This window comes from Desulfurobacterium sp. (assembly GCF_027028515.1).
Lineage (GTDB): Bacteria > Aquificota > Aquificia > Desulfurobacteriales > Desulfurobacteriaceae > Desulfurobacterium_A.
Genome location: NZ_JALVIW010000012.1, coordinates 1 through 44,007, shown reverse-complemented (window position 1 = coordinate 44,007; position 44,007 = coordinate 1). Strand labels below are relative to the sequence as shown.

Below are 44,007 nucleotides of genomic sequence, written 5' to 3'. Positions count from 1 at the left end.
AAAAGCACGGTGCTGACGGCTACATAACAAAACCGATAGACGTGAAAAAACTTCAAGAAATTTTTATCCAGACAAAGGAAAAGAAATCAAAGAATTGATGTAGGAGGTACCGTGAAGCAAATTTTAGCATTTATTTTTATTATCTTTCTCTCCTCCTTCAGCACATGTGGAAGAAGAGGAAATCCCTTACCTCCAAGAGACTTCCATCCTCTACCTCCTTCAAAAATCCACTACCAGCAGGTAGTATCAACGCCTTTAATTTACTGGAAAAGCCCGGCAAAATTTGAAGACGGTGAACCTATATCTAAAGAGGAAAAAAAGGATATCAAATACATCATAGACATAAATTTTGGTCACAGTACAGTAGAAACAAACAAAAACTACTTCAAATACAAACCACTAAAACAAAATACAAAGATTTGCTTCCGGGTTGCTGCTGTTTTTAAAAAATTTATAGGCGAATTCTCTGAACCTGTATGCAGAATAATCAAAGCACCTATTCAGGAAGCACCTACTTTAAAATCTGTAAAAGCAGGAGACAGAATAGTTAAAATTGAATTCAAAAAACATAAGTACAAAACTATAGAGATCTTTAAATCCGACACCGGTCATTTCAACATAATTAAACCTTTTAAAACAATATCAGGTAATCTTTTTACCGACAGCAGGGTGGAAAACGGAAAAAAATATTTTTACCGTGCACGATATGCCAACAACGAGATAAAAGGACCCTTCACAAAAGTAATAGAGGTTATCCCTAAGGACAATATACCTCCAGCCCCTCCTGAAAATCCTATATTGATAACAGACCATGCTTGCTACCTTGTATGGGAACCGTCAATATCCAGAGATGTAAAGTACTATAAAATTTTTTATAATGATAAATGCATCGGGAAAACAACAGGATTAATATTCATACTTAAGAGATGTCTTAACGGTATCTACAGAATAGGTGCCGTTGATAAAGCAGGGAACATTACCCTCTCAAAACCTGCTGTAAGGAGGTAGGGATGTGCATATTCTGTAAGATTGTAAACAGGGAAATTCCTGCAAAAATCGTCTATGAAGATGAAAAAGTTATAGCCTTTCACGATATAAATCCTCAAGCACCGGTTCACATTCTAATTATCCCAAAAGAACACATACCAACCGTCAACGACCTTGAAGAAAATCACAAGGAACTGATAGGTCATATCTTTTTAGTAGCCAGGAAAATTGCAAAAGAGATGGGATTTGACGAAAAAGGTTACAGGATACTTGTAAACTGCAACCGCGACGGCGGACAGGAAATTTATCACATTCACTTCCACCTTTTTGCCGGAAAGCCACTTGGTCCAATGATATGCAAATAGGCGGTAAAAATGTTCATAACGTTTGAAGGAATAGAAGGTTCTGGAAAAAGCACTCAGGCGAAACTCTTGCACGAGTGGTTCCTCGATGCTGGATACGAAGTTGTGTTAACAAGAGAGCCAGGTGGGACGCCGGCAGCTGAAGAATTGAGAGAATTTATTCTCTCTGAAAGAGAAGAAAACTTTCCTGAAATGGCAGAGTTAATGCTTTATATGGCTGCCCGTTCATTCCACGTTCAAAACCTGATAAAACCAGCCCTTGCATCCGGCGCAATAGTTATATCTGACAGATTTTCGGACGCAACGCTGGCATATCAGGGATACGGTAGGGAACTCCCTATAGAGGAAATAGAACACCTAAACCAGCTTGCGACTGGAGGCCTTTCTCCTGATATCACTTTCCTGATAGATATCCCTGTAGAAATTGGATTCTCAAGAATCAAAAGAAGAAAACAGGACAGAATAGAAAAAGAAAATTTTGAATTTCATGAAAAAGTACGGAAAGGCTATTTAGAAATAGCTAAACGCTATTCAGAAAGAATAGTTATTATAGACGGAAGGAAAAGAACTGTAGAAATTTTTAGCGAAATTCATCAGATCGTTGAGAGAAGACTCAAAAATGGGATTTAACACGATTGTCGGACATACAAGTCAACTCCACACAATTGAAGAATTAATTGAGAAAGATACATTTCCATCATCGGTTCTCTTCTCAGGACCAAAAGGCATAGGGAAAAAGCTTATTGCAGTTGAAACGGCAAAGATTCTAACCGGAAATCCATTTGAGGTGAAAATCGTAGGTGAAGAGAAACCGCCAACAATAGACGAGATAAGAGACTCTTCCTCATGGCTTTTTAAAAAGCCTCAGTACTCGTCAAAAAAAGTCTTGATTATAGATAACGCCGAAACTATGCGAACAGAAGCTGCAAACGCCCTTCTGAAAACGTTAGAAGAACCTCCTTCTTATGCAACAATAATTTTAATAACCTCAAACGAGAACCATTTACTTCCAACAATCCGATCAAGGTGCAAGATATTCCACTTCGGGAAGCTGACCGAACAGCAGGTAAAAACAGTGCTTGAAAGTTCAGGTGTTCAGTACGATGAAAGAGTAATTAAATTATGCGGAAACAGTGCCGGCAGGGCCATAGCACTTGCAAACAGCAAAGTGCCTGAACTGATAGCTGAACTTATTAAACTTTTAAAAGAGCGAAAACTCAGCGAGAACATAACCAGTTTCTCTTCCAATTTTTCATCCATGTCAAGAGAAGAAACAGAACTGTTTATTTACTCGTTAGAACTGCTTTTATCCGAAAAGAAGATATTCCTGAAATGGTTTGAACCATTAGAAAAAGGAAGAACATTTTTAAAATTCTACGGCAGACCAAGGAACGTCATCGAGTGGATTCTCATAAATGTTGCAGAAAACGGAGGTTAACGTGGAAATCGAGATAAAAAAACTGAAGGAAGAGATTATAAAAATTGGAAAATTGATTTTTGAAATGGGACTAACAGACAGTCACGGTGGCAACATAAGTGCAAGATACAACGAATACATACTGATAAAAAAATCGGGGAAAATGCTTGGATGCCTTACGGAAGATGATATTGTTGTTACAACTACGGAACCAAACGAAGAACTCGATAGAGAAGCATCAATAGAGTTGAAAGTTCACAGAAACATTTATAAGCAGCTGCCTGATGTAAAAGCTATCGTTCACGCCCACTCTCCATACACAGTAGCAGTTTCCCTAACAACAGATGAAATCGTCCCTCTTGATTCAGAAGTAAAATTTTTACTGGGAACTGTTCCTGTCCTATCTGCAAAAACCGTAATAAGTTCTAATGAAGTGGCTGAAAAGTTACCAGAACTTCTAAAAAAGTGTAAAATTGCGATTGTAAAATCACACGGACCTTTTTCAACCGGCAGAACAGTTGAAGAGGCGTTTAAATACCTCTCTGCCGTGGAGAACTCCTGCAAGATAATATCTATAGTTAGGTCAATGGAGAGATAGTATGTGGGACTTTAAACATATATCCATCATAGGACTGGGACTCATCGGCGGTTCTTTCGCCCTTAACCTCAAAAAGCACGGTTTTCCGGGAAAGGTAACGGCTGTTGACCTTAATCCTGAAGCCATTGAAAAAGGAAAAAAACTCAACGTAATAGACGATGGAGACATAAGCGGAAACATTTTGAGTGAAGCAGACCTTATAGCTATTGCAACACCTGTTGGTGTTTACAAAAGTGTCCTCAAAACGATAAAAGAGAAAATCGATCCGAAAAAAGATATTATTGTAACTGACCTTGGAAGTGTAAAAGGAAAGCTGGTCTACATGTGCGAAAAAGAACTAAAAGACGCTGCACGATTTGTAGGTGGACATCCAATAGCGGGAACAGAAAAATCGGGCGTTGAAAACAGCGTCGAAGATCTGTTCAAAGGTGCAAAGTTTATCCTAACACCGACAGAAAACACAGATCCGGAAGCGAAAGAAAAGATTAAAAGATTATGGCACAATTTAGGCTCAATGGTCATTGAGATGGATCCTTTCTACCACGATAAAATATTTGCATCTGTCAGCCATCTTCCCCACGTTGTCGCATACTCTATAGTTGATGCGATAGACACCCTTTCAAAGCAGTTAAACGAAGACCTGTTTGTGTTTACCGGCGGTGGATTCAGAGACTTCACAAGAATCGCGATGAGCGACCCAATAATGTGGCGTGATATATGCATGGAAAACAGAGAAAACGTTTTAGAAGCCATAAAAACATTCAAAAAATCTCTAACCAGGGTTGAAAAACTTATAGAAGAAAACGAGAGAGAAAGCCTGAAAGCCTTTTTTGAAACGGCAAGGAAGAAGAGAAATAGAATATCTTAAAGAACTTGAAGCAACTGTAAAGGAATTAAGAAGAAGTGGAAGATGAGAAAAGTGATAGTTTTTTTAATTATTTTCATGCTATTTTCCTTACCTGCTTCTGCAAAAGAGGTAAGGACCTCTATCAATCTCGGAGCTGGTGCTTTTGTGCCTTCGGACGGGGACAGATACCCGGCAGCAGTTCTTGGCTGGAGACTTGAAGGTTTTGATAAAGATGACGTCTTCGGCATTCTCATTGAGCCTACCGGAGTGTTCAGAGGGGAACACAGAAGCGGCGGCTGTGTGAGACTCGGGACATATTTTCTGCTTTCAGGTAGATATGAAGAGAGATTTTTGGCCTTCGGATATGGCCTCGGGGGAATTGGTTTTGAGTATAAGAACAAGCCTTTTTACTTTACGGATACTTCAGGTGTTGAAACGACAAGAATAGCTGACTGGGGAGAGGTGGACGGAATTTCTCAATACTTTGAGATTAGGGCAGACTGGGACAAAACTTTTTCTATTTCGGCCGTTTACTTCCCTTCATGGAAAGAGATTTCAGGTGGAAAGCAGAAAGTGAAATTTCTTGATCCCTACATTCAGAGCTTCCTTGGAGATACCGATACGACAACATCTATTGAAACGAAGTTTGAAGCGCTAATGCTCAATGCAAGATACAGAAAGTATAACAGGAAAAGAAAAACCTTCTGGGAAATTCAGGCATTCTACATAACCGGGCGGTGGAGCGGCGGAGAGGTTGAACTTGTTGACGTTCAATCTTCCCTTTCGTCGGGAGTTCCTCAATATGTGAAAATTAGAGTTGAACCTGTGAGGATTGAGTGCTTTGGAGCGGGCGTTAATCTGGGAATTTACTTTTAGCCGTTTTTTCGTCGGGAGCATTTTCAAGGAAGTGCGCAATTCTTGAGCACAGCCTGTCGTGTTCAACGTTTATGTGCAGCTTGTGGTTGCAACAGCTACCTGAAAACATAAACACTTATACACAAACACAGCTGTTGCTTTTGGGACTCTCCTTGGATTGCATCCCTTTCGGCAAGCTTATCAGGCTTAAAAACAGAGGAAACACCATTGGAAATATTTAGAACACTATAACATTTCCCGGAATTTCAAACACCTCACGCTTCCAAAGGAAGTTCAATCTCCATAACCGTCCAGCCATCATTAACGAAAGCTTTCAGGTCACCACCGTGAGCTCTAACTATTCTTCGTGAACTGTAAAGACCAAGACCAAATCCGCCACTCTTTGTCGTTTTAAACGGTTTAAAAAGCTCTTCAGGAAGAGAACCACCACTATCCCTGACATAAATCTTCAAAACACCATCAGTTTTTTCAGCGTTAATCTCAACAACTCTTTTTCCATTTTGCTCAGAAACCGCTTCAATGGCATTTTTTATAAGATTTCTGAGAACAATGAGAAACTTCTCACAATCAACAAAAATCGGCACATCTTCAACATCGACTCTAATATCTATCCCCTTCGCCTTTGCAATATCTGAAAACTCGGAAACCACATCAAGAATTAACCTTTCAAGCGAAATCTTTTCCTTCTTCAATGTAATAGGCTTATTAATCTTTGAAGCCTCCTCCATAAAAAGGGCAAGCCTTCTAACCTCTTTCTGCATAAGCTCTGCATACTCTGAAGGCGACTCCTTATTAATCCTGTAAGCAAGCATATTTAAACGGCTAAGAGCATTTTTAACCTCATGGAGTATAGATGATATGGCTATTGATACACTTTTGAGTCTCTCCTTCTCGTGCTTCTCTCTGTCAAAGGAAAGCCTCTGGTAAAAGTAAAGCCTCAGCGAGAAAGCTATGCCGGCCAGAAGTAGAATATTTATAACAAGACCGGCAAGAAACTGAAAGAGTATATGCCTGTTAATCTCCTTTCTGTAAGAAGTGTCAAAGAATAGATGAAGTCTGAAAGGTGGTGCCTCGAGCACTTTTTCTTCAAGAGCACCGTTAAAATTTGAACCGGGAACAACTATCTCTCTTCCCTCAAACTCAACCTTAACACCTTTCAAAAGTTTAGAATGTTCCACGTACGAAGAGAGTCCCTCAATAGGATCGCCGCCACCACCAACCGTACTTTCTACAAGCGATTCAACCCTGTCTGCCTCGTTGGTTATAGCCATTTGAAAGAAAGAGTTCCACTCAACCCTGAGGCGGTAAAAGTTATAACTGAAAAAAACCATCATAACCGCCGTAAGCAGTAAAGGAGCAATGAGATAAAGCTTTTCTCTTTTATATTCCATACTTTTTCCGCTTGTATCTTAAAGATTTCTCATCTATTCCAAGTATCTTTGCAGCTTTCGTCTGAACAAAATTCGCTTCCTCAAGGGCATTTATCAGAATAGCCTTCTCTATGTCTTCAATATACTCAGGAAGTTTCTTTCCAGGTGGAAGAAAACATGAAAATGTAGATTTCTCCGTTTTTATACCCAAATGTTCCGGTCTCACCTCAGCATCTGCAACCAGAACCGCCCTGTGTAACAGATTCTCAAGTTCCCTAACATTACCGGGAAAATCGTAACTTAAAAGAACATCAAGAGCTTCAGGGGAAAGTGAAATTTTCTTGTCATATCTTCTGGAAAATCTATCAATAAAGTAACCTACAAGCTCAAGGATATCTTCCTTTCTCTCACGTAAAGGCGGTACCTCTATGCGAAGAACATTTAACCTGTAAAAGAGATCCTCCCGAAATTTCCCCTCTTTAACAAGCTCTTCAAGCTTCCTATTTGTTGCAGCAACAACTTTTACATCAACCTTTTTCGCTTCTAAACCACCAACCCGCCTAACCTCTCTTTCCTGAAGAAACCTTAAAAGCTTCGCCTGAAGAGCAAGAGGCAAATCGCCTATTTCATCAAGAAAAAGTGTTCCTCCATCAGCTTCCTCTATAAGTCCAGGCTTTGACTTTGTAGCACCGGAAAAGGCCCCCTTCTCATACCCGAAAAGCTCACTTTCAAAAAGATTCTCAGGAATAGAAGTACAGTTAACAGGTACAAATCTGCCTTTCCTGCCGCTCTCCTCATGTATGTACCTTGCCACAACCTCTTTTCCTGTTCCACTTTCACCGGTTATAAGAACAGGTGCATCAGCCTTCGCAAAAAGGGAAGCGGTCGAAAGGACTTTTTCCATAACAGGTGATGCAAAGACAATACCTTCCCTTCTGAGCGGTGCTTTTTTTAGACGGGAAAGTTCACAACATTTTTTAACCAGATTCACCAGAACATCTACATCATAAGGCTTTGTTAAATAGTGAAAAGCACCCAGTTTTATGGCTTTAACCGCATCGTCAACATTTGAAAACGCAGTTATTATGATAACTTCAACATTTTTAATTCTTTTCACAGACTTCAAAAATTCTATACCAGACTTTCCGGGAAGCCTGACATCTGTTACAACAACATCCATGTCTTCGTCTTTAACAATTGCTTCTGCCCTTTCCGCGGAAGTAGCAGAGAAAACGTTAAAACCGTTATCCTCTAAAACATCGACAAGTAACTCTCTTTGAAGCTTATCATCTTCAACGACAAGAACATTACACGCCATAGATAACCCCTTTTTATCTAATTTACCCTAATGAAAAGAAAAGGCAAGAAAGTGCAATGAAAAAGCTGTCGCCCTATATTTAAAATAAAAGGGGAAAAGGAGGTAACTTATGGGCCACAGCTACATTCCGGCAACAAGAAAAGAGTACACATGGGAAAGCGAAAATCCTTACTACGAAGGACAGAAGTATCCCGAACCGACAGTGTGTCCTGAATGTGGTGTTATCTTCAAAGATGGAAGGTGGCAGTGGAAAAAGGATTTAAAAGAGAAACTACCACAAGATGTAAACAAATCATTATGCCCCGCATGCAGAAGGAAAAGAGATCGCTATCCCGGTGGAATAGTAATTCTCAAAGGGAATTTTCTGAAAGAGCATAAGGAAGAAATCTTAAATAGAATCAGAAATATTGTTGAGGATGTTTCCGCACTCAGGCCACTCCAGAGAATACTCTGGATGGATGAAAAAAACGACGGAACAATAGAAATAGCAACCACCAGTGAACATCTTGCAAGACATATAGGAGAAGCAATTAACAGCGCTTTTAAGGGAAATTTTGAAGTTAAGTACAACGAGAACGAGAAGTTTGCAAGGATTGTGTGGGAGAGAGACTGAATCTATGGGAAAGGCGGGCCTTCCTGCCCGCCCCAATATTAAAACACGAATAGAAGAATGAGTGCAATAACAAGTGCATAAATAGCAAGAGCTTCAATAAGGGCAAGGCCGATGAACATATTTGTTGTGAGTCTTCCAGCTGCACCAGGGTTCCTTGCAATAGCCTCCTGAGTCCCTTGAAGACCTAAACCCTGGCCAATACCAGCACCAGCCGCACCTAAACCAATAGCAAGACCAGCACCGATTGCTGCCGCGGCTTTAATCGAAGCAGCTGATGCACCACCTTCTCCAGCTATAGCAGGAACAGCACCTGCAAGCAGAAGGAAAAGTGCGTAGAAAAGGCTCTCTTTCTTAATTTTCATGTCCTACCTCCATGACGTCTTAGTGTTCTATTAGTGCTCTTCCTCTTCGGAGTGCATTGCAAGAGAAAGGTAAACAACAGTCAGCATGCAGAATATATAAGCCTGAAGGAAACTGTTCCCAAAAACAATAGCAAGACCGAAAACAGGCACAAGTAGAGGCACCATTTTTAGAAGAACCCACACGATCATCTCATCACCGAACATATTACCAAAAAGACGCAGAGAGAGAGAAAGAATTCTTGATATATGAGAAATTACTTCAATAGGAAACATTAAAGGTGCAAGAGCCTTTATAGGCCCTGCAAAATGCTTTAAGTAATTAAATAATCCATGTTCTTTAATAGCTACAATGTTATAGGCAAAAAATGAGATAAGAGCAAGAGCAACTGTAGTATTAAGATTTGAAGTGGGCTGATAAGCTCCCGGAATGAGGCCGACCAGGTTTGTAAAAAGAATAAAGAAAGCAAATCCACCAACAAGCGGCAGAAACGCCAATCCTCTCTCTTCATCAATAGCATCGGAAAGGACACCAGCTATGAAGCCAATAAAAGCTTCAAAGAGGTACTGAATCTTTCCGGGATACTTCTTTAAATTCTTAGCAACCAAATAAGAGATAACAATAACAAAAGCCATGGTAATCCATGTCCAGTAAACTACCGGCCATGTGATGAGTTGTGCTCCTCCATGCTCCATCCGCTCCTCTCCTTTAGTAAAAGAGTTATTACTATTGTGAAGGCTAAATTAGCCCACACAGCACCGCTAATTATAGCAAAGATAAACTTAGGTGCAACCCTAATGCCAAAATAAAGAAATGAAAAAACAACAAAATATCTAAAAAACATCCCGCCATAGGCAATGGTTTTTTTAATAGATCTTTTCTTGACCACAGAAGACGAAAACCGGGCAAGGATTAAAAAATCGAACACTATCACAGAAAAGCCGTATATGAAAGAAAATGCATTGGCAAATTTCCAACCCTTCCACATCAGAAAAAAGAATAAGCCAACTAAACCCACAATGGATAGTCTTAAGAACAATCTTTCAACCATCTTTTCTATTATCATACCTGTCATATCCTTCTCTAACGGCAAGATAGATATTATTAAACCCTGCAGCAAGGCCAATAAGAAGCCAGATTACTGTCATCCAGGGAGATGTTTTAAGCCACTTATCAAGATAATAACCAATAGAAAAACCAATAGCCACGGCAAACACGAAACTTAAACTCATTGTTGAAAGAGAGGCGTCTTTTATATCCTGCTGCGTTATTCTGAACTTTTCTTTTTTCATACTACTCCTCTTCTACTTCCACTCTATCCTTACCATTTTCTTTTGCCCTGTAAAGAGCTACATCTGCCCTGTGGAAAAGATCATCCATGTTGTCACCTTCTCTATAACCCGCCACACCGGCACTAAAAGTAATCTTCACTCTTTTACCTATTTCAGGTATATAAACATTCTTAAATTTCTCTTTTATCCTATTAACCACCTGCACCGCTGTTTTCACATCAGTCTCCGGCAGGATGAGTCCAAATTCTTCTCCTCCAATCCTTGCAAATGTATCAAGACTTCGAACGGAAGAAGATACCGCCTTAGCAAAACCTTTAAGGACAATATCACCGGCAACGTGACCGTAAGTATCGTTTATCTTTTTAAAATCGTCAAGATCAAAAATTACAAAAGAGAGAGGCCTTTTCATTCTCTTAGCCCTCTCTATCTCTTCTTCAAATTTCTTGGAAAAATAGAGTCTATTGTATATACCGGTAAGAGGATCTGTGGAAAGATTCACAGAAAGTTGCTCTGCTATTTTTTAGATATTTCTTGTCAAATTGCCAAGTTCATCTTTTCGCAAACAGAATTTATCAAGTTTTTCAAGGGCACCAAAATCACCTTCAGACAGCCTTTTTAAAGCGCCGGTTATATTTCCAAAAGTCTCTTTAATAGCCCTATTAATACTTGTAGAAACAAATAAAAAAGCTCCTGCATAACAGATAACAAGAATAATCATCACAAAAATAAATGTTTTATTCATTTTCTGAAAAATTCTGATGATAAGCATGTCTTCAAAAAACTTAAAATTACCAATAATCGTTCCGTCAATATCTTTCATGGGAAACGTGAAAATCAAATTACCGCTACCTGTTCCATTCAATCTACCAACATCTATCTCTACCTTCGAAGATAAAATCTGACTATAGGTCTTTAAAGAATTTTTGCCTATTCTGTGAGCAAAATAAATAAACCCTTGTGAAGCCACTTTCCCATTGTTCCAGCACAGAGGCAGGATTCCCACATAATATATTTTTCCATCCCATTTATGAAAAAATGTTACAGGATGAGCAATCTTCCCTACTTTAAAATTTTTATCAATAAAAGATATTATTTTAGACACTTCTTCATTAGAAAAAATGCGGTTTTTTAAATATATAGGAACACCTTTCAAATTATAAACTCCATAGGAGTCAAACTGTGACGTAACCATTTCATCGTCATCCATCATTTCTCTTATCCAGTCAACATTCTTTTCTCTAACACTCTGAACCATCTCATCCCACATGCTGAAGCTGTTAAGCATATTGCCTATTTTTCTTCACATAAATGCAAAAGTGAAGGAAAAGCTCTTTTTATTCTACAGGATTCCTTTTTTCTAATTTCTATTTCCATTTTTTTAATCACAAAAAAATCCGATACTCCAGATAAAAGTATCGAAAAAGCTATGAGAACAAGAATCATAAGGAGGGTCTTACCTATAAAAGAATGGTTAATGTTTTTATAACACAACCTACCCTCTAAATAGGTTCAAAAAATTTTACAAAATTATCAAATCAAAAGTAAGCCAACAGTTAGTTTAATGTCGATAAAATTCCAAAATCTTCAACACTAAGAGTATTGGCTTTCACATACATGTCAATCTCTGTTTTAATCGGAAGAGAAGGTAACGGATAATAATTTCTGACAACTTCTTCGTAGGAAGGCAAAAATTTTCCACAGCCGTAAACAGAGCAGACTCTTTCTGCAATCTCAGCCCAGGGCGGTGATGAAAGCCTTCCCCCGTCTGCACCTTTCCACAGCGTCTTATAGCTGTCCCTGCCGAACCATATGCTCATAACAAAAGAGGTCGTAAACCCTGTAAAATAGGCATCCCGCCAGCCATTTGTTGTTCCAGTTTTTCCAGCAACATCAAACTCATTTGCAAGGTAGGATATGCGTCTTGCTGTTCCTTTTCTGACAACATCCTGAAGAATAGTTCTTAAAATGGCAATGTCCTTTCTGTCAGCAACTTTCTTAAATGAAGGACCACCTCTATAGATAAGCTGATTGTGTTTATCAAGAATTTCTTTTATAACAAACGGTCTGTAAAGAACACCGCCGTTTTCAATCGCCGAGAAAGCTCTCAGAATTCTATAAAGGTTTGCAGGGAAGCTTCCCAAAACATAAGAAAGATTGAAATCACCCTTTGTAAATTCAAACTTTCTAAAATTCTGTTTCACTTTAGAAGAAATTTTCATCGCAAGATGAATGGTTGCAAGGTTAACAGAATAGGTAAGACCATTTTTAACCTCCATGTAATCGGTATAGTGGTGGGAGTAGTTTTCCGGACGCCAATACTTATCTTCTTCATGTTCACTATTTTCTTTCCCGGCATACTTCATAGGTAATTCAACAGGTGTATTCTCAACATAGTCGTATGGTGAAATCCCTTTTTCAAAAGCTGAAAGGTAGGTTATCGGCTTTGCCGTTGAACCGATAGGCCTTAAAATCTGGAAAGCTCTGTTTAGTTTCGTTTTCTTATAATTAGTTCCGCCAACAACAAAGAGGACCTCACCAAGTCTTGTCATTGCCATTCCAGCACACTGCAAATCATTAAGATTGTGCTCCTTTGAATACTTTTCTGCATAAGAAGAAAGAACCTTCTGGGCAAAGTTTTGAATATCTTCATCTATAGTAGTCCTTATCGTCAAACCGCCCGTATAAAGCTCCTTGGCAGGAAGAATTTTTTTCGCCATGAACCTGACAAAATCAAGCTCATACCCGGCAGTTCTTGGTCTTTCAGGTTTAGGTAAAACTCCAAGAGGCTGGTTTATAGCATTGAAGTAGATAGTCTTAGTTATGTAACCGTTTTTGTACATCTGTTTTAAAACCCAGTTTCTACGCCTTAAAGCTCTTTCCGGATGTTTGAAAGGATTGTAGTATTCAGGTCCCCTTATAAGCCCCGCTATCAACGCACATTCTGTTAGAGAGAGATCTTTTAAATCTTTTCCAAAAAGAACCCTTGCGGCAGCCTTTACACCGTAGGCTCCACTTCCAAGGTAAACGTAGTTAAGGTATAGCTCTAAGATTTCATTTTTTGAAAGCTTGTCTTCCAGTTCCCTTGCTATTTCTATTTCTTTTAACTTTCTTGAAAATGTTCTTTTAGGCGATAGAAATATAAGCTTCGCAAGTTGCTGTGTAATGGTGCTTCCACCCTGAACAATCCTGCCGGAAGTTATGTCTCTAACCGCCGCTCTAAGCAAACCTACAGGATCTATACCCTTATGTTCATAAAACCTTGCGTCCTCGGCTGATATAACCGCCCAGATAAGATTTTGAGGAATTTCATCAAAAGAGGCATAGAGTCTAAAATGCTTTTTGTAAAAGTAACCTATAACGTTACCGTGTCTGTCAAGCACGGTAGTTGCAAAATCTGGAAGAAGCTTCTCCTTGTAGGCAGGAGAAGCCCAGCTGTTTGAAAATATCAACAAAAGAGAAAAGAGGAAAGCAACAAACCTCAACACGCCTCCTAAATTAAAACTTGATGAGAGAGAATACAGGATAGCCTCTATCCTGTATCCTTTCCCTTCCGCCAAGGAACGTAAGCTCAAGTAAAAAGTCAATACTTACAATATTTCCACCAAGTTTTTCAATCAGGTCTATGGCAGCACCCATAGTACCACCTGTCGCAAGAACATCGTCTATAAGGATTACCTTCATCCCTTTTTGAATGGCGTCTTCGTGAACCTCTATCTTGTCTTCACCGTACTCAAGTGTATAGGTTGCACTTATCGTCTTGTACGGAAGCTTTCCAGGTTTTCTAATTATTGCAAGCCCTGCACCTATTTTGTAAGCAAGCGCAGAAGCTAAGATAAAACCTCTTGACTCTATACCTGCAACAATATCAACACCGGCACCTACATATCTATTGCCTATAAAATCTATTACCTTTTGAAGTGCCCAGGGCTTGTGAAGAAGTGGTGTGATGTCCTTAAATATAATGCCCGGCTTTGGAAAGTCAGGTATGTCTCTTATGAGGGAACGGAGCTCCTCTATTTCTTTTTGAACGTTAAGATCTGTTTGAACCTCTGCCATCTCTGCCTCCATCTGTTTTGTAATGAAGGATAATTATACTAACTCCGCAAGTTAAGCAGGAACTATCAGCTTTCTCAACTCTTTTATCCTGTCCCTTATCTTTGCAGCCTTTTCAAACTCCCAGTTCCTGGCCGCTTCTTTCATCTCCTTTTCAAGCCTCGCTATCTCTTCAAAAAGCTCCTCTTCCGTCTTTGGAAGTTCTTCCTCTTTAACCTTTATCGTAAAGAACGGTGCAATGCCTGCATCCTCAAAAATGCTTGAATCTATCTCTCTTCTGACAGTCGTAGGCTCTATACCGTGCTTTTTGTTGTAAGCCTTCTGTATCTCACGACGCCTGTTTGTCTCATCTATCGCCTTTTTCATTGAGTCGGTTATCCTGTCTGCGTAAAGGATAACCTTGCCGTTAACGTTCCTCGCTGCCCTACCCATCGTCTGGATGAGAGAAGTTGTCGAACGTAAAAATCCCTCTTTATCGGCATCAAGAATTGCAACAAGAGAAACTTCTGGAAGGTCAAGTCCTTCCCTCAACAGGTTAACACCAACCAAAACATCAAACTCACCAAGCCTTAAAGCCCTTATAATTTCAACCCTTTCAACCGAATCTATCTCTGAATGGAGATATTTCGCCCTTACGCCTCTATCAAGCAAGTAATCGGTAAGCTCTTCGGCCGTTCTCTTTGTTAACGTTGTAACAAGCACCCTCTCGTTTCTCTTAACCCTCTCTCTAATTTCAGAAAGGAGATCTTCCATCTGCCCTTCTGTCTTTCTCACCTCAACTTCTGGATCAAGGAGTCCCGTCGGTCTTACAATCTGTTCAACAATCTGCTCTGAAACCTCCATTTCAAAAGGCCCGGGTGTTGCAGAAACAAAAATCACCTGATTGAGCCTTTCCAAAAACTCCTCAAAATTCAAAGGCCTGTTGTCGTAGGCGGAAGGAAGACGGAAACCGTGCTCAACAAGGTTAAACTTCCTCGCCCTATCACCTCGCCACATCGCCTTTATCTGGGGGATTGTAACGTGGGACTCATCTATCACCACTAAAAAATCGTCGGGAAAGTAATCGAGAAGCGTAAATGGGGGTTCACCTGGTTTTCTGCCGTCAAGGTGCCGTGAGTAGTTCTCAATACCCTTACAGTGACCTATCTCAAGAAGCAGTTCTATGTCGTAACGAGTCCTCTGTTCTATCCTTTTAGCCTCAACAATTTTATCCTGTTCAAGGAAAAACCTTCTCCTCTCTTCAAGCTCTGCTTCAATAGATCTTACAGCCCTGATCAGTTGCTCATGAGGTGTAACGTAGTGAGAGGCCGGATAGACGGTGTAAGTGTCAAAATTCCTTATAACTCTCCTGTCAAAGTAGTCCTGCTCCGTTATTGAATCCACTTCATCGCCAAAAAGCTCAACCCTTATAAATCTGTCCTCAACATCGGCAGGGAAAATGTCTATAACATCGCCCCTTACCTTGAAAATGCCGGGACGCATGTCAAATTCACTTCTCTCGTAACCTAAATTAACCAACTTTCTGATGACATCATCCCTATTAATCTCTTCACCAACACTAAACCTTAAAGCCAATTGAGAATAGAAAGAAGGGGAACCAAGACCGTAGATGCAGGAAACAGACGAGACAACGATAACATCACGCCTTGTAAGGAGAGAAACGGTTGCAGAGTGCCTCATCCTGTCAATAACAGGATTTATGGAACAATCCTTCTCTATATATAGATCTCTGTTCGGCAGGTAGGCTTCAGGCTGATAGTAGTCGTAATAGCTTATGAAGTACTCAACGGCGTTGTCGGGAAAAAAGTTTTTAAGCTCATGGTAAAGCTGAGCAGCTAACGTTTTGTTGTGAGAAATTACAAGTGTTGGCTTTTGAACCTTCTCTATAACGTTTGCAATGGTAAAGGTCTTTCCGCTACCCGTTATCCCAAGCAGCGTCTGATACTTTAATCCCCTATTTAAACCTTCAGTTAACTTTTCTATGGCTTTTGGCTGGTCTCCTGCTGGTTTAAACTGTGATTTAACCTTAAACTTTTCCATGGTAGAGTATAATTTATACCGATGAACACAGACATGGAGACAAAGAGATGAAAAAAATCCTCATAGCTTCTCTACTTTTAGCAGTAACCGCCAATGCAGCAGATATAAATTTCGGTCTGAAACTATACAAAGACGGTATGTACGACTTAGCAGACCAGACATTTTCCCAGGTACTGACATCACCGCCTAAAACCATAAAACCATATCTCATTCCGATGGCAGAAACATTTTTAAAAACAAAAGATATAAACTCCCTGAAAAAACTTCTCAAAATATGGAAAGAGAGATACCCCACATACAAAAAGGGATACTACTTAGGTCTATCAACATTTGTAAACATCAGTGAAGGAAAAAAATTGAAGGATGTTTTCAATGAAACTTCATTCCTGTCACTTCCCATAAAAGAGAAAATAGACTTTCTGAAAGTTCTCTCAAAAGCTCCCCTTTCAACGGATGAAAAGTTCTATATCCTCACATTGGGAAGAAAAAGGATAGACGTTAAAGGTGCATTATCAGACAGTGGATTTCTTGAAACATTTGCGGAAGAAGCAATAAGAAACAAAAAACAGGAAATAACCGACTACATATTTGCAAACTACGGCGACTGGTTAAAAGGAAAAACCTTTGAACTTCCGTACATAAGGTATCTTGAAAGACAGAAAAGATACGACGACGCACTTATAAGGCTCAAAAAACTCTATAAAAAAGAGAAAAATTCAGAAATCCTATTTGAAATGGCAAAGGTTTATTACCTCAAAGGCAACTATAAAACAGCTCTTAAACTTGCCAGAAACCTGAAAACAAAAGAAGCTAAGTTTTTAAGAGCGTGGGCATACTTTAAGTCAGGGAAGAAGAAAGAAGCATTTAAAGAATTGGATATGAACATTCAAAAACCCTCAATGCCTGAAAGTCTCAAAGCAGCAGTAAACTTCATAGAGGGAAAAATAAATCCTGAAGAAATTAAAAAATTCTATCCGGAATACTACTATCGGGCACTCCTTTTCACATTCGCACCATCGGCAGACGAAAATGTAAAAGGGATAAACAATCACGACGCAGGCATGTTTTTCTTTGAGAGAGGGGATTTCGACAAAGCGTTCAGCTACCTTAAGCAGGCACTAACATCAAGGAAAAGCATCTATTTAACACCAAGAACGCTCTATCTGTTAGGTAAAATAGCCGTAATAAACAAAGACATGGGAAACATGCTCTACTCAGAAATAGCAAACAATTTTCAGAACACATCCTACTACCGTGCATCCATAATTCCTTACGCAAAATCCTTGATACTAGAGGGAAACTTTGATGCAGCTGCAAAGCTTCTTGAATACGGAATAGAGCAATTCAAGATAGAAAGCACAGAAGCAAGGAAACTTTTAGGCAAAGCCTATTATTACGAAGGTAACTACAAAAAAGCCGCCATAACGTTAAAGCCTATAATAAGCAAAGATGACGAAGCTTTTCACTTTTTTATCCTTTCAGAATTTTACGGCGGGAAAAAACGAACTGCATTTGAATACTTAAAGGCGAAATTAAACAACAGCAGGCTCTTTCCAGAAATAAACTATGGAAGGCTCTGCTACTTAGCTGCAGGCTTAAAGAAAACATCCTACCTGAAAAAAGTGCCACTACCGGAAGAACCACTAACAGCAGCTATGTTAGCCGTTTTAACAGGCAACAAAAACCTTATGAAAAAACTGATATACAAAACAACAGGAATGGCAAGAGAGGCGATCCTTTACAAACTTGCAACGATGGAAAAAAGCCCAAGCAGGCGGTTTTACTACCTTTCACTTCTTAAAGCCGTCGCTGAAAATCCTGAAACGGCCAACTTTGCAGAGAAGATGGAAGAGTACGACGCTTACCGATCTGGACAGTTTGACAGTCTTCTCCTAAACAATCCTGAATTCATAGCCTACAACCCTGAAAACGACATATCGGACATAAACTCGATCGTTGAAAAGGCAAATGACTACTATGAAGCAAAAGGTATCCTGAAAGCTTACGGACTTTACAAACTGGCGGCTGAAAGAACGACAGACCCTGAAATAAGAACATCCGTAGCAACTAAAATGGTTGAAATAGACATGAAGCTTAAAAACTACAAAAGAGCGGTAAGGGATATAAACCTCATTCCGGACAAGGGGCAGAAAGAGAAAGACATAAAGAACTACCTCCTGACTGAAGTTTACTACAAAGAAGGAAGACTCCTTGACGCACTCAACGCTGGAAAGGCTGTTGCAAACATTGGAAACATTCCAGAAGAAGACAGGGTGAAATTCGCTGCAACCCTTGCATCTTTATACAAACTTGCAGGAAACGAAGAAAAGGCAATGGAACTTCTAAACTACATAGTAAAATCGGGACACCTCTCAGAGATTGATTACGATGACCTTGTTAACCTTGCACTGTTCCTTGACAAAAAAGGGAAGAAAAAAGAGGCTATTGAACTGTTGAAAGAGGCAAACAAAAAGGCAAAGAAAAAGGAACAGAAGGCAGAATCCCTTTTCTGGCTTGCATCTGTGGAGGAGGAAACGGGAAACCGTGACAAGGCGCTGATGGACTACCTTAAAATATATTACGAAGTCGGCGTAGAACCCTGGACTTCAACAGCCCTTTACAGGGCAGCTTCCATACTTGAAGACAGGGGAAGCTACCAGCAGGCTTTGAAGTTGTTAAAGAAAGTGGTTAAAATTAAAGGGCAATCACCGGAAGGGATAAAAGCCCTTGAAAAGATTAAAGAAATTGAGAAAAAAATGAAAGGAGGCGTTAATGCAGAAGGGCGGTAAGTTCGTGCAACTCCTTGTAAACGAGATAACGAAAAACCTTGTTGGAAAGGACTACATAATCGTTGACGACAAGAACTATTTTAAAAATAAAGTCCTTGAAATCATCATCAATGAATACAAGGTTGAGAAAGAGTTAGAAGAAGAGGCGGAAAGAATCCTGCAGGAAAATTCAGACGAGATCATGTACAGAGGTATCCCGTTTTTCAAGGCACGCAAGCTCATAAAAGAGAAACTGGCAAAGGAAAGAGGTATTCCCGCAGCAGGTAGCATATTCAGCAGAGAAAAGGCAAACTACCTTGCAGGAAAAATCCTCAAATTTATTTTAACTGACGATGAAATAGACTACACACAGGAAAGGGGCATCATCAGACAGGAAATAGTAAAAGCATTTAACACGATAGCTCAGCTCAAAAAAGAAGTTGATCAGGCCGCAAAACACAAGATAGAGTCCATGTCAAAGCCGATACCTGAAGGCACACCGGAGTGGTTTGCCCTATACAGAAAATTCTACGAAGAAGAACTTATATCAAGAGGTCTCCTTGATACAGAAGAAACTGAGTAAGCTTTTAATCATTGGGTGGGTGATTTTCCTGCCCTTTTATTTTTACAGCTATTTCTTTGGCGAAAACTCCTTAAAAACGCTTGATGAACTGCAGGAAAACTATCAGAAACTGCAGGAGGAAAAAAACTACTGGAACACAAAAGTTGAAATTTTAAGCGAAAGGATAAAAGCCATAGAGAAAAATCGCAAATTCTACTACGAAAAGTTAGCAAGAGAAATGCTCGTAAAAGGGAAGAAAGGCGAAGAAACCTTCCTCTTTGTAACAAAAAAACACCCAAAAATTCAAATCTTGAATAAAAACTCAACAAAGACGGAAGAATAGACTTTAAGCATTTCCCACTTCTTATCGTCATTGCCAAGTATCTGCTCAGGCGTTAAACCTTCTAAAACAACCTCTTCCGTGTATGCGCCAATCCACTTTTTTATATCTTCCTTCGTAACCTCTATGTGGTACTGAAGGCCAACAGCTCTATTTAATCTGAAAGCCTGATTTGGATAGAAAGGCGTTGAAGCAAGCTTTGTTGCCCCTTCAGGCAGGTCAAATGTGTCGCCGTGCCACTCAAAAACTTCCATCTTGTGCCTGTACAAAAATTCGAACTCATTCTGAGGATAGAGTTCGTACCACCCTATCTCTTTTCCCATCTCACCCTTGCAAACTCTGGCACCTAAAACGTGTGCTATTATCTGGGCACCAAGGCATATTCCGACAACCCTTTTGTTTTTCTTTATAGCCTCCTCAACCAGCTTAAACTCACTGTTAAGGAAAGGATACTTATCAGCCTCATAAACCCCCATAGGACCGCCTAATATTGTTATAAACTCATAATCGTCAACCGAATCCACCGTCTCGCCGCGAAAAGCATCAATAGTTTCAACTTTTACCCCTTTTCTCTCAAAAAGCGGCGCAAGTGTTCCGGGTCCTTCAATCTCTATGTTTTTAACAAAAAGTGCCTTCATGCCCAACCTCCATTTAAAGATAACGATTAATATTCTAACCTATTTTTTTCTTCCTCACGGCATCAAAAAGAAACCTTACAACATTTGTAGCATAGTGACCTGAAGGAAGCGTAAACCTGAGAACAGCACCTTCTGAAATCTGCTGCAGTTTAAAACCTTTCACAGGCACAACCGTCTCTCTCTCAAAACGGTGAAAAAAGTCAGAAAACTCTTTTAGCCGTTCCAGTTCCAGACCAATATCTTCCAGAAAAGGAACATACAAAGTCCAATCTTCAGGATGAAAAACAGGAATTTTCTCCGGAAGTTCTATATTCTCAAGAGAAAAAACCATTTCGCCAACTTTATACTTAAAAACAACCTTCTCCCCTGTCTTTTCATTAATAAGAAACCGAAGATACTTATTGAAAAGATAACTCTGAAAGACGTTAAACTGAAATTCAATCTCTTTTCGCGGGACAAAGGAAAGGGCTTTTTTAAAATCATTACACCTATCAAGAAAAAGGGCAACCTCCCTCCGCCAACCTGAAAAAAGCTGTGCAGCCTCCTTAAACCTTTTAGCAACGAAAGCCCTCTTTGCCTTTCGGCTTCTTGAACTCTCCCAGCCAGCCGGTGTAAAAAGATAAAGAAGCGCACCTTCAAAATCATCAGAGGCAAGGTATGAAACAAAAAACTGACCACCACGAACAGGCGTAAACCGCTGTTCACCGTAGTAACCGGGAATCCCAAGCGTCTCTAAAACGTCGATCCTTTCAGGATAGCGAAGCGGCTCTCTAACGACAATTTCAAAACTGTTTCCCTCAACGGCGGCAGGTGTAATCCCTTTGCCTGAAAATCCTTCAAACTTTACCTTTAAATTCTTTTCTTTAACTTCTTTCAGCTTAAACCTTTCCGGCACAGAGATAAACTGAACGGTAACAGCATTTTTATCCTTTAATCCTCCGTAGCCTATAAGCTTAACAGGAACATTTGAAACTTTAGCAATCCTTTTAACAACCTCTTCCGTCTCTAATCTCCTTTTCCAAAGAGAATAGATACGATAACCCTTTCCTTTCAGAAATTCCTTTTTAAGAATCTCCCTGACCTTAAAATCTTCAGACCTTGTTTTAATCTTTGCCAATTCTGCCTCCAGAATATACCTTTCATTGACAAAAACTGGAACAATATTAAACATAAGAAAAAGTCGGCAGGTGAATAATGGAAAACTACCAGAAAGTAAAAAAACGAATAAAAAATTTCGGACCCGGCATAATAACGGGAGGAGCAGACAACGACCCAGCCGGAATAGTAACCTACACGATGATAGGTGCTACCACCGGACTTCATCAGCTCTGGCTTATGGTTCTTTCAACGCCTATGATGATAGCTGTTCAGGATTCCGTCGCAAGGATAGCAATAGTAACAGAAAAGAGTCTTTCCGAAGTCTTAAAAACTTTTTACACGAAGAAAACGGCAACAATTGTCATATCGCTACTGCTCATAGCAAACCTTTTCACAATAGCCGCTGATATGGAAGCGGTTGCACAGATATTTGAAATCGTAACAGGAATTCATACAATATACTGGTTAATACCTATAAACCTTCTGATAGGATACCTTGTAATTTTCAAAACCTACAGAACAATCAAAAAGATCCTGGTTTTCCTGACAGCCATACTTTCTGTTTACATATTTTCTGCGATAAAGTGCAAACCTGATATTGGAACTCTCATAATTAATACTTTTATTCCTCACATAAAACTGTCGGCAGCCTTTTTTATGGCCGCTTTAGGACTCCTCGGCACAACAATATCACCTTACATGATGTTCTGGCAGGCAACAGAAGAAAAGATAGAACACAAAACGGTCATTCAGATAGAAGATGCAACGTTTGACACAGTTTCTGGAATGGTCTATTCAAACTCAGTTGCTTACTTTATCATTGTTGCCGCCGCTTACACGCTGTTTAAACACCACATCCCCGTTTCGACGATAAAAGAAGCCGCAATAGCCATAAAACCTGTTGCAGGCAATTTCTCCTTTGCACTTTTCTCAATTGGAATAACCGCCGCCGGTTTCCTTGCCATACCTGTTCTTGCAGGCTCTTCAGCATACGCAATAGCAGACCTTTTCAGATGGCGGGAAGGATTCGAAGAGAAGATAAGCGGTGCAAAGGGATTTTACATCGTCTTTTTGGGCTCCCTGCTCCTAGGAGACATTATTAACCTTTCCCCAATGTCAGCGGTTGATGCCCTCTATTACAGCCAGATATTAGACGGAATTCTTCTGCCCTTTTTAGTTGCCGTCATAGCAATTGTAGCGAACAACAAAAAAATAATGGGAAACTTCACAAACACATTTTTTAATAATATATTTTGTTTAATAACATTTATTGTGGCGCTTGCTTGCACTTTCATAATGCTGTGGCAGCTAATTGTTTGATATAATAGCCGCTGCCCGACAAGTGCCGGCGTAGCTCAGATGGCCAGAGCGGGGCACTCGTAATGCCCAGGTCAAGGGTTCGAATCCCTTCGCCGGCACCATTTCTTTCTCCTTACCTTTTTCCAAAGTGGTATAATAAATCGTTCAAAATAAAGGTGTTTTGCCACTTTAGTACCGCTTTACCGTCCCAGGAGGATTAAATGCCAGAAAACAAAAAATACGACGCATCAGCGATTAAAGTTCTTGAAGGTCTTGAAGCTGTCAGGAAACGACCAGGAATGTACATCGGGGACACGGGAAGTTACGGACTTCATCACCTCGTATTTGAAGTTGTTGACAACAGCGTTGACGAAGCTTTAGCCGGTTACTGTACAGAGATAGAAGTAACAATTCACGAAGATAATTCTATAACGGTTGCTGACAACGGAAGGGGAATCCCCGTTGACATACATCCAGAATATGGAAAGCCTGCCGCGGAAATAGTTCTTACTGTCCTTCACGCAGGCGGAAAGTTTGAGAAAGAGGCATACCAGTATTCAGGAGGCCTTCACGGAGTAGGTGTATCGGTAGTCAACGCACTTTCAGAGTGGCTGATAGTTGAAATTCACAGAGACGGAAAAGTTTACAAACAAACATATGAAAAAGGGAAACCGGTAACTGCATTCACGTGCATCGGTGAAACACACAAAAGAGGAACAATAGTAACTTTTAAACCAGATCCTGAAATCTTTGAAGTAACAGAATTCAGCTGGGACATACTGGCCAACAGACTTAGAGAACTCGCATTTTTAAATAAAGGATTGAAAATAACGCTCATAGACGAAAGGGAAGAACCCGCTAAAAAAGAGGTCTTTTACTACGAAGGGGGTATCGTTGAATTTGTCAAAAAGATAAACGAAAAGAAAGGCCCCCTTTTCCCTGATCCTATTTACATGGAAGGTGCAAAGAACGATGTTATCGTAGAGGTTGCCCTCCAGTACAACTCCACATACTCTGAACAGATTTTCAGCTTTGTAAACAACATCAACACAAGAGAAGGCGGTACGCACGTAGCAGGATTTAGAAGCGCTCTAACAAGGGCTGTAACCAAGTTTATTGATGAAAACAACCTGATACCAAAAAACGCGAAAGTTTCAATAACGGGAGACGATGTAAGAGAAGGACTTGTAGCTGTTATCTCCGTTAAAGTTCCAAATCCCCAGTTTGAAGGACAGACAAAGGCAAAACTTGGAAACTCCGAAGTTAAGCCGATTGTAACATCCGTCGTTTACGAAAAACTTACGGCATTCTTAAATGAAAGACCCGACATTGGAAGGAAGATAGCAGAAAAGGTAATAACCGCAGCAAGGGCAAGGGAAGCAGCAAAAAGGGCAAGGGAAATGACCAGGAGAAAGAGTGTCCTTGAAGAATTTTCCCTGCCTGGAAAGCTTGCAGACTGTTCAGAGAGAGATCCAGAAAAAACGGAACTGTACCTTGTTGAGGGTGACTCTGCCGGTGGAAGTGCAAAACAGGGAAGAGACAGAAGATTTCAGGCTATTTTACCGTTAAAAGGTAAAATCATAAACGTTGAAAAGGCAAGAATAGAAAAGGTTCTCTCAAACGATGAAATTAAGACAATAATAACGGCACTGGGAACAGGTGTCGGAAGCCACTTTGACATATCAAAGCTCCGCTACCACAAAATCATAATAATGACAGACGCCGATGTTGACGGTGCCCATATCAGAACGCTACTTTTAACATTCTTCTTCCGCCAGTTTCCTGAAATTGTGGAAAAAGGATATCTCTACATCGCACAACCTCCCCTTTACAGGATAAAAAAAGGCAAGAAAGAGATGTACATCAAATCAGATGCAGAATTTGAAAAAGTCGTTGCTGACTTTGCTCTTGACACTTTAACGCTACTTGACGGTAAAGGAAAGGGAATAGAGAAGGAAGAAGGCCTGAAAATTGTCGAAGAGATAAGAAAACTCAACGAAATCATTTCTATCCTTTCGAGAAAAAGAAACAGAGAAATTGTAAACGCACTTTTAAGAGCACAGGCAGATTATAAAGATCTATACAACAGAGAAAAAACAGAAAAACTCGTAGAAAAAATTAGAGAAAACCTGCCCGAATCAATGAAAGAGAGTGAGATAAGGATAAAAGAAAACAAAGATTCCTGCTGTTTCTTCATCGAGATAGACATCCCCTTTGACAACTACCTTACAAAAACCGTTATCGTTGACGAAAAACTCCTAATTTCTGACCTGTTTAAACGGGCAAAAGGACTTAAGGCACGAATAAGAGAATATCTTGGCCAGCCGCCGTACAGATTGAAGAAGAAAAATGAAACACTTGAGTTTGAGACGATAGACGAACTCTACGACTTTATCCTGAAAATCGGAAAGGAAGGCATATACATCCAGCGCTACAAAGGACTTGGCGAAATGAATCCTGATCAGCTGTGGGAAACAACAATGAATCCTGAAAACAGAACGCTGCTCAAAGTATCAGTAGAAGACGCTGTGAATGCCGACGAAATATTCACCATCCTTATGGGTGACAAGGTTGAACCAAGAAGAGAATTCATTCAGAAATTTGCCAGAGAGGTTAGAAACCTCGACATCTAAAGTGAGCGCTATGCTCACTTTTTCTTTTTCTTTCTATTACTGAACAATCTTAAAACAGAAAAAACAGCATTAAATGTTTCAACAAAAGAATTAACCGTATCCCTTAAAGACTCTACCGTCTCTTTAACAACATCAACAGTACCCTTAACAGTATCAGCCACTTCTGAAACTTCAGGTTCTGTCCTTTCAAGGAATTCACTTAAATTTTTGAGAAAAGAATAAACACCAAGTGCCATAACAACGATTGAAATAGTGATAACGACCATACATACTGCTATAATAACTAAAGAAACAGACTCAGCACTCATAACACCTCTCCCTTACGCATCTTGTCAATATTGTACCACTTATTATATTTATAATGTGGAAAACTACTTGCAAATGGTTATGATTAGTCACAACTTACGAATGGTTAATGTTACATATTAGCAACAAGTATTGACTTACAGAATTAAAAGTTATATTATTTATCAGGTCTGGCAGGCCGCAACTTACTGTTGTTGTAATTTTAGTATAAACCTCTTTAGATAAAAGGAGCATCCAATGAAAAATATAGAAACCATGGTTGAAAATTTCAAGAAAACCGCCCGCTCGAAAGGTATGAAAATTACACCCCAGAGGGTGGCAATTTACAGAGAGCTCATAAGCAGACACGACCATCCGTCAGCAGAAGATATCTACGATGCCCTTAAAGGGAAATTCGCAGGAATATCCCTCGCTACAGTGTATAGGACACTAACAAGCCTTGAAAATGCAGGTCTTGCAGTGAAAGTTGCAACTGTTAACGGCGTTGCAAGATTCGATGGAAAGATAACGCCCCACAGCCACTTTATCTGTAAAATGTGTGGAAGAGTGGTGGATATAGACTGTGATGTAAATGTAGAAATGGAAAAACTCAAAAAATACAATTTCAGCGTTGAAAAGTGCGAAGTAATCTACTACGGTGTCTGCGATAAATGTCAGAACTAAATGGTGCGGTGCTACCGCACCACTTTTAAATTTAACCCACCCCTCCTCTTCATTTGATAGAATTACCTCAGGAAATTTTCTCAAGGTGAAAAAATGAAATACAAGCTCTTTATGGATCCCGTTTACGATGAATTTGTAATGATAGAAAAAGGGGGAACAGGAGAAAAAATCATCAACTCTCCTCTCACGCAACGCTTAAGATACATAAGACAACTTGGTCCCTGCTACTTTGTCTATCCCGGTGCGGAACATACCCGTTTTCAACATTCATTAGGCGTTTACTGGCTCGTAACAAAAGCTTTTGGCTTTTTAGAAAAGAAAGGCTACTCTGTTGATGAAAGTTTAAAATTCAACATAAAAATCGCAGCTCTAACTCACGACCTTGGCCACTCTCCCTACTCCCACGCCCTTGAGAAAAAAATAATCCCTTACAGCCACGAAGAACTAACATTAAAAGCACTTGAAATGCTCGAATCAGAAGGTACCGTAGAAAGTTTAACCGTTAAAAATGTAAAAAAGATAATAAAAAAGGAGTTCCCGATTCCTTTTGGACACCAGCTTATCTCAAGCCAACTTGATTGTGACAGACTTGACTACTTAAGGAGGGACGCCTTCCATACAGGCGTAAGCTTTGGAAAGGTTGACGTTAACAGGATACTTGCATCTATTGAGATTGAAGATAACAACCTCGTCTGGAATTACAAAGGATTTAACGCCCTTGAATCGTACGTTATGTCAAGGTACCAGATGTACTGGACTGTCTATTTTCACCCTGTAAACATCTCGGCTCAGGTTCTTCTACAAAAATTGCTAAAAAGGCTCAGGCACTTGCTGTCAAACGGTACAACAGTTGAAATGGATTCTCTGCTTAAAGAAACAATAAAGACAAAAAGTGTTGAAAAGTTCTTCATGTTAACTGACGCTTCTGTAATCTCTTCCGTGTATCAATTTACTTTATCAAAAGATCCTGTGCTTGAAGATTTAAGCCGAAGATTTGTAAAGCGATACTTCTTTAGAGCCATAGAGATAGAAAGTCCTCAGATCGTACTTGAAGCAAGAGAAAAACTGATAAAAGAAGGCTTTGACCCTGAATACTATATGGATGTAATAGAACCTTCAAAGGTCGCTTACTCTTACTATTCACCGGAAAAACTTGACGCGATACTTGTAAAGATGAACGGTAAAATAGAAGAAGTTTCAAACATAGCACCAACAGATGCTCTTAAAGCACTATCCCGCCGTGTCAAAAAAGCTCTGCTTTTCATCCCTCCTGAAGTAAAAATTTTCTAAATCAAAAATAAAAAGGGGGGCTTTAAAGCCCCCCTTTAAATATTGGCAATTAAGAAGTTTACTCTGCCTCTTCAGCTTTTTCACAGTACTGCCATGTAACTTTTCTGTATTCTTTCCTTCCTGTTCCGGCGGGAATAAGTCTTCCGATAATAACGTTTTCTTTAAGACCTCTGAGATAATCCCTCTTACCTCTAACTGCTGCCTCAGATAGAACCCTCGTTGTCTCCTGGAAGGAAGCAGCAGAGATAAAGCTTTCCGTAGAAAGAGCCGCCTTTGTGATACCCGTAAGAACAGGCTTGGCTTTAGGTGGCCGCTTGCCTTCCTTAAAGAGTCTCTCTCTCACTCTTTCAAACTCCTCTCTGTCAACGATCTCTTCAACAAGGAAGTTACTGTCGCCAGCGTCCTCTATCTTAACCTTTCTGAGCATTCTCTTGATAATTACTTCAAAATGCTTGTCGTTAATCTCAACGCCCTGAGCACGGTAAACAGACTGAACCTCATCAAGGAGGAATCTCTCAACAGCTCTTTCACCCATGATGGCAAGTATGTCGTGAGGATTAAGCTGACCGTCCGTCAGAGGCTCACCGGCTTTAACGTAGTCTCCCGTTCTCACATAAATATACTTTCCTTTTGGAACTTCGTATTCCCTTTTAACGCCGGTTTCAGGATTGAGGATAGTTATCTTTTTCTTAGCTCTCTCTGTTTCAACATAAACCTTACCGTCAATTTCAGCAAGAATTGCCGCATCTTTTGGCTTTCTCGCTTCAAGAAGTTCCGCGACTCTCGGCAGACCACCGGTAATGTCCTTTGTTCCTCCAATTTTTCTCGGAAGCCTTGCCAGAGATGTTCCAACTGTAACCTTTTCACCTTCTTTAACCATTATACGGGAACCAACAGGAAGAGGATAGAAATCAACAACTTCACCGTTTTCATCAACTATTTCAATTGTTGGCTCGTATGGAAGGGTCCTGTACTCAAGAACAACAGGTTCTGTTTCAGAAATGGTAACTCCCGGAATAATATCTTTATACCTGACAGTACCGGATTTGAGGGCAAGAATAGGTACAGCGAGTGGATCCCACTCGACAAGTATCATTCCAGGCTTCACCTGCTGACCATCTTTAACCCTCAAGTAAGAGCCGTAAGGAATATCATACCTTTCAAGGTGTTTACCTGTCTTCTCATCAACAACGGCAATTTTTCCGGCTCTGTTAATGACAATGACATTCCCTTCAGTATCGGTAATCGTGTTAACATCAAAGACTTTAACGATTCCCTCATGTTTGGCCTTGTATTCAGATTCTTCAGCACCACGCATGGCAATACCACCAATGTGGAAGGTACGCATGGTAAGCTGGGTTCCCGGCTCACCGATTGACTGGGCAGCAATAATACCCACAGATTCTCCTAACTGAACCGGCCTTCTCCTTGCAAGGTCTCTTCCGTAACATTTGGCACAAACACCAAATGGTGCCTTACAGGTCATAACAGATCTAATCTTAACCTTATCTATACCAAGATCTTCAATCCTCTGCGCCATTTCATCTGAAATCTCTTCGTTCTTGCGAACCAGAATCTCACCTGTTATAGGATCGGATATGTCTTCAGCAGCGTATCTTCCTGCAATCCTTTTAGCAAGCGGAATAACAATCTCACCCGCTTCCATGAGAGCAGAAATCTCAATACCGTCATCGCACCCGCAGTCTTCCATCGTTACAATAATATCCTGAGCAACATCAGCGAGTCTCCTTGTCAGGTAACCGGCGTCAGCAGTTTTAAGAGCGGTATCGGCAAGACCTTTTCTTGCACCGTGAGTTGAGATAAAGTACTCAAGGACTGTCAGACCTTCACGGAAACTTGAAATAATAGGTGTTTCAATGATTTCACCGGAAGGCTTGGCCATAAGACCCCTTAAACCTGCAAGCTGACGAATCTGCTGCTGGCTACCACGAGCACCGGAGGAGAGCATCATGTAAACTGGATTGAAAGTACCATCGTCTGGAAGCCTTCCACGGCTGTCAATATCGTGAGTTTTCATGTACTCCATCATGTCTTTGGTTATCTGCTCCGTAACCCTTGTCCATATATCAACTATCTTGTTGTACCTTTCATCCTTAGAAAGAAGGCCTTTTCTGTAACCTTCCTCTATCCTCTCTACTTCCTTCTTAGCCTTTTCAACAAGCTCTTTCTTCGTAGGTGGAATATGAAGATCATCTATACCGATTGAGAGACCACCAAGCGTTGCCATGAGAAATCCGTTTTCCTTTAACCTATCAAGCATATCAACGGTAACTTCATTACCGAATTTTTTGTGAATGTCGGCAATCATGGCAGCAATGGCTTTCTTGCTCATTACCCTGTTAATGTAGGGATAATCCTCTGGAAGGAGCAGATTAAACTTTATCCTTCCGGCCGTTGTTTCAACAAGTTCAGGTTTTCCTGTTTCACTCTTGTGGGCAGGAATTCTAACCTTAATCTTTGCGTGGAGATCTATAAGACCAAGATCAAGGGCCCTGAGTGCCTCGTTAAAGTTAGCAAATATCTTTCCTTCACCTTTAGCACCTTTCTTCTCAAGTGTAATGTAGTAAAGACCAAGAACCATGTCCTGAGACGGAACGGCAAGAGGCCTTCCGTGAGCTGGTGAAAGAATGTTCTGAGTTGAAAGCATAAGTGTGTAAGCTTCAAGCTGCGCCTCAAGGGAAAGAGGGACGTGAACGGCCATCTGGTCACCATCAAAGTCAGCGTTAAACGCCGCACAGACAAGAGGATGAAGCTTAATAGCCTTACCCTCAACAAGTATCGGTTCAAAAGCCTGAACAGAAACTCTGTGAAGTGTCGGCGCACGGTTGAGAAGAACAGGGTGTTCTTTAATAACCTCTTCAAGGCATTCCCATACTACCGGATCCTGCCTTTCAACCATCTTCTTGGCTTGCTTGACCGTATTAGCGTAGCCTTTCTCTTCCAGTCTTCTGTATATAAACGGCTTAAAGAGTTCAAGTGCCATAATTTTAGGAAGACCGCACTGGTGCATCTTAAGGTCAGGACCGATAACGATAACGGCACGACCTGAGTAGTCAACTCTTTTACCCAAAAGGTTCTGCCTGAATCTTCCCTGCTTTCCTCTCAAAACATCTGAAAGAGACTTAAGAGGATGTCCCTTGGAACTTCTTACAGGCCTTCCTCTTCTTCCGTTATCTATGAGAGTATCAACCGCTTCCTGAAGCATTCTCTTTTCGTTTCTGATGATAATGTCAGGAGCATCAAGCTCTATAAGTCTTTTAAGACGGTTATTCCTGTTAATAACCCTTCTGTAAAGGTCGTTAAGGTCAGATGTTGCAAACCTGCCACCTTCAAGAGGAACTAAAGGTCTCAATTCCGGTGGAAGAACAGGAAGAACCTCAAGAACCATCCACTCAGGCTTGTTATCACTTTCTATGAAAGCCTCTACAAGTCTTAATCTTTTAACCAACTTTTTAAGTTTAGCTTCTGTTGTATCTTTTCTTGTAGCCCTTCTGATTTCTTCCTTTACAAGCTCTTTGCTCTGAATTTTTCCAAGCTCAACAAGGTAGTCAACATACCAGTCAAGGGCTTTTCCACCTTTTTCAACTTTCAGCGTGCATGTTTCCGAAATCTTCTTGAAGTCTTCGTAAGGAATAATCTGTCCTTTTTCAAGGTTGCTATCTCCAGGCTCAACTACAACAACAAGTGTTTTCTTAACAATACCAATAATGGTGTCTTCTGAAAGACCTGTGTAGTAAGAAATTGTTTCAACTGCCGCCTTAAATACGTTGGGCAGTCTCTTCTGAAGATCGCTGTTGATACCGTCAATCTCACCAGAGTACATTCTTATCTCTTCACGAAGCTCCTCGGCAAGGTCTTCAAGGTTAACCCTTTTAAGAGCTTCTTTTATGGCTTCGGCACCAATACCAACCTCAAAGGCATCCTCGCCAACTTCCTCTATCTTTTCCCTGTACTCTTCTTCTGTTAATATTTGAAACTGTTTAAGGCCTGTTTCTTCCTCATCGCCTGGATCAAGAACTATGTAGCTTTCAAAGTAAACAACCCTTTCAACTTCCCTTACAGAAAGTCCTAAAAGGGCACCTATTTTACTTGGAACTGACTTTACGTACCAGATGTGCGTACACGGAGCTGCAAGTTCAATGTGACCGAACCTTCTTCTTCTCTCTCTCGAAAGAGTAACTTCTACACCGCATCTATCACAAACTACACCTTTATATTTTGAACCCCTGTATTTTCCACAGAGACATTCCCAATCCCTTACAGGTCCAAATATTCTCGCACAGAAAAGTCCGTCCTTCTCTGGCTTTAATGTCCTGTAATTAAGTGTCTCTGGCAGCTTTACTTCACCGTAAGACCACTCCTTAATTTTTTCAGGTGAAGCAAGGCCAATCTCTATTGCATCAAAATCAAAGGTTTTAGGTTCTTCTGAAAAGATAATCTCTTTCACTACAGCTCCTCCTGCAAAGGATTCTTTATGCTAAAGGGGGCAAAGCCCCCAAACTGTTACTCTTCTTCTTTCTCTTCAAATAGTTTTTCAGCCTCGCTCTTCTCAGGCTCTGCTTCTTCTATCTGCTTGATGAATTTAACATCAAGGGCAAGTGCTTTAAGCTCTCTAACAAGAACGTTAAATGATTCAGGAAGTCCAGGTTCAAATGTGTACTTTCCTTTTACGATAGATTCGTAAACCCTTGACCTTCCTTCAACATCGTCAGACTTAACCGTAAGCATCTCCTGAAGCGTGTAAGCAGCACCGTAAGCTTCAAGTGCCCAGACTTCCATCTCACCAAATCTCTGACCGCCAAACTGTGCCTTACCACCAAGTGGCTGTTGAGTAATGAGTGAGTAAGGACCTGTTGAACGGGCATGAATCTTATCGTCAGCAAGGTGAATAAGCTTGAGCATGTACATGTAACCAACGGTAACGTCCTGGTCAAACGGCTCTCCAGTAAGACCATCATAAACTGTGAGTCTTCCCGTTTCAGGAAGTCCCGCAAGCTTGAGAAGTCTCTTAATCTCTTTCTCTTTAGCACCCATAAAAATAGGTGATTCAAACCTGATACCCTTTGAAAGCTTCTTGGCAACCTCTCTCAGTTCATCGTCAGATAGAGAATCTATAAGCTTGCTTATGTTTTCATCGTTATAGATAGCTTTTATTTCTTCCCTTACAAGGTCAAGTCCAACCTTCATAAGCTTTTCAATCTTCTTACCAAGCTCTTTAGCAGCAAGACCAAGGTGAACTTCAAGAATCTGTCCAACGTTCATACGAGATGGAACGCCAAGAGGGTTAAGAGTAATGTCAATTGGTGTACCATCTTCAAGGAAAGGCATATCTTCAACAGGTCTTATCTGGGAAACAACACCCTTGTTTCCGTGACGACCTGACATCTTATCACCAATTGTAAGCTTACGCTTGGTTGCTATGTAAACCTTGACAACCTTATTCACACCAGCAGGAAGGTCATGTCCCATTTCAAGGGCAGCTTTCTTCTCTTCATAGATGTTTTCAATAAGCGCAATCTTATCAACAGCCTTGATCCTTATCTCTTTAAGCTTCTTCTCAACTTCAGCGTCATCTATTATTGAAGGCTTACGAAGGGCAAAGAAGACAACATCGTTAACTTTATCTTCAGTTATCTTTTCACCGGCAGCAACAAGAAGATTGCCGTTAGCGTCGTAAACGTCTTCCTTAACAGCCTTTCCAACGATAAGTTCAGCAGCCCTTCTGTCCCTGTCTGCTTTAACAAGACCTATCTCTTCCTGCTTGGCCCTTTCGAGTTTTGCCTTCTCTTCACTCTCTATAAGCTGTGTTCTAACGTCTTTCTTCTCTCCCTTCCTTGAGAGAATCTTAACATCAATAACAACACCTTCCACACCGTGAGGCACGTAGAGTGAAGAATCTTTAACACCTTTTGCCTTCTCACCGAAAATAGCCTGGAGCAGCTTCTCTTCAGGCGTTAGAACCTGCTCTCCTTTTGGCGTAACCTTTCCAACTAAGATGTCGCCGGGCTTCACATAGGTTCCGATTCTCACAATTCCTGATTCGTCAAGATTCTTAAGCAGAGACTCGGGAACGCCCGGAATATCTCTTGTTATCTCTTCTCTTCCAAGCTTTGTTTCTACTGCCTCACACTCAAGTTCCTGTATGTGAATTGAAGTATAAACATCGTCTTTCAAAAGTCTTTCACTGACGAGGATGGCATCCTCAAAGTTGTAACCGCGCCATGGCATAAATGCAATGAGAACGTTCTTACCAAGGGCAAGCTCACCGTTATCCATTGAAGGACCATCTGCGATTATTTCGCCTTTTTCAACCCTTTGACCTTTTTTAACGATAGGTCTCTGGTTGAAGCAGGTTTTCTGGTTTGACTTCTTGAACTTTTTAAGCTCATAAACGTCAAAACCTGTATCAACGGAAAGTCCGCCTTCCGTTATCTCTTCCGGATCAACCTTTATGATTATCTTGTCAGCAGTTACGCTCTCAACGATACCTGAACGCCTTGCAACAACAGCGTTTCTACTGTAAAGAGCAACCGGCTTCTCCATACCTGTGGCAACAAACGGTGCCTCTGTCTTAACTAAAGGAACAGCCTGACGCTGCATGTTTGAACCCATGAGGGCACGGTTGGCGTCATCGTGCTCAAGGAATGGAATGAGAGAAGCTGATACTGAAAAGACCTGCTTAGGTGAAACGTCCATAAACTGAACTTCTTCTTTCTTTACAAGTTTGAACTCGGCTTTGTGCCTTGCCATTACCATGTCAGAGGTAAGGTTGCCCTCTTCATCAACAGGGGCGTTAGCCTGAGCAATAATGTAGTTCTCCTCTTCATCGGCTGTCATGTAAACAATCTCATCGGTAACCTTTCCGTTAACGACCTTTCTGTAAGGCGTCTCAAGGAAGCCAAGCCAGTTAATCTTTCCATATGTGGTAAGAGAGTTAATGAGACCGATATTCTGACCTTCTGGCGTTTCAATTGGACAGATACGGCCGTAGTGGGATGGATGAACATCACGCACTTCAAATCCAGCTCTTTCCCTTGTAAGACCACCAGGGCCAAGTGCTGAAAGACGTCTCTTATGCGTTGTCTCTGAAAGTGGGTTTGTCTGATCCATGAACTGGCAGAGCTGTGTAAGGTTGAAGAACTCATTTAAAGGATTAAGTGCCGTTCTTGGATTTATAAGATCCTGAGGCATAACAGACTCAACATCAGCAACACCAAGCTTTTCCCTTACAGCTTTTTCAAGCTTGAAAAGACCTGACTTAAAGGCTATCTCTGCAAGTTCGCCAACGCCTCTAACCCTTCTGTTACCAAGGTGGTCAATATCGTCGTAACCTCTAATTCCAGCATGAACCTCAAGTAATGCCTTAACAGTTCCTACAATGTCTGCTTTGTGAAGAAGTCTTCCAGCCTCGTCGTAATCAGGCTCAACCGCTATCTTATCAACGCTGGTAAGCTCTAAAAGTTTAATTGCAACTTCCCTGTCAAGAAATGTTCCTTTCGTTATAACAATGTCACCATCTTCGTTTTTAACATCTTCAGCAATTCTAAGAGGAGGCAGCCAGTCTATAAAAGTGAGATCTTCTTTCGTTATTTCTTTAAGTTTTTCCTGAGGATAAACCTTTTCGTTAATTTTTGCCCTGCCAACCCTTGAAAGGTCGTAGTGCTTGGTGCTGAAAAACATAGTTTCAAATAGTCTTTTAGCACCTTCAACGGTAGCCGTATCACCGGGTCTAACCTTTCTAAAAATCTCAACGTAAGCAGCGATAAGGGGATCGTCTATCTTTTCTCTAACTCTGTCCTTCTTCTCTTTTCTCAAAGTGTTAATAATAACAGCACCGTAAGGCTTTGCTTTTCTGTGAACTGCTTTAAACTCAGCACCTTCAGGAAGTTTCCTTGAACTTGTTGAAAGTTCCTCATAAGCTTCCTGAACGACTTCACCCGTTTCAGGATCTATTAAATCCTCAATGAGGTAGTATCCAAGCATATCTTCGCTGGACTTAACATTGCCCTCTTCATCAACTATTTCACCGTTTACGATTTTAAATTTCTCTACAACATCCCCATAAAAGATGTTTATAATCTGCTCATCAGTTCTTACGCCAAAAGCTCTTAAAAGGTAGGTTCCAAGAAATCTTCTCTTTCTGTCTATCTTAACGTAGAGAACCTCATTGTGGGGAATTTCAAACTCTATCCATGAACCCATTGCAGGGATTATGCTTGCAATATCAATAATCCTTGCAACCGTTGTCGTTTTGGAAACTTCATTTTTAAAGAAAAGACCGGGAGATCTGTGAAGCTGGCTGACAACAACTTTTTGAGTACCATTAATAATGAACGTTCCCCTCTCTGTCATGAGAGGAATTTCACCAAAATACATCTTGTTTTCTTTTATAATCGGAGCTATCTTTTCGCCGGTTTTTGGATCTTTCTGCCACACGTGAAGCTCAAAAAGAACCCTTAAAGGTGCGGTGTAAGAGATACCCCTTTCTATACATTCGTCAGGAGTGTACTTTGGTCTAAATACAACTTCCATTCCACAGTTGGGACATACAACTCCTTTCCCACCAAGGCCCTGATATTTTCCACATTTACAGTACCAATCGCCTATTTCATAGCCTTTATAGTGAATTTCAACACCGGACGCCTCATCAACTATCGGAAACGCCTGTCTAAAAGCTGATTCAAGTCCAGTATTTTCCCTCTTCTCAGGATGCTTATTGAGCTGCAGAAATCTTTCATAGGATTCAAAAGGAAATTCAAGAAGATCCGGAATTGGAAGAACTTCTTTTCTATCTGCGAAGGTTTTTCTGGGGAGGGATTTTTCTAATTTGACACCCGTTGCCTTTTTGACTGCCTGTGTTCTACTCATACTGCACCCTCTTTTTTGGTTTTTAAAAATAGGATAAGGGTGGTTGTCAGATTGACAACCACCCGCCGAAAAAGGTAATTTATTACCCGGTCTCTAAATTTTCAATATGTTACTTAACTTCTACTTCTGCTCCAGCTTCTTCAAGCTTCTTAGCAATCTCTTCAGCCTCTTCCTTAGATACGCCTTCTTTTACCGGGCTTGGAGCACCGTCAACAAGAGCCTTTGCTTCTTTAAGTCCGAGACCTGTAATTTCTCTAACAACCTTGATAACCTGAATCTTTTTAGCACCCGGGCTTTTGAGAATAACGTCAAATTCTGTTTTCTCAGCTGCAGCAGCTTCACCTGCACCACCTGCAGCAACAGGACCAGCAGCAACAACAGGCATATCAGATACGCCAAACTTTTCCTTGATGAGGTTGATGAGCTCTACAAGCTCAAGTACTGTCATGTTTTCAATTGCTTCTACTATTTGCTCTTTTGTGATTTCAGCCATTCTTTACCTCCCTATAAATTAAGCTGTTTCTCTCTCGCTTTTTACGTTTTCAAGCACAAAAACAAGTTTCTGGAAGAGATTTTCCAGAGACCAGGCTATTGCATTTACCGGATACTTCAATGCAAAAGCAAGCTGTCCAAGGAGTTCTTCCCTTGAAGGAACAGAAGCAAGAGCCTTAAGCTGTTCGTAATCAGCAACTTTACCTTCGATAACGGCTGCTTTAAACTTCAGCTTCTCATCTTCCTCGATGAATTTTTTGAGGGCCTTTGCAGCAGCTACAATGTCATCAAAGGCAAAAGCAATACCAGTAGGACCGACAAACTTGTCAGCAATCTGCTCAACCGGTGTCCCCGGATAAGCCTTTCTCATCAGGGTGTTTTTAACAACCCTGTACTCAGCACCGGCTTCTCTAAGAACTCTTCTAAGGGCGTTACTTTCTGCAACCGTCATGCCCTGAAAGTCTGTGAGAACAACAAGCGGTGCCTTTTCAAACTTTTCTTTTAATTCTTCAATGATAACCGCTTTATCCTTTCTCGTTTTCAAAGGAGCTACCTCCTTAAGGTTTTAAAAGGCGGGATTGTAGAGGGAGGGGCTAATTGAGATAGAAAGAAACAGCTCTCCTCCGGTCTCAGCAGGCTGTCCTTTTAGGACATTTAAGCTCACGCACCTACCCTCTACGACCGCCACACTGTCAGGTGTAATTATATGTACTGTTTCTACATTGTCAAGAAAAAATTCACCACTTCCGCTAAAAATTCAAACATAGCTTTCAGGAAATATCGAACAGTTGAGCTTCTCTCTTCATAAGTCTATTAAACAGCGTATCCCAGAAGTAGTTAGAAGACTTTCTTACCGCAGCGTTCACGTTAGAGTTATAAAACTTTTCTGAATCTTCCAGCTCACCACCTAAAAGCTCAAAAAGGGTATCTTCCCTTAAAGCTTTATCTATCTTATCCTGATTGTAAAGAAAAAAATCAGCCACAACCGTTCTTGCGAGCCTTTCAGCTTTTCTCAAATCTTCCTGCATCCTTTCCTCCTCCAACGTTAAAGCACAACCCTCCTCAACATTTTACTACATTTCTTCTTTTTCGGTAAATGTATGAATGCCACACTCTAACTTCCCTTTCCCCGGCCACCTTCCAGAACGTTCATCATCGGAAATAGGAAGAGAAGTGCACGGAACACATCCGAAAGATGTGTAACCTTTGTCATACAATGGATTATACGGAAGTTTATTCTTAAAAACATAATTCCAGACCTTTTTCCTGTCCCAATCGGCAACAGGCGCCAGCTTTGTTATTCGCCTTCCCGAGGGTAGTCTGTGTATTTCCACTTTTTTCAGATTCTTTCTGGTTAGTGATTGATCCCTTCTCATTCCTGTAATCCAGAGATCAACTCCATCCTCAAGGAATCTATCAAGTGGGGCAACTTTCCTTAACCTGCAGCAAAGATCAGGATCACGATTCCAGAGCTCTTTTCCGTATTTCTTACCCTGTTCTTCAAGAGAAAGCGCAGGCTCAACAAAGATAAGATTAATGTTCCACTTGTTCTTTAGATATTCTGCAAACTCGTAAGTCTCTTTAAACAGAAGACCTGTATCAATAAGAACTACTTCTATATCAGGTTTAATTTTTAAAGCCATGTCAAGAATAACCACACTATTAACACTAAACGAAGAAGTAATGACAGGACGGGAAGATGAAAGGATGAATTCTTCAAGAAGTTCTTGAGGTGAAAAAGATTCATAATTTTTCACTGCAACCTCACAAAAATTTCTTAGCGGCTACAGTATAAGTTAACCCTTATTCCGCCGTTAGAAAAGGTGGTAACTCTTTTACATTTTATTCCGGTAACAGAGGCAAGTCTGTTAGAAGGGGCAAGAAACGCAACCTTAAATCCGGAAAACACCTTTTTAAGCCATCTACCGAAATCTCTATAAATCTCCTCTGGATTTACTTTTATCCTTTTTCCGTAAGGAGGATTGGTAACAATGTATGCAAGAGGTGGCAAACCATATTCAGGAAAGGAAGCAACTTTAAAAGAGATTTTTACACCGGCTGCCCCGGCATTCTTTACTGCAGCATCCACAGCCTCTTTAGAAATGTCAAAACCGAAAACCTGTGGAAATTCTGTAATTCCATCTTTAGCCTCTTCTAAAAGCTGATTCCACAAAACTTCATCGAAGTTTTTCCATTTCATAAAAGCAAAATCCCTCTTAAAACCGGGCGGTATGTTTGCACCTATCAAAGCAGCCTCTATCGGAATTGTTCCTGAACCGCAAAAAGGATCTATTAAAGGTGTTTTTCTATCCCAGCCTGAAGCAAGAATCATAGCAGAAGCAAGCGTTTCTCTAATCGGTGCTTCCGTTTCAACAACCCTGTATCCTCTTTTATGTAAAGATGCACCAGAACTGTTAACACTTACTGTGCAAAAATCGTTCTCAATTCTCACAACAATAGATGTCCCTTCATCCTCAAACTTTGCCTCTTCAAGCTGATGTTTCAATCTATGATGGATACCTTTTAAAATTCTCTCAGCAACTGCTTTAGAATGGTAAAGCTTTGACTTTTTACACGTTACCCTGACTTTGACTTTCTGGGGAAAAGGAAAATAGATATCCCATGGATACCTTGAAACCTTCTTAACAAGCTCTGAAAAAGTTGTAACCTTAAATGAAGCAACCCTGACAAGAATCCTGTTAGCCGTTCTCAGCCAGAGGTTGGAAAGGTAAAGCTCCCTCAAACCACCTTTAAACAAAGCACCGCCAGGAACAACTTTTCCTTCTATGCCTAAATCTTCAAGCTCTGAAAGTGTAATCTCTTCTATTCCCGGCTGAGAAACGGCAAAAAGCTTAAAAACTGTTCTACTTTCCATTGTTAAGCGTCCAGTGAACAATTCCTATCACTTCAACAATCGCATAAATAAGTGAACTTGTTAATATTCCATACTGTTTCGTTTTATAGGCATAAATTGCGTAAAGCGTTGACGCACAAAGTGCAACCATAAAGCCTATGTTAGGATAACCAAGAGCTGTAATAAAAAGCCCTGAAACACCAAACACGGATGCTACTATCTCAAGAATTTTCTCTCCTTTCGTCCTTTCCATAAACGACCCTCGAATAAGACTTGCAAAGGGGAATTTAGGTTAAATTTCTGATAAGGCAAACAGAACATCAGTTATAATCTCAATAAATAGATATTGAGGATACACCATGGCAGCCGAAGAACACACAAAAGCAGAACTATTAATAGAAATACTAAAAATACTCCTTCAAAGTGGCAGCTTCATAACGACAAGAGAAATTCATGAACGACTATTCGCAAACGGGATTTTATCTGACAAAAACCCGGCAGGGAAAGAGAGAAGGAAACTCAACAGGGCGCTGCAGTTCCTTGAAAGCATAGGATACGCAGAATCAAAATACCCGGAAATAAAGGGAAGAAAAGCTCAAGAGTGGCGTGCAAACCAGAAAGCATTTCCCGTTTTAACATCCATAACAGAAGAAGAGCTGGTATCCCTGCTTACTTTTAGCAGTTTCATACCTGAGAACTACAGAAACATTGAAATATTTAAACCGTTTGTTAACCTGATAAAGCGCCTGCAAAAGGAATTCAACAAGGAAAAGTTGGAACGCATAGAGTTCTCTTTCGTGTATGAACCTCAATTCCTTGAAAAATTCGTAGATGTAAATCAAAAAGACCTGAAATTAATCTACGAAGCAATCATAGAAGGCATGTCATTAATTGTAAGTTACAAGGGTTCCGAGTTTTTCAAAATTCAGCCGTTAAAAGTTTTTGTCTATAACGGCATAATGTACCTGTGTGCACTCATTGAAAACAAAACTTTCAGAACTTTTCACATTTCAGGGCTAAAAATCATAGACAAACATTCGGAAAAACCAGACAAATTCTTATCCCGCAAATTCCGAAAAACAACATTTCTGTTTGAAGAAGAAAAGCCTTTCCTTTTCGGTGCAAGAGTTGCATTTAAAGAATCCCTGAGCTTTTTCAAAAATCCCCTCTTATTCCCGACCCAATTCTACCTAAAAAAGGAAGAAGAGAGACATTTTGAAGTATTCCTCGTTGGATTCACAGGATACCGCTTTGCAAGCAGATTCTTAGTTGAGGAAATAATAGAAATCCTCCCGCCCGACAAAAGCATAATCAAAAAAGCTAAAGAAAAAGAGCTTACAAAACACTACCCTGAACTAATCTACTCGCTAAAAGAAAACAGAAAACGCTTTCAATCATTCCTGAAAACATTTGACACGCTCATAAAACAGAGGCAGAAGCTCATCAGCAATATTGACCACTTGTGACTCACCCCGGCATTAATACACCGTTAAATCCATCGTTTCAGCAACCATAAAATCCCTTCGCAATTAGTCATTTAATGTCCAATAGTTTCCATATCTTTTCAAAAGAAATAAATCAAATAAGGAGAGAAAGGTGAAAATGGAAAATAAAGGAATCATATCTCAGGTTTATTTAAAGGAGTTTTTCCCGCGTAAGAACTTTCTGATAAGGGAAAACGTTTTAGATGTATTAAAATCCATAATATTTTTAATAGAACAGCAGTACCCTGAGTACAGGGTCTATACTGAAGAAACCATTTTTAAAAATGCTTTTGTAATTAACAGCATTTTTATCTTCAAAGGTGACAAACCCGTTGGTATTCTGAAGATAGACTGGGACAATTCCCTGTATGATGATAAATTCATAGAAGTTAATTTCTCTTACGCGCCTACCGAAGATGACAGGCCGGTAATTTCAAGAGTATGCGAAATATTAAAAGCAGAAAGTTTAGACAAAAGCCATATTTATATAAGGATTGATGCCAGCTGGCGGAGATCAATAAACTACTATCTTGAAGCTGAGGAATTTTTAAATCCGTTAATAAGGGAGCTATTTTACGGTATTGACGTTGAAGAATTGGCAAACGCCTTCCTCAGAGCACCTCAGGGAATCTTAATACTTTTTGGAGAGCCGGGAACGGGGAAAAGCAAATTAATCCAATACATCATCGGAAGGAGCCAGCACATTTTAAATAAGAAAGTAAAAATATTAATGCTAAAAGGAAAAAATGCTTTTAAGTCCAATGCTGACGAAGTAAATACATATATAGAAAACGACCTTGTAATACTTGATGACTTTGACTTTGTTTCACTGACAAGACGTGACGAAATCGTATCTGATATAGTCTCAACGATCCTTTCAGTAACAGACGGATTCTTACCTAAAAAAGCCAAAATAATAATAAGCACCAACAAAAGACTTAAAGAAATAGACCCTGCACTGCTTCGACCAAGCAGACTGTTTGACATTTTAGAGCTTAAACCCATTCCGAAGGAATATTTTGAATCCCTCTGCAAAAAATACCCGGAACTTTCTACCGGACTTGAACTTTTTGAAACCGTAGAAGAATTAAAAGTATCAGAGATTTTAGATTATATAGATAGAAAAAGAATCATTAAAAAAGATTACCTGATAGACAAAACCATTTCCAAAAGAATAAAAGCCTACTCTAAAGAAATAGGATTCTAAGAGGCAAAAATGAATAGAATAAGGCAGTTAACCGTAAAATTAGGGAAAAACGTCCTGCCGAGAGGATTAAAAGAGTATGCAAAATTATCGAATTTCTATTCCTTGAGAAAAATTCATGATTTTGAAATTGAATGCGATTTGATTCTGTTTGAAAGTAAAGAAGAAGCTCTTTCATTTTCAGTATCCCTCAAAGATTACATAAGCAGAGAGAATAGTATAAAAATCTTGGAAGAAATTGAAATGTGGATAACAACTAATCTATCAATTTCAGAGATTGAAAACATCAGCACGGCAATGATAAAAATAACATCCTGCTACCAGCTATTTGAAAAGCCTGAATGCAACAACATAAAACAATGGCTGATAGACCTTGAAACAAAAGCTTACACCCTGCGGGATGAACTCATTAATGCCTACTTTGGAAACCTTGATAAATACACTTTCAATTTAAACGTCTGGTTTATTCCAAAAAACGAAAGATACGAAATAGAACTATTTTCATCCAGCGATTTTAAATTTATCCCCTATATTTATTCTAAATCACAGAAAAGGGTAAAACAAAATATTTCAAATTCTCTCAGACATTCTCTATTTCTAAACAATTTTAAATACCTGCAGGAAACATGCAGAAACGAAGTTCTACAGATAAAAGACATAAAAGAAGCCTGTATTTCCCTAAACATATCGCAAGAAACAAAAATTGATTGGAGAGGTTAAAATGATTGGAGTAAAACCGACCATTCTTTTTGGCTTCCATTTAATAAATTATTCATTTTCCCCCGAAAAATCTAATTTCGGATAATACGGTGCACATACCATCATACTAAAAATCCCGTGATTGTAAGCTTCTTGCCCCTTCATATAAATTTTGAAGTTATCCAAGTTGAAAGAATCTATTGTTTTGCAGTAGAATCCAGCTATAGCTTCTTTAAATTTTGAATAAGTAATTTCCACACTGTTAGTTTCTAAATTGTAGAGATTTACTCTCTCAGGACTTTCCTTATATAAGAGATATTTTTGGCCATATTTCACTATCTCCTCTTTAACAACTTCCAAAAATTCTTTATAATTATTTAGTTTATAGGCAAAAATAGTTCCAGCTTTTTGTCCGGAACTTTTCTCTGTTAAAGATAAATAGAGTAGTCCATTCACTAAAAGGAATTATTTTATTTTCTCTCACACTTTTTAAACCAGTTCCATACAATAGAATAGCTCGTATATTTGCTTTCTTATAAACATTTCTTATTAAAGATTTGAGATTTTGTTTACATCCTTCCATATGGCTCTTTTCTCTATGTGCTGTAAACATAACGAATGAGCGGCTTTCAATAAAACTTATAACTCTATCGTA

Annotated in this window: 42 protein-coding genes and 1 tRNA gene; 19 read left to right on the top strand and 24 right to left on the bottom strand. The window is 40.0% G+C overall.

What is annotated here, in order from left to right; translation table 11 throughout:
• Positions 1-111: 111 nt before the first annotated feature.
• Genes MV676_RS01465 through MV676_RS01435 form a run of 7 tightly spaced genes read left to right on the top strand, consistent with a single transcriptional unit; the run spans position 112 to position 5,087 of the window.
• Positions 112-1,008, top strand: a complete 897-nt coding sequence (locus MV676_RS01465) for a hypothetical protein (protein WP_297444622.1) — start codon at positions 112-114, stop codon at positions 1,006-1,008.
• A gap of 2 nt (positions 1,009-1,010) precedes the next feature.
• A complete protein-coding gene (locus tag MV676_RS01460) occupies positions 1,011-1,352 on the top strand; it encodes a histidine triad nucleotide-binding protein (RefSeq protein WP_297444620.1) in 342 nt (113 codons plus the stop codon).
• A 9-nt stretch (positions 1,353-1,361) separates the two neighbouring features.
• The gene (gene tmk, locus MV676_RS01455) at positions 1,362-1,979 is read left to right on the top strand and encodes a dTMP kinase (protein ID WP_297444618.1); all 618 of its coding nucleotides are present in this window, start codon (positions 1,362-1,364) and stop codon (positions 1,977-1,979) included.
• The gene (locus MV676_RS01450) at positions 1,969-2,787 is read left to right on the top strand and encodes an AAA family ATPase (RefSeq protein WP_297444616.1); all 819 of its coding nucleotides are present in this window, start codon (positions 1,969-1,971) and stop codon (positions 2,785-2,787) included. The genes tmk and MV676_RS01450 overlap by 11 nt, the downstream gene beginning before the upstream one ends.
• A gap of 1 nt (position 2,788) precedes the next feature.
• On the top strand, positions 2,789-3,364 hold the full coding sequence (locus MV676_RS01445; RefSeq protein ID WP_022846207.1) for a class II aldolase/adducin family protein: 576 nt from the start codon (positions 2,789-2,791) through the stop codon (positions 3,362-3,364).
• Between the two features lies 1 nt (position 3,365).
• Positions 3,366-4,232, top strand: coding sequence for a prephenate dehydrogenase (locus MV676_RS01440; protein ID WP_297444613.1), 867 nt, complete (start codon positions 3,366-3,368; stop codon positions 4,230-4,232).
• Positions 4,233-4,274: 42 nt separating this feature from the next.
• Positions 4,275-5,087, top strand: a complete 813-nt coding sequence (locus tag MV676_RS01435; protein WP_297444610.1) for a hypothetical protein — start codon at positions 4,275-4,277, stop codon at positions 5,085-5,087.
• Positions 5,088-5,341: 254 nt separating this feature from the next.
• Here MV676_RS01435 and MV676_RS01430 read toward each other — a convergent pair whose 3' ends face one another.
• Both MV676_RS01430 and MV676_RS01425 read right to left on the bottom strand, forming a co-directional pair.
• Positions 5,342-6,478, bottom strand: a complete 1,137-nt coding sequence (locus MV676_RS01430) for a HAMP domain-containing sensor histidine kinase (protein ID WP_297444608.1) — start codon at positions 6,476-6,478, stop codon at positions 5,342-5,344.
• The gene (locus MV676_RS01425; RefSeq protein WP_297444606.1) at positions 6,468-7,775 is read right to left on the bottom strand and encodes a sigma-54 dependent transcriptional regulator; all 1,308 of its coding nucleotides are present in this window, start codon (positions 7,773-7,775) and stop codon (positions 6,468-6,470) included. Before MV676_RS01425 ends, MV676_RS01430 begins: the two co-directional genes overlap by 11 nt.
• Before the next feature lie 109 nt (positions 7,776-7,884).
• Between MV676_RS01425 and MV676_RS01420 the strand changes: the two genes are divergently transcribed.
• On the top strand, positions 7,885-8,388 hold the full coding sequence (locus MV676_RS01420) for a BCAM0308 family protein (protein WP_297444604.1): 504 nt from the start codon (positions 7,885-7,887) through the stop codon (positions 8,386-8,388).
• Between the two features lie 38 nt (positions 8,389-8,426).
• Here the strand turns inward: MV676_RS01420 and atpE are convergent, their stop codons facing one another.
• The 9 genes from atpE to uvrB form a co-directional block, all read right to left on the bottom strand.
• Positions 8,427-8,750, bottom strand: a complete 324-nt coding sequence (gene atpE / locus MV676_RS01415; RefSeq protein ID WP_297444603.1) for an ATP synthase F0 subunit C — start codon at positions 8,748-8,750, stop codon at positions 8,427-8,429.
• Between the two features lie 30 nt (positions 8,751-8,780).
• The gene (gene atpB / locus MV676_RS01410) at positions 8,781-9,443 is read right to left on the bottom strand and encodes a F0F1 ATP synthase subunit A (RefSeq protein ID WP_297444601.1); all 663 of its coding nucleotides are present in this window, start codon (positions 9,441-9,443) and stop codon (positions 8,781-8,783) included.
• On the bottom strand, positions 9,404-9,814 hold the full coding sequence (locus MV676_RS01405) for an ATP synthase subunit I (protein ID WP_297444599.1): 411 nt from the start codon (positions 9,812-9,814) through the stop codon (positions 9,404-9,406). The genes atpB and MV676_RS01405 overlap by 40 nt, the downstream gene beginning before the upstream one ends.
• Positions 9,792-10,040: an AtpZ/AtpI family protein gene (locus MV676_RS01400; protein WP_297444597.1), complete on the bottom strand. Its 249-nt coding sequence runs from the start codon at positions 10,038-10,040 to the stop codon at positions 9,792-9,794. The genes MV676_RS01405 and MV676_RS01400 overlap by 23 nt, the downstream gene beginning before the upstream one ends.
• A 1-nt stretch (position 10,041) precedes the next feature.
• Positions 10,042-10,539, bottom strand: coding sequence for a GGDEF domain-containing protein (locus MV676_RS01395; RefSeq protein ID WP_297444595.1), 498 nt, complete (start codon positions 10,537-10,539; stop codon positions 10,042-10,044).
• 21 nt (positions 10,540-10,560) lie between these two features.
• Positions 10,561-11,325, bottom strand: coding sequence for a CHASE4 domain-containing protein (locus tag MV676_RS01390; RefSeq protein WP_297444593.1), 765 nt, complete (start codon positions 11,323-11,325; stop codon positions 10,561-10,563).
• Positions 11,326-11,593: 268 nt separating this feature from the next.
• Entirely contained in the window at positions 11,594-13,522 is a 1,929-nt protein-coding gene (locus MV676_RS01385) for a PBP1A family penicillin-binding protein (protein ID WP_297444591.1), read from the bottom strand.
• A gap of 13 nt (positions 13,523-13,535) precedes the next feature.
• Entirely contained in the window at positions 13,536-14,057 is a 522-nt protein-coding gene (locus MV676_RS01380) for an adenine phosphoribosyltransferase (protein WP_343214948.1), read from the bottom strand.
• A 90-nt stretch (positions 14,058-14,147) separates the two neighbouring features.
• Complete coding sequence (gene uvrB, locus MV676_RS01375; protein WP_297444588.1) at positions 14,148-16,133, bottom strand: excinuclease ABC subunit UvrB; 1,986 nt, start codon at positions 16,131-16,133, stop codon at positions 14,148-14,150.
• Positions 16,134-16,180: 47 nt separating this feature from the next.
• Between uvrB and MV676_RS01370 the strand changes: the two genes are divergently transcribed.
• The 3 genes from MV676_RS01370 to MV676_RS01360 are packed head-to-tail and all read left to right on the top strand — an operon-like array spanning position 16,181 to position 19,806.
• Positions 16,181-18,922 (top strand): CDC27 family protein, encoded by a 2,742-nt coding sequence (locus MV676_RS01370; protein ID WP_297444586.1) that lies wholly within the window; start codon positions 16,181-16,183, stop codon positions 18,920-18,922.
• A complete protein-coding gene (locus tag MV676_RS01365) occupies positions 18,906-19,484 on the top strand; it encodes a DUF507 family protein (protein ID WP_022846192.1) in 579 nt (192 codons plus the stop codon). Before MV676_RS01370 ends, MV676_RS01365 begins: the two co-directional genes overlap by 17 nt.
• A complete protein-coding gene (locus MV676_RS01360; RefSeq protein WP_297444583.1) occupies positions 19,462-19,806 on the top strand; it encodes a hypothetical protein in 345 nt (114 codons plus the stop codon). Before MV676_RS01365 ends, MV676_RS01360 begins: the two co-directional genes overlap by 23 nt.
• Here the strand turns inward: MV676_RS01360 and MV676_RS01355 are convergent.
• Both MV676_RS01355 and truD read right to left on the bottom strand, forming a co-directional pair.
• On the bottom strand, positions 19,767-20,441 hold the full coding sequence (locus MV676_RS01355; RefSeq protein ID WP_297444581.1) for a GMP synthase: 675 nt from the start codon (positions 20,439-20,441) through the stop codon (positions 19,767-19,769). The two genes, MV676_RS01360 and MV676_RS01355, sit on opposite strands and share 40 nt — an antisense overlap.
• A 34-nt stretch (positions 20,442-20,475) precedes the next feature.
• Complete coding sequence (truD, locus tag MV676_RS01350; protein ID WP_297444579.1) at positions 20,476-21,558, bottom strand: tRNA pseudouridine(13) synthase TruD; 1,083 nt, start codon at positions 21,556-21,558, stop codon at positions 20,476-20,478.
• A gap of 77 nt (positions 21,559-21,635) precedes the next feature.
• On the opposite strand from truD, the gene MV676_RS01345 reads away from it, so the two are divergent.
• From MV676_RS01345 to gyrB, 3 genes are all read left to right on the top strand, one after another.
• Positions 21,636-22,859 (top strand): divalent metal cation transporter, encoded by a 1,224-nt coding sequence (locus MV676_RS01345; RefSeq protein ID WP_297444577.1) that lies wholly within the window; start codon positions 21,636-21,638, stop codon positions 22,857-22,859.
• A 24-nt stretch (positions 22,860-22,883) separates the two neighbouring features.
• Positions 22,884-22,960: transfer RNA gene (locus tag MV676_RS01340), tRNA-Thr, on the top strand.
• A 99-nt stretch (positions 22,961-23,059) separates the two neighbouring features.
• On the top strand, positions 23,060-25,471 hold the full coding sequence (gene gyrB / locus MV676_RS01335; RefSeq protein WP_297444576.1) for a DNA topoisomerase (ATP-hydrolyzing) subunit B: 2,412 nt from the start codon (positions 23,060-23,062) through the stop codon (positions 25,469-25,471).
• A 14-nt stretch (positions 25,472-25,485) separates the two neighbouring features.
• Here the strand turns inward: gyrB and MV676_RS01330 are convergent, their stop codons facing one another.
• Positions 25,486-25,779, bottom strand: a complete 294-nt coding sequence (locus MV676_RS01330) for a hypothetical protein (RefSeq protein WP_022846186.1) — start codon at positions 25,777-25,779, stop codon at positions 25,486-25,488.
• Between the two features lie 235 nt (positions 25,780-26,014).
• Between MV676_RS01330 and MV676_RS01325 the strand changes: the two genes are divergently transcribed.
• The gene (locus MV676_RS01325) at positions 26,015-26,440 is read left to right on the top strand and encodes a Fur family transcriptional regulator (RefSeq protein ID WP_297444573.1); all 426 of its coding nucleotides are present in this window, start codon (positions 26,015-26,017) and stop codon (positions 26,438-26,440) included.
• A 93-nt stretch (positions 26,441-26,533) separates the two neighbouring features.
• On the top strand, positions 26,534-27,730 hold the full coding sequence (locus MV676_RS01320) for an HD domain-containing protein (protein WP_297444571.1): 1,197 nt from the start codon (positions 26,534-26,536) through the stop codon (positions 27,728-27,730).
• A gap of 58 nt (positions 27,731-27,788) precedes the next feature.
• On the opposite strand, the gene rpoC is transcribed toward MV676_RS01320, so the two are convergent.
• The 8 genes from rpoC to MV676_RS01280 form a co-directional block, all read right to left on the bottom strand.
• Positions 27,789-32,198 (bottom strand): DNA-directed RNA polymerase subunit beta', encoded by a 4,410-nt coding sequence (gene rpoC / locus MV676_RS01315; RefSeq protein WP_297444569.1) that lies wholly within the window; start codon positions 32,196-32,198, stop codon positions 27,789-27,791.
• Positions 32,199-32,254: 56 nt separating this feature from the next.
• On the bottom strand, positions 32,255-36,619 hold the full coding sequence (rpoB, locus tag MV676_RS01310; RefSeq protein WP_297444567.1) for a DNA-directed RNA polymerase subunit beta: 4,365 nt from the start codon (positions 36,617-36,619) through the stop codon (positions 32,255-32,257).
• 109 nt (positions 36,620-36,728) lie between these two features.
• Positions 36,729-37,112: a 50S ribosomal protein L7/L12 gene (rplL, locus tag MV676_RS01305; RefSeq protein ID WP_297444565.1), complete on the bottom strand. Its 384-nt coding sequence runs from the start codon at positions 37,110-37,112 to the stop codon at positions 36,729-36,731.
• 18 nt (positions 37,113-37,130) lie between these two features.
• Positions 37,131-37,655 (bottom strand): 50S ribosomal protein L10, encoded by a 525-nt coding sequence (rplJ, locus tag MV676_RS01300; protein ID WP_297444563.1) that lies wholly within the window; start codon positions 37,653-37,655, stop codon positions 37,131-37,133.
• Positions 37,656-37,881: 226 nt separating this feature from the next.
• The gene (locus MV676_RS01295; protein ID WP_022846179.1) at positions 37,882-38,139 is read right to left on the bottom strand and encodes a hypothetical protein; all 258 of its coding nucleotides are present in this window, start codon (positions 38,137-38,139) and stop codon (positions 37,882-37,884) included.
• 45 nt (positions 38,140-38,184) lie between these two features.
• Positions 38,185-38,868 (bottom strand): phosphoadenylyl-sulfate reductase, encoded by a 684-nt coding sequence (locus tag MV676_RS01290; RefSeq protein WP_297444561.1) that lies wholly within the window; start codon positions 38,866-38,868, stop codon positions 38,185-38,187.
• A 20-nt stretch (positions 38,869-38,888) separates the two neighbouring features.
• Positions 38,889-39,986, bottom strand: a complete 1,098-nt coding sequence (locus MV676_RS01285) for a class I SAM-dependent RNA methyltransferase (RefSeq protein WP_297444559.1) — start codon at positions 39,984-39,986, stop codon at positions 38,889-38,891.
• Entirely contained in the window at positions 39,976-40,218 is a 243-nt protein-coding gene (locus MV676_RS01280) for a nicotinamide mononucleotide transporter (RefSeq protein ID WP_022846176.1), read from the bottom strand. Before MV676_RS01280 ends, MV676_RS01285 begins: the two co-directional genes overlap by 11 nt.
• A gap of 106 nt (positions 40,219-40,324) precedes the next feature.
• Between MV676_RS01280 and MV676_RS01275 the strand changes: the two genes are divergently transcribed.
• The 3 genes from MV676_RS01275 to MV676_RS01265 all read left to right on the top strand — a co-directional run bounded on the left by MV676_RS01275 (position 40,325) and on the right by MV676_RS01265 (position 43,373).
• Positions 40,325-41,431, top strand: a complete 1,107-nt coding sequence (locus MV676_RS01275) for a WYL domain-containing protein (RefSeq protein WP_297444555.1) — start codon at positions 40,325-40,327, stop codon at positions 41,429-41,431.
• A gap of 136 nt (positions 41,432-41,567) precedes the next feature.
• Positions 41,568-42,656: an AAA family ATPase gene (locus MV676_RS01270; RefSeq protein ID WP_297444624.1), complete on the top strand. Its 1,089-nt coding sequence runs from the start codon at positions 41,568-41,570 to the stop codon at positions 42,654-42,656.
• A gap of 9 nt (positions 42,657-42,665) precedes the next feature.
• Positions 42,666-43,373, top strand: a complete 708-nt coding sequence (locus MV676_RS01265; RefSeq protein ID WP_022846173.1) for a hypothetical protein — start codon at positions 42,666-42,668, stop codon at positions 43,371-43,373.
• Positions 43,374-43,421: 48 nt separating this feature from the next.
• On the opposite strand, the gene MV676_RS01260 is transcribed toward MV676_RS01265, so the two are convergent.
• Both MV676_RS01260 and MV676_RS01255 read right to left on the bottom strand, forming a co-directional pair.
• Positions 43,422-43,712 carry a hypothetical protein gene (locus MV676_RS01260; RefSeq protein WP_297444551.1) on the bottom strand — a complete coding sequence of 97 codons (291 nt, stop codon included), beginning with the start codon at positions 43,710-43,712 and terminating at the stop codon, positions 43,422-43,424.
• Between the two features lie 22 nt (positions 43,713-43,734).
• Positions 43,735-44,007 (bottom strand): hypothetical protein (locus tag MV676_RS01255; RefSeq protein WP_297444549.1); only part of this gene is annotated, 273 nt, incomplete at its 5' end.

Bases quoted from the DNA above. Each gene is read 5' to 3' on its own strand.
- MV676_RS01405 (WP_297444599.1), bottom strand. From the start codon at position 9,814: ATGATAATAGAAAAGATGGTTGAAAGATTGTTCTTAAGACTATCCATT.
- MV676_RS01420 (WP_297444604.1), top strand. From the start codon at position 7,885: ATGGGCCACAGCTACATTCCGGCAACAAGAAAAGAGTACACATGGGAA.
- atpE (WP_297444603.1), bottom strand. From the start codon at position 8,750: ATGAAAATTAAGAAAGAGAGCCTTTTCTACGCACTTTTCCTTCTGCTT.
- MV676_RS01440 (WP_297444613.1), top strand. From the start codon at position 3,366: ATGTGGGACTTTAAACATATATCCATCATAGGACTGGGACTCATCGGC.
- MV676_RS01355 (WP_297444581.1), bottom strand. From the start codon at position 20,441: ATGAAGGCACTTTTTGTTAAAAACATAGAGATTGAAGGACCCGGAACA.
- MV676_RS01460 (WP_297444620.1), top strand. From the start codon at position 1,011: ATGTGCATATTCTGTAAGATTGTAAACAGGGAAATTCCTGCAAAAATC.
- MV676_RS01370 (WP_297444586.1), top strand. From the start codon at position 16,181: ATGAAAAAAATCCTCATAGCTTCTCTACTTTTAGCAGTAACCGCCAAT.
- MV676_RS01320 (WP_297444571.1), top strand. From the start codon at position 26,534: ATGAAATACAAGCTCTTTATGGATCCCGTTTACGATGAATTTGTAATG.
- rplL (WP_297444565.1), bottom strand. From the start codon at position 37,112: ATGGCTGAAATCACAAAAGAGCAAATAGTAGAAGCAATTGAAAACATG.
- MV676_RS01425 (WP_297444606.1), bottom strand. From the start codon at position 7,775: ATGGCGTGTAATGTTCTTGTCGTTGAAGATGATAAGCTTCAAAGAGAG.
- MV676_RS01295 (WP_022846179.1), bottom strand. From the start codon at position 38,139: ATGCAGGAAGATTTGAGAAAAGCTGAAAGGCTCGCAAGAACGGTTGTG.
- atpB (WP_297444601.1), bottom strand. From the start codon at position 9,443: ATGGAGCATGGAGGAGCACAACTCATCACATGGCCGGTAGTTTACTGG.
- MV676_RS01430 (WP_297444608.1), bottom strand. From the start codon at position 6,478: ATGGAATATAAAAGAGAAAAGCTTTATCTCATTGCTCCTTTACTGCTT.
- MV676_RS01325 (WP_297444573.1), top strand. From the start codon at position 26,015: ATGAAAAATATAGAAACCATGGTTGAAAATTTCAAGAAAACCGCCCGC.
- MV676_RS01270 (WP_297444624.1), top strand. From the start codon at position 41,568: ATGGAAAATAAAGGAATCATATCTCAGGTTTATTTAAAGGAGTTTTTC.
- MV676_RS01330 (WP_022846186.1), bottom strand. From the start codon at position 25,779: ATGAGTGCTGAGTCTGTTTCTTTAGTTATTATAGCAGTATGTATGGTC.
- MV676_RS01275 (WP_297444555.1), top strand. From the start codon at position 40,325: ATGGCAGCCGAAGAACACACAAAAGCAGAACTATTAATAGAAATACTA.
- MV676_RS01450 (WP_297444616.1), top strand. From the start codon at position 1,969: ATGGGATTTAACACGATTGTCGGACATACAAGTCAACTCCACACAATT.
- MV676_RS01390 (WP_297444593.1), bottom strand. From the start codon at position 11,325: ATGCTTAACAGCTTCAGCATGTGGGATGAGATGGTTCAGAGTGTTAGA.
- rpoB (WP_297444567.1), bottom strand. From the start codon at position 36,619: ATGAGTAGAACACAGGCAGTCAAAAAGGCAACGGGTGTCAAATTAGAA.
- MV676_RS01265 (WP_022846173.1), top strand. From the start codon at position 42,666: ATGAATAGAATAAGGCAGTTAACCGTAAAATTAGGGAAAAACGTCCTG.
- MV676_RS01435 (WP_297444610.1), top strand. From the start codon at position 4,275: ATGAGAAAAGTGATAGTTTTTTTAATTATTTTCATGCTATTTTCCTTA.
- gyrB (WP_297444576.1), top strand. From the start codon at position 23,060: ATGCCAGAAAACAAAAAATACGACGCATCAGCGATTAAAGTTCTTGAA.
- MV676_RS01345 (WP_297444577.1), top strand. From the start codon at position 21,636: ATGGAAAACTACCAGAAAGTAAAAAAACGAATAAAAAATTTCGGACCC.
- uvrB (WP_297444588.1), bottom strand. From the start codon at position 16,133: ATGGAAAAGTTTAAGGTTAAATCACAGTTTAAACCAGCAGGAGACCAG.
- MV676_RS01365 (WP_022846192.1), top strand. From the start codon at position 18,906: ATGCAGAAGGGCGGTAAGTTCGTGCAACTCCTTGTAAACGAGATAACG.
- tmk (WP_297444618.1), top strand. From the start codon at position 1,362: ATGTTCATAACGTTTGAAGGAATAGAAGGTTCTGGAAAAAGCACTCAG.
- MV676_RS01280 (WP_022846176.1), bottom strand. From the start codon at position 40,218: ATGGAAAGGACGAAAGGAGAGAAAATTCTTGAGATAGTAGCATCCGTG.
- MV676_RS01400 (WP_297444597.1), bottom strand. From the start codon at position 10,040: ATGAAAAAAGAAAAGTTCAGAATAACGCAGCAGGATATAAAAGACGCC.
- MV676_RS01285 (WP_297444559.1), bottom strand. From the start codon at position 39,986: ATGGAAAGTAGAACAGTTTTTAAGCTTTTTGCCGTTTCTCAGCCGGGA.